This is a genomic window from Acinetobacter sp. NIPH 542 (genome assembly GCF_000369825.1).
GTDB lineage: Bacteria > Pseudomonadota > Gammaproteobacteria > Pseudomonadales > Moraxellaceae > Acinetobacter > Acinetobacter oleivorans.
On the sequence record NZ_KB850206.1, the window covers coordinates 787956 to 845626 of the forward strand.

48 protein-coding genes (2 of these 48 cut by a window edge) are annotated in these 57671 nt (G+C 40.5%); 28 read left to right on the forward strand and 20 right to left on the reverse strand.

Annotated features, from left to right (window positions below; translation table 11 throughout):
* On the reverse strand, positions 1–197 hold the 5' end (the start) of the coding sequence (locus F886_RS09255; protein WP_416202153.1) for a DUF4238 domain-containing protein. The gene continues 796 nt to the left of window position 1, outside the view; 197 of the gene's 993 nt are visible here — the first part of the coding sequence; it begins with the start codon at positions 195–197; its stop codon lies beyond the left edge, outside the window.
* Positions 198–894: 697 nt separating this feature from the next.
* On the opposite strand from F886_RS09255, the gene F886_RS09260 reads away from it, so the two are divergent.
* Positions 895–1446 carry a TetR/AcrR family transcriptional regulator gene (locus tag F886_RS09260; protein WP_005304113.1) on the forward strand — a complete coding sequence of 184 codons (552 nt, stop codon included), beginning with the start codon at positions 895–897 and terminating at the stop codon, positions 1444–1446.
* A 76-nt stretch (positions 1447–1522) separates the two neighbouring features.
* Here the strand turns inward: F886_RS09260 and F886_RS09265 are convergent, their stop codons facing one another.
* The gene (locus tag F886_RS09265) at positions 1523–2434 is read right to left on the reverse strand and encodes a LysR family transcriptional regulator (RefSeq protein WP_005304116.1); all 912 of its coding nucleotides are present in this window, start codon (positions 2432–2434) and stop codon (positions 1523–1525) included.
* 98 nt (positions 2435–2532) lie between these two features.
* On the opposite strand from F886_RS09265, the gene F886_RS09270 reads away from it, so the two are divergent.
* Positions 2533–3129 (forward strand): NAD(P)H-dependent oxidoreductase, encoded by a 597-nt coding sequence (locus F886_RS09270; RefSeq protein ID WP_005304118.1) that lies wholly within the window; start codon positions 2533–2535, stop codon positions 3127–3129.
* Positions 3130–3186: 57 nt separating this feature from the next.
* Here F886_RS09270 and pobR read toward each other — a convergent pair whose 3' ends face one another.
* Positions 3187–4002 carry an IclR family transcriptional regulator PobR gene (gene pobR / locus F886_RS09275; protein WP_005304120.1) on the reverse strand — a complete coding sequence of 272 codons (816 nt, stop codon included), beginning with the start codon at positions 4000–4002 and terminating at the stop codon, positions 3187–3189.
* 141 nt (positions 4003–4143) lie between these two features.
* On the opposite strand from pobR, the gene pobA reads away from it, so the two are divergent.
* The 8 genes from pobA (at position 4144) to phnX (ending at position 13639) form a co-directional block, all read left to right on the forward strand.
* Entirely contained in the window at positions 4144–5358 is a 1215-nt protein-coding gene (pobA, locus tag F886_RS09280; RefSeq protein WP_005304124.1) for a 4-hydroxybenzoate 3-monooxygenase, read from the forward strand.
* A gap of 175 nt (positions 5359–5533) precedes the next feature.
* Positions 5534–6256, forward strand: coding sequence for a UTRA domain-containing protein (locus tag F886_RS09285; RefSeq protein WP_005304127.1), 723 nt, complete (start codon positions 5534–5536; stop codon positions 6254–6256).
* A gap of 91 nt (positions 6257–6347) precedes the next feature.
* Positions 6348–7385 carry a putative 2-aminoethylphosphonate ABC transporter substrate-binding protein gene (locus F886_RS09290; protein ID WP_005304131.1) on the forward strand — a complete coding sequence of 346 codons (1038 nt, stop codon included), beginning with the start codon at positions 6348–6350 and terminating at the stop codon, positions 7383–7385.
* Between the two features lie 22 nt (positions 7386–7407).
* Positions 7408–8610 (forward strand): ABC transporter ATP-binding protein, encoded by a 1203-nt coding sequence (locus F886_RS09295; RefSeq protein ID WP_005304134.1) that lies wholly within the window; start codon positions 7408–7410, stop codon positions 8608–8610.
* On the forward strand, positions 8604–10313 hold the full coding sequence (locus F886_RS09300) for a putative 2-aminoethylphosphonate ABC transporter permease subunit (RefSeq protein ID WP_005304137.1): 1710 nt from the start codon (positions 8604–8606) through the stop codon (positions 10311–10313). Before F886_RS09295 ends, F886_RS09300 begins: the two co-directional genes overlap by 7 nt.
* A 105-nt stretch (positions 10314–10418) precedes the next feature.
* On the forward strand, positions 10419–11573 hold the full coding sequence (locus F886_RS09305) for a TIGR03364 family FAD-dependent oxidoreductase (protein WP_005304140.1): 1155 nt from the start codon (positions 10419–10421) through the stop codon (positions 11571–11573).
* Between the two features lie 26 nt (positions 11574–11599).
* Positions 11600–12787 (forward strand): 2-aminoethylphosphonate--pyruvate transaminase, encoded by a 1188-nt coding sequence (gene phnW, locus F886_RS09310; RefSeq protein ID WP_005304143.1) that lies wholly within the window; start codon positions 11600–11602, stop codon positions 12785–12787.
* 36 nt (positions 12788–12823) lie between these two features.
* Complete coding sequence (gene phnX, locus F886_RS09315) at positions 12824–13639, forward strand: phosphonoacetaldehyde hydrolase (RefSeq protein WP_005304146.1); 816 nt, start codon at positions 12824–12826, stop codon at positions 13637–13639.
* A gap of 214 nt (positions 13640–13853) precedes the next feature.
* On the opposite strand, the gene F886_RS09320 is transcribed toward phnX, so the two are convergent.
* Together F886_RS09320 and F886_RS09325 are read right to left on the reverse strand one after the other, a co-directional pair.
* Complete coding sequence (locus F886_RS09320) at positions 13854–15104, reverse strand: MFS transporter (RefSeq protein WP_005304148.1); 1251 nt, start codon at positions 15102–15104, stop codon at positions 13854–13856.
* A gap of 61 nt (positions 15105–15165) precedes the next feature.
* Complete coding sequence (locus tag F886_RS09325; protein WP_005304151.1) at positions 15166–16317, reverse strand: acyl-CoA dehydrogenase family protein; 1152 nt, start codon at positions 16315–16317, stop codon at positions 15166–15168.
* A 331-nt stretch (positions 16318–16648) separates the two neighbouring features.
* Between F886_RS09325 and F886_RS09330 the strand changes: the two genes are divergently transcribed.
* Positions 16649–17866, forward strand: a complete 1218-nt coding sequence (locus tag F886_RS09330) for a CaiB/BaiF CoA transferase family protein (RefSeq protein WP_005304154.1) — start codon at positions 16649–16651, stop codon at positions 17864–17866.
* 186 nt (positions 17867–18052) lie between these two features.
* A complete protein-coding gene (locus tag F886_RS09335) occupies positions 18053–18898 on the forward strand; it encodes an IclR family transcriptional regulator (RefSeq protein WP_013198245.1) in 846 nt (281 codons plus the stop codon).
* A 64-nt stretch (positions 18899–18962) separates the two neighbouring features.
* On the opposite strand, the gene F886_RS09340 is transcribed toward F886_RS09335, so the two are convergent.
* Positions 18963–19772, reverse strand: a complete 810-nt coding sequence (locus tag F886_RS09340) for an enoyl-CoA hydratase (RefSeq protein ID WP_005304158.1) — start codon at positions 19770–19772, stop codon at positions 18963–18965.
* 230 nt (positions 19773–20002) lie between these two features.
* On the opposite strand from F886_RS09340, the gene F886_RS09345 reads away from it, so the two are divergent.
* Positions 20003–20974: an NAD(P)H-dependent flavin oxidoreductase gene (locus F886_RS09345; protein WP_005304164.1), complete on the forward strand. Its 972-nt coding sequence runs from the start codon at positions 20003–20005 to the stop codon at positions 20972–20974.
* Positions 20975–21034: 60 nt separating this feature from the next.
* Here the strand turns inward: F886_RS09345 and F886_RS09350 are convergent, their stop codons facing one another.
* From F886_RS09350 to F886_RS09375, 6 genes are all read right to left on the reverse strand, one after another.
* Complete coding sequence (locus F886_RS09350; protein WP_081402139.1) at positions 21035–22207, reverse strand: MFS transporter; 1173 nt, start codon at positions 22205–22207, stop codon at positions 21035–21037.
* Positions 22208–22271: 64 nt separating this feature from the next.
* Positions 22272–23114 carry an IclR family transcriptional regulator gene (locus F886_RS09355; RefSeq protein WP_005304170.1) on the reverse strand — a complete coding sequence of 281 codons (843 nt, stop codon included), beginning with the start codon at positions 23112–23114 and terminating at the stop codon, positions 22272–22274.
* Between the two features lie 109 nt (positions 23115–23223).
* Entirely contained in the window at positions 23224–24429 is a 1206-nt protein-coding gene (locus tag F886_RS09360; protein ID WP_005304174.1) for a 3-oxoadipyl-CoA thiolase, read from the reverse strand.
* A 14-nt stretch (positions 24430–24443) separates the two neighbouring features.
* Complete coding sequence (locus tag F886_RS09365; protein ID WP_005304178.1) at positions 24444–25967, reverse strand: 3-hydroxyacyl-CoA dehydrogenase; 1524 nt, start codon at positions 25965–25967, stop codon at positions 24444–24446.
* Between the two features lie 61 nt (positions 25968–26028).
* Positions 26029–26790, reverse strand: coding sequence for an SDR family oxidoreductase (locus tag F886_RS09370; protein ID WP_005304181.1), 762 nt, complete (start codon positions 26788–26790; stop codon positions 26029–26031).
* A 29-nt stretch (positions 26791–26819) separates the two neighbouring features.
* Positions 26820–27608 (reverse strand): enoyl-CoA hydratase, encoded by a 789-nt coding sequence (locus F886_RS09375; RefSeq protein ID WP_005304184.1) that lies wholly within the window; start codon positions 27606–27608, stop codon positions 26820–26822.
* A 311-nt stretch (positions 27609–27919) separates the two neighbouring features.
* Between F886_RS09375 and F886_RS09380 the strand changes: the two genes are divergently transcribed.
* From F886_RS09380 to F886_RS09405, 6 genes are read left to right on the forward strand one after another with little or no spacing between them, the layout of a single operon-like run.
* Complete coding sequence (locus tag F886_RS09380; protein ID WP_005304187.1) at positions 27920–29074, forward strand: acyl-CoA dehydrogenase family protein; 1155 nt, start codon at positions 27920–27922, stop codon at positions 29072–29074.
* A gap of 57 nt (positions 29075–29131) precedes the next feature.
* Complete coding sequence (locus tag F886_RS09385; RefSeq protein ID WP_212749661.1) at positions 29132–30415, forward strand: MFS transporter; 1284 nt, start codon at positions 29132–29134, stop codon at positions 30413–30415.
* A 47-nt stretch (positions 30416–30462) separates the two neighbouring features.
* Positions 30463–31131, forward strand: a complete 669-nt coding sequence (locus tag F886_RS09390; RefSeq protein ID WP_000608703.1) for a 3-oxoacid CoA-transferase subunit A — start codon at positions 30463–30465, stop codon at positions 31129–31131.
* Positions 31131–31784, forward strand: a complete 654-nt coding sequence (locus tag F886_RS09395; protein WP_005304194.1) for a 3-oxoacid CoA-transferase subunit B — start codon at positions 31131–31133, stop codon at positions 31782–31784. The genes F886_RS09390 and F886_RS09395 overlap by 1 nt, the downstream gene beginning before the upstream one ends.
* 36 nt (positions 31785–31820) lie before the next feature.
* Entirely contained in the window at positions 31821–33137 is a 1317-nt protein-coding gene (dcaP, locus tag F886_RS09400) for an outer membrane trimeric porin-like protein DcaP (protein WP_005304197.1), read from the forward strand.
* Between the two features lie 18 nt (positions 33138–33155).
* On the forward strand, positions 33156–34373 hold the full coding sequence (locus F886_RS09405; RefSeq protein ID WP_005304199.1) for an MFS transporter: 1218 nt from the start codon (positions 33156–33158) through the stop codon (positions 34371–34373).
* A 20-nt stretch (positions 34374–34393) separates the two neighbouring features.
* Here F886_RS09405 and F886_RS09410 read toward each other — a convergent pair whose 3' ends face one another.
* Positions 34394–34843: a PaaI family thioesterase gene (locus F886_RS09410; RefSeq protein ID WP_081402140.1), complete on the reverse strand. Its 450-nt coding sequence runs from the start codon at positions 34841–34843 to the stop codon at positions 34394–34396.
* Positions 34844–35145: 302 nt separating this feature from the next.
* Between F886_RS09410 and F886_RS09415 the strand changes: the two genes are divergently transcribed.
* Positions 35146–36948, forward strand: a complete 1803-nt coding sequence (locus F886_RS09415) for an acyl-CoA dehydrogenase C-terminal domain-containing protein (protein WP_005304203.1) — start codon at positions 35146–35148, stop codon at positions 36946–36948.
* A 196-nt stretch (positions 36949–37144) separates the two neighbouring features.
* Entirely contained in the window at positions 37145–37948 is an 804-nt protein-coding gene (locus tag F886_RS09420) for a thioesterase family protein (RefSeq protein WP_005304205.1), read from the forward strand.
* A gap of 72 nt (positions 37949–38020) precedes the next feature.
* Here F886_RS09420 and F886_RS09425 read toward each other — a convergent pair whose 3' ends face one another.
* Complete coding sequence (locus F886_RS09425; RefSeq protein ID WP_005304206.1) at positions 38021–41503, reverse strand: indolepyruvate ferredoxin oxidoreductase family protein; 3483 nt, start codon at positions 41501–41503, stop codon at positions 38021–38023.
* Positions 41504–41707: 204 nt separating this feature from the next.
* Between F886_RS09425 and F886_RS09430 the strand changes: the two genes are divergently transcribed.
* Positions 41708–42649 (forward strand): LysR family transcriptional regulator, encoded by a 942-nt coding sequence (locus F886_RS09430; protein ID WP_005304208.1) that lies wholly within the window; start codon positions 41708–41710, stop codon positions 42647–42649.
* 251 nt (positions 42650–42900) lie between these two features.
* Here the strand turns inward: F886_RS09430 and F886_RS09435 are convergent, their stop codons facing one another.
* From F886_RS09435 to F886_RS09455, 5 genes are read right to left on the reverse strand one after another with little or no spacing between them, the layout of a single operon-like run.
* Positions 42901–43803, reverse strand: a complete 903-nt coding sequence (locus tag F886_RS09435; RefSeq protein ID WP_005304211.1) for a hydroxymethylglutaryl-CoA lyase — start codon at positions 43801–43803, stop codon at positions 42901–42903.
* Positions 43800–45791 carry an acetyl/propionyl/methylcrotonyl-CoA carboxylase subunit alpha gene (locus F886_RS09440; protein ID WP_005304214.1) on the reverse strand — a complete coding sequence of 664 codons (1992 nt, stop codon included), beginning with the start codon at positions 45789–45791 and terminating at the stop codon, positions 43800–43802. The genes F886_RS09435 and F886_RS09440 overlap by 4 nt, the downstream gene beginning before the upstream one ends.
* An 11-nt stretch (positions 45792–45802) precedes the next feature.
* The gene (locus F886_RS09445; protein WP_005304216.1) at positions 45803–46606 is read right to left on the reverse strand and encodes an enoyl-CoA hydratase/isomerase family protein; all 804 of its coding nucleotides are present in this window, start codon (positions 46604–46606) and stop codon (positions 45803–45805) included.
* 9 nt (positions 46607–46615) lie between these two features.
* Entirely contained in the window at positions 46616–48217 is a 1602-nt protein-coding gene (locus F886_RS09450; protein WP_005304219.1) for a carboxyl transferase domain-containing protein, read from the reverse strand.
* Between the two features lie 24 nt (positions 48218–48241).
* A complete protein-coding gene (locus F886_RS09455; protein ID WP_005304222.1) occupies positions 48242–49414 on the reverse strand; it encodes an isovaleryl-CoA dehydrogenase in 1173 nt (390 codons plus the stop codon).
* A gap of 144 nt (positions 49415–49558) precedes the next feature.
* Between F886_RS09455 and F886_RS09460 the strand changes: the two genes are divergently transcribed.
* From F886_RS09460 to F886_RS09480, 5 genes are all read left to right on the forward strand, one after another.
* Positions 49559–50176 (forward strand): TetR/AcrR family transcriptional regulator, encoded by a 618-nt coding sequence (locus tag F886_RS09460; protein ID WP_004793061.1) that lies wholly within the window; start codon positions 49559–49561, stop codon positions 50174–50176.
* Positions 50177–50285: 109 nt separating this feature from the next.
* Positions 50286–51980: an AMP-binding protein gene (locus F886_RS09465; RefSeq protein ID WP_005304226.1), complete on the forward strand. Its 1695-nt coding sequence runs from the start codon at positions 50286–50288 to the stop codon at positions 51978–51980.
* Between the two features lie 72 nt (positions 51981–52052).
* Complete coding sequence (locus F886_RS09470) at positions 52053–52724, forward strand: class I SAM-dependent methyltransferase (protein ID WP_005304229.1); 672 nt, start codon at positions 52053–52055, stop codon at positions 52722–52724.
* A gap of 278 nt (positions 52725–53002) precedes the next feature.
* Positions 53003–54286 (forward strand): DcaP family trimeric outer membrane transporter, encoded by a 1284-nt coding sequence (locus F886_RS09475; protein WP_085942788.1) that lies wholly within the window; start codon positions 53003–53005, stop codon positions 54284–54286.
* Positions 54287–54386: 100 nt separating this feature from the next.
* Entirely contained in the window at positions 54387–55742 is a 1356-nt protein-coding gene (locus F886_RS09480) for an MFS transporter (RefSeq protein WP_005304236.1), read from the forward strand.
* Between the two features lie 49 nt (positions 55743–55791).
* Here the strand turns inward: F886_RS09480 and F886_RS09485 are convergent, their stop codons facing one another.
* A complete protein-coding gene (locus F886_RS09485; RefSeq protein ID WP_005304239.1) occupies positions 55792–57030 on the reverse strand; it encodes an SGNH/GDSL hydrolase family protein in 1239 nt (412 codons plus the stop codon).
* A gap of 111 nt (positions 57031–57141) precedes the next feature.
* Here F886_RS09485 and F886_RS09490 point away from each other — a divergent pair, with 111 nt between their 5' ends.
* Positions 57142–57671, forward strand: partial view of a LysR family transcriptional regulator gene (locus F886_RS09490; RefSeq protein WP_034591303.1) — the 5' portion only. It continues 376 nt past the right edge of the window; 530 of the gene's 906 nt are visible here — the first part of the coding sequence; its start codon is at positions 57142–57144; its stop codon lies beyond the right edge, outside the window.

The window sequence follows — 57671 nt, forward strand, 5'->3', positions numbered from 1 at the left end:
AAATGTTCGTCTGTAATGAACTGATACCTATAGAAGTCTTTTTCCTTAAGAATTGCTTTAACACTGTCATGAGCTATTTTAAGTTTCTTTGTTGTATACCACACATCTAAGTTATTTAAGGACCAATTTTTTAAGTAATTAGCCCATACATAGTGATTTTCTCTTTGTTGTTCTAATTGTTTCGGTGTCATTTCCATTTGATGATTTAGTACCATTTTAAAGGATTATTAAAATTAACCTAGTATAGTTTATACCAAATATTTATCATTCACCCAAAAACACTCTACCACTAGGCTGTTTTTATTTCCCCCTCTATAACGCCCCACTTAACAATAACTCCTTCATTATTTAGCCTTACTTTTTTAATGATTTAATTTAAAACAAATGGCATTTTGCGTGCTTGACTGCAATTGGACAGAGCACTATCCTTTGCCTGCTGGCCACATTGCCAGTCGGTCGTCGCGGACCGTCCCTTAGGAGCATTAAAGGTTTTATACTTTTAGTGTGTACACCCTCGTGCCCCCTCTATGGTGGAACGGAGGGGGACACCCTTGGGTGTGCTGGAGTCTTAAGGCCAGTCCGCGAACCCCCTTCGTTCTGCCACCATAATTTCTATTCATGTCGGCAGAACTCCAAATAAAAAGGAGTTGGCTTTGCACATCAATTATTTCTTGGCTCTCGATGCCAAAAGCTATAACGACACAGCCTAAAATTTAAAGGAGCTTGATCACCCTAAGGTTTTCAGGCTTTAAGTCGTTACGGCTCAAAAAACTTATTTGAACAACAAAACTTGAGATGTGCTATGCACAGTCTTTATAGGCTTTGCTGTGCTTTTTTTCTCCCAAAAAAGTATCTCGTTTAGAAACAACAATAATTTTTTATAACGGTAAAACAATGCCAAAGTTAGTTCTTTCAACACGTGCCATGCAAGTCATTAATACGTCGATTCATTTATTTCACCATTTTGGATTTCATACTGTTGGAATCGACAGAATTGTGAAAGAGTGCGGAATTCCAAAAGCGACTTTTTATAACTACTTTCACTCGAAAGAGCGATTTGTTGAAATCTGTTTAACTGTGCAGAAAGAGCGCTTAAAAGAAAAAGTGGTTTCAATTGCTGAGTACCATCAAGGCGCAAGTGTGGGGGAGAAACTCAAGAAACTTTATTTCTTACACACCGATGTAGACGGGATGTACTACCTATTATTTAAAGCTATTTTTGAAACGAAACTGAGCTATCCAAAAGCCTATCAAATCGCGGTGAGATATCGAACATGGCTAATCAATGAGATCTACAGCCAACTTATAAAACTAAAAACCGATGCGACTTTTCAGGATGCAAAACTATTTTTATATATGATTGAAGGCACAATCATTCAGCTTTTAAGCTCAGATGGGGCAGTCGATCGGGAAAAGGTGCTGGATTGTTTTCTAAATTCTAAATAGAAGGTCAAAGCGTTAATAAACTTTGGCTTCGTGTATTAAAAAAAACCTTGATGAAATGGACAAGGCCTTATTTACTTTAAACTTGTTTGTTCAGCTCAGGTGGTAAATGCTGTGCCAAATAATCGATTGCGAGGCGGGTTTTCAGTGGCATAAAAGGCAGCGTAGGCCATACCAAATGAATCGGAAAAGCAATGCTTGACATGGTTTCTAACACTTGAACCAGCTTACCATTCTGTAATTCATTTTGAATAAGCCAGTCGGGCAGCCAAGCGATACCAGCTCCAGCAAGTGCTGCATTTTTAATGGCCTGCAAGTCATTTAAAAGAAGCTTTGCTTTGGGTTTAATAAATAAAGGCTCGCTATTTTCCTGTTGAAGTTGCCATTTTTTTATTTGACCAAAATGTGGATCGGCAATTGTGGCGTGGTGGTCTAAGTCTTCAATATGTTCTAGGGGACCTGCTTCATTTAAATAATCAGGTGAGGCACAAAGTAGCATTCGATGCTGACCAATCAGTTTGGCAACCAACTGAGTGGTGTCAGGCAATGAACCAATTCTTATACATAAATCAAAACCTTCTTCGACCAAGTCTACAGTTCGATCATTAAATGAAATTTCTAGCTGTAAGTCCGCATGCTGTTGAGCAAATTTAACCATGAGTGGGGCTGCAAAGAGTTGCCCGAACAGCACTGGCACAGACATTCGTAAACGACCTGTTGCGTTAATTTTCCCTTTGTCTAATAAAGCCGCTGCATTTTGTATTTCGCTCAACGCTCGGCGGCTATGTTCATAAAACAAAGCGCCTTCATCAGTCATGCTGAGTGTTCGCGTTGTTCTTTTAAATAAAGCAACGCCAAGCTGATCTTCAAGCCGAGCAATATTTTTACTTATGGCTGAGCGAGTTAAATGCAATTGCTCGGCAGCTTTTACAAAACTTCCAGCTTCAACCACAGTCACAAATATAGAAATTGCACTTAGCTCATGTTGCATGATTGTTGCCTAAAAGGAACCAATATAAAGAAATAATATCACCACTGTTGAATTTATTGTGGAGTTAATATGGTTTCATCAAAAATGTGGAGATGGTCATGGCTAAAATATTGGTATTAAAATCCAGCATTATGGGTGAGGTTTCACAAACCAATCGCCTCATTGATGTCATGCTTGAACACCGTAAAGACCAAGGTTTGCAAGATGACATCACCATACGCAATTTAGCGGAAATGAATCTGCCTGTATTAGATTTAGAAATCTTTCAGGCGCTTCGTGGGGCTGAAAATAACAATCAAGACATTCAACGAATCGTTGCTTTATCTGATGAATTAATTGCTGAATTAAAAAGTGCTGATTTATTGGTCATTGGCGCACCGATGTATAATTTAAATGTACCGACTCAACTCAAAAACTGGTTTGATTTAGTGGCACGCGCAAGACAAACATTCCGCTATACCGAAACCTATCCTCAAGGTTTGGTGGAAGGAGTAAAGGCCGTGGTGGTAAGTAGTCGAGGCGGTATTCATGTCGGCCAAGAAACTGAGGCAGTCACGCCTTATCTCAAAGCAGTGTTAGGTCTAATGGGCATTCATGGAGTCGATTTTATCTATGCAGAAGGCCTAGATATGCAGGCATATCGCAGCAATGCATTAGACCTCGCAAACCAGCGAGTTAAAGAATTCGCCGTTTAAAATTATGAGTTGAAACTCTTGTATTCATGGTTAGGAGACAAGAGTTTCTAAGTCTATTTAAATCACATTTCTAAGTTCATTTGCCGTGTTGCGCAGCAATGGCAAAATTTGCTGAACCAAATAATCTTCTTGTACACGGTTAGTTTGAGACATGCAGTTTAGCGCTGCTACCGCTTGACCTTGTGCATTAAATACAGGAACTGCAATCGCAATCACTCCAAGCTCATGTTCTTCTTTAGAAAGACAATAATCCGATAACGCAATGCCCTTAAGCACTTCAAAAAACTTCGACTCATCTACAATGGTAAAAGGGGTTAAGCGCTTTAAACCATAAGTCTTTACCCATGCATGCTGAGCTTCTTCGGGCAGTGCTGCCAGCAATACTTTACCTGTAGACGTTGCATGGGCAGGCAGTCGGTTTCCTAAATGCATGCCATAAGGGCTGACACGTAAGTTATCTTGCTGCGGTAAATAGCTACGGGCAATCGGCACCACTTCGTTATCATCCAAAACTACAATCGAAAAAGTTAGAGACGTCTGCGCACACAAAAGATTTAAAAATGATTGAGCAACTTTAGGCAGGTGGGCAGAGCTTAAATAAGAACTCGAAAAGCGCAGCACGCGATGAGTGAGCCAAAAGTAATGTTCATCGGTTTCTAAATAGCCTAAGTATTTTAAAGTTTTAAGATAACGTCTTGCCGCGGTACGACTAATGCCAGTTCGCTCGGCTACTTGAGTGACATTGAGCCGTTGCCGATCTGTTCCAAAAGCTTCGAGTAAAGCTAAACCTTTTGCTAACCCTGCAATGTAGTCTTCTTGACGAATTTTCTCATGCGAGTTTGGGTGCTCTAAAAAAGCATCGAGAGAAGGCATCCTTTCATTCCTGTTATTTTGGTTGTTTCTGTCCGCTATTCGGACAAACTAAATGATAAACGGTTATTTTCGTCTTGGATACATAGTGCACAAAACTTAAAGCCAGTAATTTAAAAGTCAGGATGAAACAAGGATGAAGTTATGGATATTTTAAAGACACAGGTTGCAATTATTGGATCTGGACCAGCAGGGTTATTGCTTGGGCAACTTTTATATAAAGCTGGCATCGACCATATTATTGTTGAGCAACGTAGTGCTGAATATGTGGCTTCACGGATTCGTGCAGGAATTTTAGAGCAAGTTTCGGTCGACTTACTGAAACAAGCAGGCGTTGACCAAAACTTAAAAGAAAAAGGATTACCACATTCGGGCATTGAAATCTTAACCAATGGTGAATTGCATCGAGTTGATTTAGCCGCACTCACGGGTGGTAAACAAGTGACCGTATATGGTCAGACCGAAGTCACCAAAGATTTAATGACTGCGCGTGAAGCAGAGCAGCTCACTTCATTTTATGAAGCTCAAAATGTACAAGTGAAAGATTTTTACACTGCACCAAAAGTTGAGTTTGAGTACCAAGGTAAAGCCTTTCAAATTCAGTGTGACTTTATTGCTGGTTGTGATGGCTACCACGGTGTCTGCCGTGCCAGCGTGCCAGAAGATAAAATTAAAACCTTTGAAAAAGTTTATCCGTTTGGCTGGTTAGGGGTGTTGGCAGACGTTCCACCTGTAGCCGATGAACTCATTTACGTACAGTCAGAACGTGGATTTGCTTTATGCAGTATGCGTTCTGAAACGCGTAGCCGTTATTATTTACAAGTCCCTTTAACAGATCACGTCGAAGATTGGTCAGATGAAAAGTTTTGGGATGAGTTAAAAAACCGCCTAGATCCCGAAAGCCGTGAAAAGCTAGTAACTGGGGCCTCTATTGAAAAAAGTATTGCGCCGTTACGAAGCTTTGTGACCGAACCAATGCGCTTTGGAAAATTATTTTTAGCAGGTGATGCTGCGCATATTGTGCCACCGACAGGAGCAAAAGGCCTAAACCTCGCGGCTTCCGATATTGCTTATTTATCAAGTGCGCTTGTTGAATATTATGTTGAAGGTTCCGAGCAAGGGATTGATCAATATTCAGAGAAATGCCTACAACGGGTATGGAAAGCAGAGCGTTTTTCTTGGTGGATGACTCATTTATTACATCGTTTTGAAACTGAAAGTGAGTTTGATCACAAGATTAAACAGGCCGAGTTAAGTTATGTACTGGGTTCAATTGCGGGTAAAACTACATTGGCCGAAAACTATGTAGGTTTGCCTTATGAGATTAAGCAAATTGATAGTTTTAAGCACGCAAGCTAAAGGTTAGGTAAAAATAAAAAGGGCATGAAAATGTCCTTTTTTTATATAAAAACTTAAGTGGGACGTAATAGTTTAAGAGATTGTTTTGCTTAAAAGATCAGCATTAATAAAAGCTTTTGTCACATTTTTTCAGTATATTGCTATTAATTTCTTTATTTATAAATTCTAAGTTTATATGGAACAGGACCAAGCACGCATACCTAAATATATTCCTATCCGCGATGCAATTGCCCATGATATTGAATCTGGCATATTAGAAGCCCACGCAAAACTCCCATCAGAAAGAGTGCTTTCGGAACAATTCCAAACCACTCGTGTGGCTGCACGTGAAGCTTTACTGGCTTTGGAAACTGATGGCTTGATTTATCGCTTGGACCGCCGTGGTTGGTATGTTCGTTCTCCTCGTATTATTTATCACCCGCAATCGACAAAAAACTTTAACCAGTTTGTGATTGAACAAGGCTATGAACCTTCTACAGAAGTGATTTCGAGTGAGCTAACCACAGCCACTTCTTGGGATGCCAAGCATTTAAAAGTTGAAAAAGGGCATCCAATTTATTCAGTTTGGCGACGTCGTTGCATTAATGGACGACCTGTTTTGGTTGAGCATTTACGTGTGAATGCTGAGCTTTTTCCTGAGTTTTTAACTCATGATCTAAAACAATCCATTACTTTACTCATGGCAAATCAATATAACTGCCATATCACTAGAGCCGATATTAACCTGTATCCGACCGCTTTATCCGACCAACAGGCGAAAGCATTGCATGTAAATACGGGCGCACTCGGTTTATATATTTGTCGTAGCAACAGAAATGAGCAGGGTGTAATCACCGATGTTGACCAAGAATATTGGCTACACGATGTTTTAGATTTGCACTTCGAAGCGCGAGCATAAAAATATAATCTGGTTTAAACCAGATTAATTAAACTGTCATATAAACCTGTTGAAATACGATCATCAAATAATTGCATTCGATGGTTTGCAGATGAAACAGTATGTTCAACAGACAATTAAACTCGGCACTGCATCAGTTTTAGGTGTGGTAGTCGCTATTCAAATGGGATGTTCATCGGCAACATCAAAACAATCAGAAGAAATTACAGTCTATACGGCAGTGGAAGCCGACCAGCTTAAACAGTATCAAGAAGAATTACACAAAGCCTATCCTGAACTCAAAGTAAAATGGGTGCGTGATTCAACTGGTGTAATCACCGCTAAACTTTTGGCAGAGCAGAAGAATCCTCAAGCGGATGTGGTTTTTGGTGTGGCTTTAACCAGCTTACTGGTCATGGAAAAGAAGGATATGCTCGAGCCTTTTAAACCTGAAGGCATCCAAAATTTAAAACCAGAATTTGTAAGCCAAAAAACTGTTCCGACTTGGACGGGTATGGATGCATGGGAATCTGCAATTTGTGTCAATAAAATAGAATTAGAAAAACGTAAATTACCTATTCCAAAAACTTGGAAAGATTTAACCAACCCGATTTATAAAAACCTGATTGTGATGCCAAACCCAGCCTCAAGTGGCACAGGGTATTTAGATGTGACAGCTTGGATGCAGATCTGGGGTGAAAAGCAGGCATGGCACTATATGCAGGCTTTAGATAAAAACATTTCACAATATCCTCATTCGGGTTCAAAACCTTGCAAGATGGCTGCACAGGGCGAAATCCCAATTGGAATTTCTTTCGGTTATCCAGCCTTTAAATTAAAAGCAGAGGGTGCACCTTTAGAAGTGGTTTATCCAACTGAAGGTTTAGGCTGGGAAATGGAAGCCTCAGCAATTGTGAAAGGAACCAAGAAATTAATTAGCGCACAGAAATTTATAAATTGGTCGGTAAGCAAAGCAGCAAATGAAGCCTATGCCCATAACTTTTCAATGGTGGCCTACAACGGCATTGAAAATACCACTATGGACTTCCCGAAAAACCTTCCCCAAATGCTCGTAAAAAATGATTTTTATTGGGCGGCCGAGCAGCGTGAACGTATTTTGGCTGAATGGTCAAAGCGTTTTGAAAAGTGATCTTTTGGATAAGGGCCTCATTATGCAAATACCTTCTTCATTGCAATCATCGCTGCTGGGTCAAAACCAAAAGGGCGAGTTAGCAGGGCATTTATTGTCGACATTAACGACCTATAAATATCCTGAACAGGGTCCGTCGGTTTTAGAAGTGGTGGATATTCAAAAAAAGTTCCAACACTTTCAGGCCCTAACGCATATTAATTTAGACCTGAAAGCTGGCGAGTTCGTGAGCTTTTTAGGGCCTTCTGGATGCGGTAAAACCACATTGCTACGCATAATTGCGGGTCTAGAAAAACCTGATTATGGAAAGGTTATAAAAAAGGGCGCAGACATTACTTTGTTGAGTGCTGAAAAGCGTCACTGTGGCATTGTGTTTCAGAACTATGCGTTATTTCCAAACTTAAACGTTGAAGAAAATATTGCGTTTGGCTTAGACAAAAAGAAATGGGATAAGGCACAGCGTAGTCAACGAGTTCAGCAATTATTAGAACTGATTGAATTACCCGATATTGCTAAAAAATATCCAAATCAATTGTCGGGTGGGCAGCAGCAACGTGTTGCGCTTGCTCGTGCAATTGCACCGAAGCCTGATATCTTACTGTTGGATGAACCATTGTCTGCACTCGATGCTCAGGTACGTCTAAACTTAAGACAAAAGATTCGTTCGATTCAAACGCAGCTTAACTTGCCCACCATTATGGTCACACACGATCAAGAAGAAGCGTTAAGCATTTCTGACCGTGTTGTGGTGATGAATCATGGCGTCATTGAGCAAATTGATACACCGCACAATATTTACTACAAGCCACAAACCCAATTCGTTGCAAAGTTTATTGGCACCATGAACTTTTTAAAAGCCACTTGTTCAGTCGCCAATCAGCTCGAGGTTTTAGGTTTTATTCCCCTAAATTTGGAGCAGCAAAAACTTAAAGCTGGGCAAAACTACAACATTGGTTTTAGACCCGAAGCTGTCGAGTTGGTTGATGATTTTGGTAGTGATAAAGAATCGTTGTATTTACCAGTTAAAGTATTAAGCACTGAATTTTTAGGTGCAAAACGCCGTTTATTTTGCGCTATTCATATCGATGGAATTGAGCAGGCAAAACACCTTTTGCAAATTGAGATTGAAAATACAAAGTTTAAATCTTTGCAAGAACTCATGTTTATAAAAGTGCCTAATCAGCTCATCCATGTCTTTGACGAACAAGGGTACGCACTATGTTAAATGAAGCTGCTTCAGCGGTTTTAAAAACACAGCCGCGTCGGAAAACTGACTATTCATTAAGATCAAATATTGGTTTGGCTAGCGTCGCAATTGCTTTGACTTTAGCAATTATTGCTCCTTTAATAATGCTGTTTGAAACTGCATTTTTTGATGAAAATCAAAACTTTGTTGGCCTTGAAAACTTCTATAATTATTTTGCAAGTCCAGCTTTACTCAGCTCTGTATTTAACTGGGTGTGGGTTGCTTGTGCTGCCACTGTCATTACAGTGTTGCTTGCCAGTATTTATGCTTTTGCACTTACCAACGTCAATATGAAAGGCAAAGGCTTCTTTAAAGTGGTCGCTTTTTTACCCATTTTAGCGCCGTCACTTTTGCCCTCTTTGGCACTGGTTTACTTGTTTGGTAAGCAAGGTGTATTAAAACCTTTACTGGCCGATATACAAATTTATGGCCCAATCGGTATTTTAATCAGTTACTGTTTTTGGCTATTTCCAGCAATTTTGATGTTGATGATGGTGTCTTTTCGCAGCGTCGATCAGCGTTTAATTGAAGCATCTTTGTCGCTCGGCAAAAATATCTGGAAGACCCATTACCATGTCACGCTACCTGCAATTCGCTATGGACTCATCAGCGCAAGTTTAGTGGCTTTTATTTATGTACTGACCGATTTTGGGATTCCGAAAGTCATTGGCGGTTCATTTAACATGATGGCGCTTGATGTCTATAAACAGATTATTGGTCAGCAAAACATGAGCATGGGTGCGGTGATTTCGATTCTATTATTGCTACCAGCAGTTTTTGTGTTCATTTTTGATCGTATACAAAGCAAACGTCATGCACGTTTTCAAGCTTTTCAGGCTAAACCTTATGTCTCTGCGCCTAATAAAAAACTTGAAGTCGTTCTGAGCCTATTTTGTGGTTTGGTTTCAAGTGCGATTTTGCTGATTATCTTTACGGCTGTGTTGGCTTCATTTATACAGTCTTGGCCTTATGATTTGTCTTTGACCTTGGCACATTACAGTTTTGAATATGTCGATGGCGGTGGTTGGGCAGCGTACTTTAATTCGGTTCGAATGGCACTCTTTAGTACAGTTTTTGGAACAGCACTCATTTTTATGGTGGCACTGTTAACTGAACGTTTTAAGGCACATCCTCTCATTAAAAATTATGTGCAAGCTTTAGTTTTATTACCCCTTGCTGTACCGGGGTTAGTTCTAGGTATTGCCTACATTTTGTTTTTTAACCAGCAAAGCAACCCGTTAAATGTGCTGTATGGAACCATGACCATTTTGGTGATTTCAACCATCGTGCATTATTACACCGTGCCACATCTTACTTTAACCAATGCCATTAAACAGATTCCGCTACAACTCGACCAAGCAGCACAAACTTTAGGAACATCGAAGTGGCAAACCTTTTGGAAAGTATATTTGCCAATGTGTTTTCCAGCGCTATGCGATGTATCGGTCTATGTTTTTGTCAATGCCATGACCACTGTGTCAGCTGCGATTTTCCTCTATTCACCAGACACCAGTTTAGCAGCGGTGGCCGTTTTAAATATGGATGATGCAGGAGACACGGTTGCTGCTGTTGCCATGAGCATTTTGATTTTAACCACCTCATGTGTTGTAAAACTCATTCATTGGTTATTTACCCGAAAAATTATGGCAAGAAGTCAGCAGTGGCGTGAAAGCTCTCATTAACTAGCGTTTAGCTAAACACAATTTTTATTTAACCGAGTGAAACGAAATGCTTTGTTTAACAAGGCAAGGGTTTATTCATTCTAAATTTTGCAAATTGGAAGTCTTATGAATCACGTACAGTTTGATTTAATTATTGTCGGTGCTGGTATTTTAGGTTTGTCCGCAGCCATACAGGCACAAGAACAAGGCTTAAAAGTTTGTATCTTCGAGAAAAATGCTAAGCCAGTGGGGGCGACTCGCCGTAATTTCGGCATGGTCGGGACATCGACATTAACCCATCCTGAACAGCAGTGGCGAAAGTACGCTTTTGAAACGCGTTCTTTTTATCAACGCATTCAGGCTGAAACCGATATTTCGTTTGCTCAACGCCAAGGTGTCTATCTCGCCAATACGGCACTTGAATGGCAAGTTTTAAATGAGTTTACCGAGCGTGCAAATAACTACCAAATTCCAGTTCATTTACGAAGTCATGATGAGCTGGTCACCCAATTTTCCTATTTAAATCCTAAGCAACAGTTTCAAGGCGGCTTGGTTTTTGAAGAAGATTATTCGGTCGAACCACATGTGATTGGTCAGCGACTGTTGGCATATGCCGAAAGTAAAGGTGTAGAAATTTATACCAATGCTTGTGTTGTTCAAACTCAATATCAGCATGGAAGCTGTCACGTTCGTTTGGCAAGTGGAGTGACTTATCGGGCAAATAAAGTTTTGATCTGTCACGGTGAAGTCATCGATGTTTTATATCCAGATCTTTTACAAAGTTTGAACTTGAAACGTTGTGGCTTACAAATGGCCCTGACCCAACCATTTCAACAAAAATTAAATGCTTCTCTTTATTCAGGCTTATCTATTTCACGTTATCCAGCTTTTGAAATTTGCCCAAGTCATGCTGAGCTGGTTAAAGCATCGCAACAGGGATTTATTAAAGAGTTCGGCATTCATATTCTGATTAAACAAAATGAATTTGGTGAACTGATCGTAGGTGATAGCCACGAATATCATTCGATTAATGAAGCGCCTCAGTTTGAGCAGCGTGAAGAGATTAATGAGTTTATTCAAACGTACTGCCACGAAAAATTAGGGCTGACTTTACCGCCAATTCAAAAACGTTGGAATGGTTATTACCTGACCCATGAACATGAGTTGGCCTGTATCACTGAAGCTGAAAAAAACATCCTTCTGGTGAGTGCAATTGCTGGCAAAGGCATGACCACAGGGGCCGGATTTATGAAAGAAGTATTAGAACAAAATATTTACTAGTTTGTCATCTGGTTTAAACCAGATTGATGTATATTGAAATGAACGCGAAAGAAATGAGTAACATTATGAACATGCAACCCCAACTCGATATGGATTTAGAAAACAAGTATTTGCTTCTTACTCCAGGACCATTATCAACATCGGCAACAGTACGCCGTGCCATGCAAAAAGACTGGTGTACTTGGGATCAAGAATATAATTCACTGGTACAAGATATTCGTAATCGACTGGTCAACTTGGCAACCAGTCAATCTGAAAAATATACGGCTGTGTTAATGCAAGGCAGTGGTAGTTTTGCCGTAGAGTCTGTGCTTGGTTCAGCTATTCCGCGTAATGGCAAAATCTTAATTATTAATAATGGCGCATACGGTGCACGCATGGTGCAAATGGCGCGTTGCCTAAATATTGAAGTTGTAGAACTGAACTATTTAGAAACCCAGTCACCAGATTTGCAAGAGATTGAAGGTGTTTTACAAGATCAGACCATTAGCCACGTTGCTTGTGTGCACTGCGAAACCACCACAGGTATTTTAAACCCGATTCAAGACATTGGCCGTTTGGTGAAAGCAGCAGGAAAAATCTGGATTGTAGATGCGATGAGTTCATTTGGTGGAGTGCCAATGGATATGGCTGAGCTTGAAATTGATTTTCTAATTTCAAGTGCGAATAAATGTATTCAAGGTGTTCCGGGCTTTGGTTTCATTTTGGCGAAACGGGATTGCCTAGAAGCGTGTAAAGGTTTGGCACGTTCGGTTAGCCTCGATTTATATGACCAGTGGAACACAATGGAGCAGCATAACGGTAAATGGCGTTTTACCTCGCCAACCCATGTGGTACGTGCATTTTATCAAGCATTGCTTGAGCTTGAGACAGAGGGCGGAGTAGCTGCACGTTATCAACGTTATTTACAAAACCAACAAACCTTATCGCAAGGTATGCAACAGCTTGGTTTTGAATTGGTATTGGGCAATCAAGCACCCCAATCACCAATTATCACTACATTCCTTTACCCAACAGTTGAAACATTTAGCTTTCAGTCATTCTATGAAACGTTGAAAAAATCAGGTTATGTAATTTATCCGGGCAAAGTCACAGATCTCAACTGTTTCCGTATTGGCAATATTGGCGAAGTTTATATTCAAGACATTGAAGGACTTCTTGCTGCGATTGCCAGCTACTGCGAAAGCAATCTCAATCAAGCTGTAACAGCATAACTTTTATTAAAATATTTGGATTAAAGGGAATACACCATGACGACCAACAATACACAAATTCAGGCTGTGGTTTTTGACTGGGCTGGCACAACTGTAGATTTTGGCTCACGTGCACCAATTTTAGCTTTTATGGCTTTATTTAAAGACAATAAAGTTGAAATTACGGTTGAAGAAGCGCGTGCCCCAATGGGTTTAGAAAAACGTGACCATATTGCAGCAGTTTTAAAAATGCCACGTGTAGCGGCTGCATGGCAGGAAGTATATGGGAAGCCTGCAACTGAAGCAGATATTGACCGTTTATATAAAGACTTTATTCCTTATCAATTAGATTCGATTCCAACATGCTCGGCTTTAATTCCGGGGGCATTGGAAACGTTTGAAAATATTAAAAAGCGTGGTGCAAAAATTGGAAGTAACACGGGCTATGCATCCATGATGATTGGTCGTTTGGTTAAAGATGCTGCTGATCAGGGCTATCGACCGGATTGCATTGTCACTGCCAGTGACGTGAAATATGGCCGTCCATATCCTGAAATGCTATGGAAGAACTTAATTCAACTCGACGTATCGGACATCAAAACTGTTGTAAAAGTAGATGATACTGTGGTGGGTATTGATGAAGGTTTAAACGCAGGATGCTGGACAGTAGGGCTTGCAATTAGCGGCAATGAAGTTGGTTTAAGCTATGAAGAGTGGAGCACGTTATCGGCTGATGAACAGATTGTGCTAAAAGATAAGGCCTATCGAAAAATGAATGCGTCGGGCGCTCATTATGTTATTGATAGTGTCGCTGACTTGCCAAATGTTTTAGATGATATTGAACGCCGTTTAGGGCAAGGGGAACGACCTTAAACAAAGTTTAGGTCTATATATTTTTAAGCGTAGCTCCCTTGGGAGCTACGCTTACCTAAAAAATTAAAATGAAGAGTAATAAACTCTACATATTTGAAAATAAGGATTAACTTTAATGAGTAAATTCCTTATTTTTGGCTAACGATTTAAAACACATGTTTCGATCGTTAGCACTATCAACCAGATAGGCATATGACCTATTTGATAGATCTATTTATGACTTTTGAGGGTCATATAATTTTTCTTTAATGAATAGGGCTGGTATCACACCACAAATCAGGTAGGCAGCACCCATCACGACAAAACCTAACCCAATTGAGCCGCCAGAGGCTAAGAAACCAATCGTTGCAGGGGCTAACGCAGCGCCTAAACGTCCGACATTATAAGCTCCACCAATGGCTGTACCGCGAATGGCAGTTGCAAAGCTTTCGGTCATATAGGTTGCATTTACGCCATAAGGGATGCCGTAGAGGAAACCAAAGGTGACCAATAAATATAGAATGTTGCTTGGTGAGTTATAAAAAACAATTAGAGGTAGGAAAATAGCAGTACCGATTGCACCAAAAGCATAGGTAAAACGACGTCCTAATTTATCTGCCATCATGCCCGCAAGAACTTTACCTAAAATCATGGCGGTATATGTACCTACCATATAGGCAGTCATTTCTTTAAACTTCATACCGAGTTCACTTTCAAGGTATGACGGCATCCAGTTATTTACGCCATAGTAGCCAAACTGTAAAAAGCCTGCTGTTAAAGCCCATAAGATAAACATATTGCGGTTTCGTTTATCTTGGAAAATAAGCTTAAATGCCGAAGTTTTCGATGCGTTTTGAGCCAAAATAGGTTGTTGAAGTCGAGACTTTTGCCATGCTTCTGGTTCGGGTACTAAAATATGCATGAGCACAGCAATAACAACGGGAATAATCGCAATATAAAACAGCATGCGCCAGCCATGATCAGGAATAATCCAACCTGCAAGCAAAGTCGCAACAATATAGCCTACGGTCCAGCCAGCTTGTAGTGTGCCCAGTACTGTTGTACGGAAACGTGTTGGTACATATTCGGCCATGAGGGTATTGCAGGCAATATAAAGTGAACCCAAACCAAGTGATGCAAAAAATCTTAAAATACCAAATTGAAGAAAGCTCTGAGTAAAACCTAAGCCGCAGGTGAGGAGTGAGAAAATTAAAATAGAAATAACAACAATGCGGACGCGACCAAATTTATCGCACGCCCATCCCCCAAAAATTCCACCAACAGCCATACCTGCCAGTGTAAAACTGCCAAGCATACCTGCTTGTACTGAACTTAATCCAAAATCTGCCTTAATACTATTTAAGCTATAAGACAGCAGCATCAAATCTGCACCATCTACCAATAGTGCTAGAAATGCAAAAATAAATGCTATTTTCCACGTATGAGGCTGTATACGAGAAAGACCTTCTTTGTAATTTGTAGCCATAATCCATTACCTACATTTGATTGAAAGTACTTCAAGTCGTTTTGAAGTGCTTAAAATTTGATTAAGACGCAGCGCGAATCATGTTTCGGGCAATAATCATTTGTTGAATTTGGGTCGTGCCTTCATAAAGGCGGAACAAACGGACATCTCGATAAAAACGTTCAATCGCATATTCACTGATATAGCCCGCACCGCCATGAATCTGTACGCAGCGATCAGCAACGCGGCCACACATTTCGGTTGCAAACATTTTTGCGCATGAGGCTTCAGTGCTAACGTTTTGTCCTGCATCACGTAGGCGTGCAGCGTCTAAGACCATACATTTAGCGGCATAAATCTCAGCTTTTGAGTCGGCAAGCATGGCTTGAATGAGTTGGAATTCAGCAATTGGTTGTCCAAATTGCTTGCGTTCGATGGCGTAATTTAAAGAATCATCTAGCATTCGGGTTGCTGCACCGACGCTCAAGGCAGCTATATGCAAACGGCCTTTATCGAGTACTTTCATGGCCGTTTTAAAACCAACACCTTCAACACCACCAATGAGCGCTGAGGCTGGAATGCGACAATTTTCAAAAATCACATCACAGGTATGGGCACCTTTTTGTCCCATTTTTTTATCGCGTTTGCCAAGAAAAATGCCCGGAGTTTGGCTATCGACAATAAAGGCAGAAATGCCACCAGCGCCTTTAATATCAGGGTTTGTACGTGCCATGACTGTAAATACACCAGCGTGAGGAGCATTGGTAATAAAACGTTTGGTACCATTTAAAATATAAAAGTCACCCTCTTTTAGTGCGCTGGTTTTTAAAGAGGCAGCGTCAGAACCCGCATCTGGTTCGGTTAAGCAAAAAGAACTAATCACTTCACCACGTGCTAAACGCGGCAAGAAAAATGATTTTTGTGCTTCAGTACCATCAATAATCAGGCCACTTGAGCCAATGCCATTATTGGTTCCAATGAGAGAGCGAAAAGCAGGAGAGGTACGACCTAATTCAAAAGCCACATAGACCTCTTCTTCCATTGTCAGTCCAAGACCTTCGTACTCTTCAGGAATGGTTAAACCAAATAAACCGAGAGCTTTCATTTGCTCAATAATATCTTGAGGAATTTCATCCGTTTCAGCGACTTCATTCTCATGAGGAATTAATACACCTTCAACAAATTGTCGAATCATATCAACAAGTTGATCTAAGGTTTCCTGATCACGAATCATAGTCTCGTCCTTTTACTACATGCAGAAAACATCAATGTGATGTTCGTAAAATCACCAATATTTGAAGCGATAGTAATCAAAGGATGAACGCAAAACAATATATTTTGAAAATTAATTTCGCAATGCGATACTTTGTTGTTGATTTATGTTTGGCTAATTTATTGATTTATTTAAGCTATATTTTCTTATAAAAAATCATTATTTTTAGTGGAAAATTATAGTTTGATTTTTAATAAGACCTGTGTATATTAAAAATATATATCGCTATGCGAAATTTTAAATGGATAAGTTTTCCTATAGGAAATAAGTCACAAAATATAGTGGGATGAAGATGGGTGCTTTAAATGGAATTCGGGTGCTTGACTTAAGTCGGGTATTGGCTGGGCCTTGGTGTGGACAGATTCTTGCCGATTTAGGCGCAGAAGTAATCAAGATTGAACGACCGAAAGTCGGTGACGATACCCGTTCTTGGGGGCCACCTTGGATGAAAGATGACTCAGGCCAAGATACTCAAGAAGCTGCTTATTATCAGTCTACTAACCGCAATAAACTATCTGTTGCTATCGACATTGCCAGTCCTGATGGTCAAGAATTGATTAAAGCCCTTATTCAAGACACCGATGTCGTGATCGAAAACTACAAAGCGGGTTCTTTGAAAAAGTACGGTTTGGATTACGAGTCTTTATCTGCGATTAACCCTAAACTGGTGTATTGCTCGATTACTGGTTTTGGCCAAACTGGCCCAAGAGCAGAAGAGCCCGGTTATGACTTTATTATTCAGGGCATGGGCGGACTCATGTCGGTCACAGGTGAGCGTGATGATTTGCCTGGTGGTGGACCACAAAAAGTAGGGGTCGCATTTTCCGATTTAGCCACTGGTCTTTACTCTACGATTGCCATACAGGCTGCTTTACTCAACCGTCATGTGACGGGTTTAGGCCAATACATTGATATGGCTTTGCTTGATGTTCAAATTGCCACAATGGCGAATCAGGGAATGAATTATTTATCATCAGGAAATATCCCTAAACGTTATGGCAATGCACACGCTAATATTGTGCCTTATCAAGTGTTCAAAGCTTCTGACCGTGATTTTATTATTGCATGTGGAAATGACACTCAGTTTATTCAACTCTGTCGTAGTATTGGGTTGCCCGATTTACCAAATGATGTACGTTTTGCCCGAAATGCAGACCGAATCAAGCATCGTGAAGAAATTATCGGAATTTTACAAACTCACTTTTTAACAAAAACAGCAGATGAATGGGTAGATGCAATCTATGCGGCTAAAGTTCCCGTCGGTGTGATTAATAACTTGGAACAAGCTTTTCAAGAACCGCAAGTAATTGCCCGAGAAATGTTAGTCGAGATGAATCATCCTCAACGTGAGAAATTGAAGGTAATTGGCTCGCCAATCAAACTTTCTAGAACACCCGTTGAATACAAAACAGCTCCTCCGTTATTGGGTGAACATACGCAGGCGGTTTTGGGAAGAGTAGTTTCTTCAGAAAAGTTAGCAGAGCTTAAAGAAAAGGGTGTAATTGGGTAGGTAGCTTAAAAGCGGAAGGTTAAAATTATATTTAAAATCAGAAAATAAAATATTTAATCTTTCGCTTTAATGAGTTAAATGAAGTTATCTTTTAGATGCAGACTCGGATGTTTGCTCTTTTGCTATTTATAGAAAAAATAGATTATAATTTTCGCAGTGCGAAACAAAATATGGATTGGTATGACAATGAACGATGCAGTTGATGCAGAACCGACAGAAAAACTATTAGCGCCGTTAAGGCATGAATTATTACATCCGATTGAAGACATGCAGGATGAAAATGATCGCCAATTTATTACTGCATTAGCACGTGGTTTAGAGCTATTACGTTGTTTTACACCGAAGCATCAGCATTTGGGTAACCAAGAGCTTGCTCAGATGACAGGTTTGCCAAAACCAACCATTACTCGCCTTACACATACCTTGTCGCGTTTGGGTTATATCAAACAAGTGCCTAACTCAAGCAAATTCCAGCTTTCAGTAGGGGTTCTTGCATTTGGTTATTCCATGCTGTCTAACGTATCGATTCGTTCTATTGCTCATCCATATATGAAAAATTTGGCAGACTATGCTGGCGCTGCTGTAGCCATGGCAACACGCGATCGATTGAACATGATTTATCTTGATGTGGTACAAGGCAAAGGCAATATGACCATGCGCCGTCAAGTTGGAACCTATTTACCGATTCATTTAAGTTCTATGGGGCGTGCATGTTTAGCTGCAATGCCTGAAGACGAAAGAGAGTTTTTACTTGATGCTATTCGTAGCAAGCACAAAGAAGACTGGATTAAAATTAACCGTGATCTAGACAAAGCGTTTAAAGACTACCAAGATTTTGGATACTGTTTTTCAATCGGTGAATGGCATAAAGATGTCAATTCGGTTGCTGTTCCACTCATTCATGAACAACATGGTTTACTGGTGTTCAACTGTGGTGGTCCAAGTTTCATTATGAACCGTGAAAAACTCGAAGAAGATATTGCACCGCGTCTTTTACACATGGTGAATAATATTCGTACCGAGATTAGCTAAACTTATCTGATTCACTTAAAAAAGCCAGCTTTGATTTTCAATGCTGGCTTTTTAGTGGGTGTATCTAGACTGTTTGGCTGTGAAAGTTCGGTTTTCTTTTTTCTTTGAAAGCACTTAATGCTTCTTTAAACTCGGAACCCTGTAAACAGTGTGAGAAAATAGTCGACTCATGGTCAATACGATTGAGTAGATCATCGATTGGCATATCTCTTAGCAATTTTTTACTCAGTTGTAAGGCTTGACTTGGTTTATGAGCAAGTTTAATTGCCACATCGTCAACTATTTGATCTAGCTCAGTTGCTTCAAATATTTCATTCACCAAGCCATAATTTTTTGCTTGGTCTGCCGAAAATTTTTCACCCAGTAAAATAATTTCCGAAGCTCGAGCAAAGCCCAATAATCTTGGCAAGATGTAACTTGAACCCGCTTCAGGTACAAGTCCCAAATTCACAAAGGGAAACTGAAAAATAGAGCCTTGGCTTGCATACACAAGGTCACAATGTAGAAGCATAGTACTGCCAATACCAATTGCCACACCATTTACTTTAGCAATAATCGGTTTTGGAAACGTTGCTAAGCTTTTTAAGAAAACAATCGAAGCGCGTGGTTCTGAACTTGATGCGTCGCGTTTTTCAAATGCATTGACATCATTACCACTGGTAAACGAAGAACCTTCACCAGCAAGCACAACTACATGAACATCTTGATTTGTTGCAGCTTGATCTAATGCCCGACTTAGGGACGTATACATTTCATAGTTAATCGCATTCTTTTTGCTAGGGTTGCTCATGGTAAGCGTTAGTATATGTTTATTTAAACACTCATGGATTGTGCCTGTTTTTAGCTCATTTTGAGTTTTATTGTCCTGCTCCATCATTCATTCCTTTAAATAACTTTCTGTCTAAAAATTAAACTCATTAAAATAATGCTATCGAAAAATAATTCCGTTATCAATTATTTTGTTTTATATTGTGGTATAAAATTTTGTATTGTGGAATTTTTACCTTGGGTCACTTTAAATGACGGCAGAATTTATGCGTAAATAAACATCTAGCTTTGCTAAGGAAATGAGAAGCTAGCTATAGAAAAGTGAGTGGAAAGAATATGAAGACTAAAATTACAGAATTATTTGAAATCGAGCATCCAATTATTCAAGGTGGTATGCATTATGTTGGTTTTGCAGAGCTGGCTGCTGCGGTTTCTAACGCGGGCGGGTTAGGCATTATCACTGGCTTAACTCAGCGTACACCTGAAAATTTGGCAAAAGAAATTGCACGTTGCCGAGAAATGACTGATAAGCCTTTTGGGGTAAATTTAACCTTTTTGCCTACGGTGAATACCCCTGATTATCCGGGTTTTGTAGAGGCAATTATTAAAGGTGGAGTCAAGGTTGTAGAAACAGCAGGGCGTAATCCTGAACAGGTGATGCCATATTTAAAGGCTGCTGGTATTAAAGTAATTCATAAGTGTACTTCGGTTCGACATAGCTTAAAAGCTCAGCAAATTGGATGTGATGCGGTTTCTGTAGATGGTTTCGAGTGTGGTGGGCATCCTGGTGAGGATGACGTGCCAAATATGATTTTATTGCCTTTAGCAGCCGATGCATTAGAAATTCCGTTTGTTGCTTCAGGTGGAATGGCAGACGGACGCTCACTCGCTGCTGCATTAGCGATGGGAGCTGATGGAATTAACATGGGAACGCGTTTTATTGCGACTCAGGAAGCTCCCGTACATGCAAATGTGAAACAGGCGATTTTGAATGCAACCGAACGAGACACGCGTTTAATTATGCGTGCTTTGCGAAATACAGAACGTGTCATGAATAATGCGGCTGTAGAAAAAATCGTGGCAAAAGAAAAAGCGCTAGGCGATAACATTAAATTTGAAGATATTATCGAAGAAGTTGCGGGCGTCTATCCAAAAGTCATGATTGATGGCGATGTTAATGCAGGTGCATGGTCATGTGGTTTAGTCGCAAGCTTGATTCATGATATTCCGACATGCGATGAACTGGTTAGCCGAATTGTTAAAGATGCAGAAGACATTATTCGTGGTCGATTATTAGGGCTTTTATAGAACTTAATCTAGCTCCTCTAATTAACTATTAGCATACTTTATATAAGATCAGCACAAGTTTTAATTGTGCTGATCTTTTGCATCACGCATACAATAATAAAGACATAAAACGGCAAAAATTAAGCCTAAAATGCAGACACCAAACCATCCGAAGTGTTTCCAAGTGTAGCTTCCCGCCGTTGTGCCTAAAGCGCCGCCAGCAAAATAACCCGTCATATAAATCGCATTAAACCGTGAGCGTAATTCTTGATTAAGTTTAAATACAATACTTTGGTTGGTGACATGCACAGCAGAAAGAGAAGCGTAGAGAATAAGTAAGGCAATAATATAAAAAGCAAAATGGTAGGGTAAAAGTGAAAAAAGAATCCAACTTACAATAAGCCCGAGGCCACAATAAATTGAAATTTTATGGATATAGCCTTGGTCAATAAATTTACCTGAAAAATTGGCAACAAATGTTCCTAACACCCCAACAAAACTGAAAAGCCCAATGGTAAAGTCGCTAAAAAAGTAAGGCGCTGGAGCCAGAAGCAACGACATGGTGGTAAAGGTTAAACTCACACATGCAAATGTAAAACCACCAATATAAGTTCTGGTTCTTAACCGTCGACTTTGAATAAAAATCTGTGGTAAAGAACGAATGGTTTTCGCATAATTTTCAGATTTAGTCGGTGGGAATAGCCCGATATTACGATGCAAAATAAAAGCAATAACAAGTAATAGAAAACCACTGACTAGATAAATAATATTCCAAGCGAAAAGCGTAGACATCAGCCCTGAAAGGGAACGAGCTAGTAAAACACCCATCATCAATCCGCTCAGTAAAAAGCCAACCACACGGCCGCTTTGTTGAATCGGAACCAGACTTGCAGCAAGAGGTAATAACAGTTGGGCTGAACTAGAAAATAGACCAGTAATGACGGTGCCAAGCAGTAAAAGATAGATGTTGTGCGAAAAACCGCTAATAATTAATCCGCTTGAAGCCAATAACATAAAAACAAAGAGTAGCTTGCGCTTTTCTATTATGTCCCCTAATGGCATTAAGAAAAGTAAGCCACATGCGTAGGTGATTTGGGCTAGAGTCGGCACCCATGCTGTAGTCGTTTCAGTTAAATTTAGGCTTACACTAATTGAATGAATAAGTGGCTGACTAAAATAATTTCCGCCTGTACAAATGCCTGCTGCAATTGCCATTAAAATAATGGTTGGGGTATAGAGTGCGTTTTTCATCATGCCTATAGTCATAATGAAAGAGGAACTTTAATCAACACAACCATGACTTTTTTAAGTATGGTTATTAGTGCGTTTCATTCAATGCATCTTGAATATTGTGCACCATGTGGATTAAACGTGGTCCAATTTCACCTTCAAGTTTTTCTGGATTTAAATGAAAACTTGGCGCACCACAGTTAAAAACATAAAGACCATGTTTGGAGCTGACCAAAGGTACAGCCACCGAGTTCACTTCTTTATGCCATTCGCCTAAAGACAAACAATATCCATAATCTTGGTAATCACGGAAAGCTCGTTCTAAAGAGCGTTTTATGGCTGGCCAGTTTTCAGGGTTCTTTTGTTTCAGTGCATCAAGTAGAAAGTTGCGCTCACGTTCAGGGGTCGCAGCCAAGCATGCTCGACCCATTGAACTACTATGCAGTGGTAAGGTTGAGCCAATTGGTCGGCGCATATTTAAGGCTGTTTCAATTTGCACAACATCGATATACACCATATTTAAGCGGTCACGCGTTGCCATTGCCACAGGGGCCTGAACATACTGACTCAACTCATCCATATATTGATGAGCAATATTACGAATTGAGATGTTAGATAGTGCTGCATATCCTAAAGATAAAACACCAATGTCTAATGTGTATTTAGTTGAGTTAGGCAATTGTTTTAAATAGCCTAATGACACAAGGGTATTGGTAATTCGTGCAATGGTCGGTTTAGGTAACCCCGTCATTTTTGCTAATTCTTGGTTACCAAGCACCTGATTATTTGCAGAAAAGCATCTTAAAAGTTCTAAACCGCGCGCTAAAGAAGCAATAAATTGCGGGTTGTTTTCCCGATGTATATGCGAAATAGGATCTAAACGTATCTCATCAAAATTTATTGGTTTTTCAGTTTCCGTGTTTTGAGACATTCGATCCTCAAATATAATTAAAGCAATAGTTTTGCCATTATATTTCGCTATGCAAAATAAATCCATTCATCACTGCGCTGTTGTGATGAATGGATATCTGGATCAATGGTTATGAAATGTTTTCAATCACCATCGCAAGACCTTGGCCTACACCAATACATAGGCTCACCACAGCATATTTCTTCTTACGGCGAATTAACTCGCGAGCTACTGTTAAGCTAAGACGAGCGCCAGAGGCACCCAGTGGATGACCAACTGCAATCGCACCACCGTTTGGGTTCACACGTGGGTCATTAAAATCAACATTTAAACCTTTTAAACAAGATAAAACCTGCGAAGCAAAAGCTTCATTAATTTCGATAATATCCATGTCATCTAAAGTAAGCCCCGCGCGCGCAACTGCTTTTTTAATGGCTTCGATCGGACCTGCACCCATAATGCGTGGCTCAATACCGGCGGCGGCTGCTGACAAGATTTTTGCCATTGGTTTTAGGCTATATTTTTGACCTACTGCTTCTGAACCAATCAACAGGGCTGCTGCACCATCATTAATACCTGAGGCATTACCAGCAGTGACCACGCCACCTTCAAAGAGTGGTTTTAACTTTGTGAGTGCTTCAACAGTTGAGCTTGGGCGAGGGTGTTCATCTTCTGAAACGAGTTTGGGCGGTAATTTTTTGCCTTGGAAAACTTCAATTGGAGTAATTTCATCAGCAAAGAAACCTTCTTCTTTGGCTTTTTGATATTTGGCTTGTGATTGAGCTGCAAATAAGTCTGATTGCTCACGACTAATACCAAAATCGGCTGCAACGTTATCGCCTGTTTCAGGCATTGAATGGCCGCCGTACTGAGCAATAATTTTTTTATTTGGAAAACGAGAGCCAATGGTGGTGTCATAAATTTTTGCATCGCGGCTATAAGCACTTTCGGCTTTGCCCATTACAAAGGGAGCACGTGACATACTTTCTACACCACCTGCGATATAGAGTTCGCCTTCACCACAAGTAATAGCACGTGCTGAGTCAATCACAGCACCTAAACCACTAGCACATAAGCGGTTTACTGTCTGGCCTGGCACAGTGACTGGTAATCCCGCAAGTAATAAAGCATTCCTCGCCACATTACGACTGTCTTCACCTGCTTGATTGGTATCACCTAAAATCACATCTTCAATATCAGCACCCGGAACACCAGTTTTTTCTAGTAGTTTTTGAATGACAGTTGCGGCTAAATCATCAGGGCGAATTGAGGCAAGTTCACCTGCATGACGGCCAAATGGGCTACGTAAACCATCATAGATATATGCATTTAACATTGAGAAATTCCTTTTCAAGACTCGTGAGTAAAAGTAAGAGGTAAATGAAGTGCGACACGGCGCTGTAACCACGGGCTAGGGCGGTAACGTGGGTCATGCGTAAGCGCTGTTATACGGTTCAGAATGAGTAAGATTTTTTGGCTGCCGACTTGATCGCCCCATTCAATTGGACCAAATGGATAGCCTAAGCCAAGACGAACCGCGGCATTAATGTCATCTACTGTTGCAACATTTTGCTGGGCAATATCACAGCCTAGATTAATCACCATCGCTAAAACACGCTGAGCAACAAAGCCAATACTTTCATTAATCATGCTGACCAGATTTCCATCTAGATTGAAAATAGAGTGAGCGGCTTGTAGGTATTCAGGTTTGGTAATAAGTGATGGCATTAAGGTTCGATGCTTTGTAATGCCATAAAGCATGTCTATAGCAACAGCATGTTCAGGGTTAACTCCTAAGCGGGTCGCCGCTTGGGTTGTGTCTTCGCCGTAACAAGCAAGTAAACATAAGCTATCTGTTTGTGGTTCAGGATTAGCGTCTAGGGCAATATTTTGCTGAGTTAAATAATCTTCGAGTTGTTTCTTATCTTCAGGGAAATCGGCAGCTACCCAAACTTTTGGATATTGTGCTAAACGCTCTACAAATTTGGCAGGTTGTTCACCTGTTTTTGAACCGGTTTCATAGTTATAAAAACCTTGATTGACTTTACGTCCAAGTTGTTTGGCATCAAGCATTTGCTTGGTTAACGGGTTTGGTTTGTAGCGGGCTTCTTCATAGTACTGATGATAAATCGACTCCATAACTGGATGAGAAACATCAAGACCAGTTAAATCGAGTAATTCAAAAGGACCCATTCTAAAACCAACGCCGTCACGTAAAATTCGGTCAATTTCACTGATGTCGCAGACATTTTCATTTAAAATTTTGAGTGCTTCGGTGCCATAAGCTCGGCCCGCGTGATTAATAATAAATCCAGGGGTGTCCTTCGCTACAACAGGGCGGTGACCAAATGCACGAGATAAATCGTTTAAAGCATCAATAATAAGTGGATCTGTTTTTAAACCACGAATGACTTCGACCACTTTCATGAGTGGAACGGGATTAAAGAAGTGATAGCCCACAACACGTTCAGGTTTTTTGCAGTTCGCCGCAATGGCTGTAATAGAAAGAGAAGAGGTGTTTGAGGCTAAAATAGTATTATCCGAAACAATGTCTTCAAGCTGTTGCATCAAGTTTTGTTTGATATCGAGGCGTTCAACAATTGCTTCTACAATGAGGTCACAATTTTTTAAATCTTCAATTTGATGAGCAACAACTAAATGGCTATTTGCCAGAGCTGCTTGCTCAGGTGTAATTTTATTTTTGTCGACTAACTTTTGAAATGTAGCAGCCAGTTTTTCTTTAGCCTGTTCCGCTGCACCTGCTTTGGCATCATATAAATAAGTGGTATGACCTGACTGCGCAGCAATTTGAGCAATACCGCTGCCCATAATACCGACACCAATCACAGCCATGCTTTTAATATCATAAGTCATGTCGATCATCCTGATGATTAATCAATATTTGAAATTAAACGGAAAAATAGGGTTTGGTGATTTAGCTTAAGCATTGTTTATCACCATCAATCGGTAAGATTTGACCTGAAATTGAGCGACCACTGTCTGATGCTAAAAACAGGCATAAATCTGCAATATGCTTTGGATTGACAAAATATTTGAGCGACTGATTTTTCAGCGCATTTTGAGTCACTTCTTCAAGTGAGGTATTTGCTACATCGGCGCGGGCCTGTAATACGCGTTGAACCCGATCACCATCGACTGCACCCGGAAGAATAGCGTTTACTCGAATATTGTCTGCACCAAGTTCCATAGAAAGCGTTTTGGTAAAACCGATCAGTCCCCATTTTGAAGTGGAGTAGGCCAATCGATATGGATAGCCTAAGCGGCCAGCAATAGACGACATATTAATAATTACGCCTGCCTGTGCTTGCTTTAAATAGGGAATTGCTAACTGGGTAATTAAAAAAGTGCTATTCAGGTTTAAATTAATGACCGTATTCCAATCTTCAAAACTTAGTTCATCTGCTGCAACGGTCGGGCCTGAAATGCCTGTGTTATTGACTAAAATATCAATACCACCAAGTTTCTGAATTGCTTGGCTAAACATCAGTTTAATTTGCTCATGGTCAGCTAAATCACAGGTATATATGTGCAGCTTTGGATAATCTTGTTGAAATTGTTCTAGGCTTTTAGCATTAATATCACAAACGAAAACTTCATCCTGATTGTTTAAAAATGCCTCGGCAATGCATCGTCCAATCCCTGAACCACCTGCACTAATCAATACTTTTCTGGCCATTTTCATTCCTTTGTTATTATGGTTTTAAATTATTTACCTTGATAAGATGGTTTACGTTTTTCAATAAAAGCTTGAACACCTTCATTTTTATCTTCGGTAGAAAACAGTAACTGGAATGCTTTTCGTTCTAACGTTAAGCCTGCATTTAATGGAACATCTTCGCTCATTAAGGCAACTTCTTTAATTTGTTGCAGGGCAATAGGAGGCATTTTTGCAAGGCTTTGCGCCATTTGAATCGCAGTTGGAATAGTTTGGTCATCTTCTGTGACTTGTGAAACAAGCCCGATGGTATAAGCTTCTTCGGCTTTCACCATGGCACCCGTCATAATCATGCGCATGGCATGAAATTTACCCACAGCACGGAATAAGCGTTGTGTACCACCAGCACCTGGCATTAACCCGACTTTAATTTCCGGTTGACCAAAGGTTGCGCCTTTACCTGCAATAATAATGTCAGCATGCATTGCAAGTTCACAGCCACCACCCAATGCATAACCATTTACAGCAGCAATCACAGGTTTAGGGCACTGAGCAATCGCGTTCCAATAACGTTCGGTATGACGCAATAACATTTCTGTGGAAGTTGCAGTTGCCATTTCTTTTAGATCTGCCCCTGCGGCAAAGACTTCTTCACCACCTGTGAGCACAACCGCATTGATCTCATCGTTAAAACTTAATTCGGTAAAAGCTTGCGCTAGTTGTTTGCGAACCTCTGTATTCAATGCATTTTTTGCTTCAGGTCGGTTAATTTTAACAACTGCTATTTTTTGAATAGAAAAGTCGACTTCTACGAAATTATTCCCTATTGATACACTCATTTTTGAATTCCTTGTTTCGCACATCAAAACTATATTCCTTTTATGATGCTTATTTTGGAATTTATTTCAAGTCTTATTTAGCCCATTAGAGCAATTATGATTTATTAAATAAGATAAGTGTTTGATATTACGTAATGGTGTATTTTTAAATTTCGTTTAACGAAATTAATTTTCAAAAAAGCTTGAAATTTGTATTTTCGTTCTCGTACTATGAAACACATCCGCAGTAAACAAGATTTAAAACATGGTATCCAGACAAGCTGGAGATAGCTGATGGGTACGATGGAAATACATAAAAAGGGAGATCACAGATGATCCGTGATGAAGGGATGTTGGAGCAGTTACTTTCAACAATTCGAGATTTTGTAAAAAATGAATTAATCCCTCGTGAAAACGAAGTGGTAGAGAAAGACAAAATTCCAGATGACATTGTGCAGCAAATGCGTGAGCTTGGTTTGTTCGGCCTCACAATTCCCGAAGAATATGGCGGCCTAGGCATCACCATGGAAGAAGAAGTCAGAGTTGCATTTGAACTTGGACAAACTTCACCGGCTTTCCGTTCTTTAATTGGTACTAATAACGGTATTGGCTCAAGTGCAATTTTGATCGATGGCACAGAAGAGCAAAAGCAAAAATATTTACCGCGTTATGCGAGTGGCGAAATTATTGGTTCATTTTGTTTAACCGAGCCTGAATCTGGTTCTGATGCGGCTTCTTTAAAAACCAGTGCCGTAAAAGATGGTGATTTTTATGTATTAAACGGCACCAAACGTTTTATTACCAATGCACCTCATGCTGCAACTTTTACCGTAATGGCTCGAACTAATCCTGAAATTAAAGGGTCTGGTGGCATTTCAGCTTTTTTAGTTGAGGCCAATACACCGGGTATTACGTTAGGCAAAATTGACCAAAAAATGGGGCAAAAGGGTTCGCACACCTGTGATGTGATTTTTGAAAATTGCCGTGTGCCTGCTTCTGCACTCATCGGTGGGGTAGAAGGTGTCGGTTTTAAAACGGCCATGAAAGTGCTTGATAAAGGGCGTTTGCACATTGGTGCCTATAGCGTGGGTGTTGCCGAACGCATGTTAAACGACGCATTGCACTATGCGATTGAGCGTAAACAGTTTGGTCAGCCTATTGCAAACTTCCAGTTGATTCAAGCGATGCTTGCTGACTCAAAGGCCGAGATTTATGCAGCTAAATGTATGGTTTTAGATGCAGCTCGCCGCCGTGATAATGGCGAAAACATTAGTACAGAAGCGTCTTGCGCAAAAATGTTTGCAACTGAAATGTGCGGACGCGTTGCTGACCGCTGTGTACAGATTCACGGTGGAGCGGGTTATATCAGTGAATATGCCATTGAGCGCTTTTATCGCGATGTGCGTTTGTTCCGTTTATATGAAGGAACCACGCAAGTTCAACAAATTATTATTGCCAAAAACATGATTAGGGAAGCTACTACCTAATAAAAAACAAATGCCATGAGGCATTGGATGCCTCATGTTCCTTCTGAGGATATGGACATGACAACAGAAACAGTTGCACAAAATACGGCTAGCAGTGAAGCTATCCAGACACCAAAAAAGATTTGGATTACCGCATTTATATTCGCTTTTTTAACATTGTTGTGTGATGGGGCAGACTTAGGTTTTTTGGCGTTAAGCCTGACCAGTCTTAAAACAGAATTTCATTTAACGGGTGTGCAAGCTGGAACATTAGGCAGTTTAACACTTTTAGGTTCAGCAATTGGTGGCCTGATTGGTGGTTGGGCTTGTGACCGTTTTGGGCGGGTCCGCATTATCGTGTTCTTTATTGCTTATTCTTCAGTTTTAACCAGCGCACTGGGTTTTACTGATTCTTATATGCAATTTGCAGTTTTAAGAACTTTTGGAGCGATGGGTTTAGGTGCGCTCTATATTGCTTGTAATATTTTAATGTCAGAAATGGTGCCAACCAAACATCGCTCGACTGTTTTGGCTACCCTTATGACGGGTTATACCTTAGGTTCCTTGCTAGCGACCTTATTAGCAGGACATATTATTCCTGAACACGGCTGGCGTTTCCTATACTGGATTGCAATTACGCCTGTAGTGTTGTCAATTTTAATGCACTTTTGTGTACCTGAACCTGAGTCTTGGAAAAAAGCACGTCAATTAAAAGCGCTAGAGGTCGCTCAAAGTAACCAACCTAAAAAACGTCAAAACCCATATCTTGAAATTTTAAGAGATAAGAAACATGGCACCATGTTTGTTCTTTGGATTATTAGTACAGGTGCGTTGCAGTTTGGTTATTACGGCGTAAGTAACTGGTTACCAGCTTATTTAGAGTCTGATCTTGGCATCAAATTTAAAGAAATGGCCATGTATATGGTTGGTACTTTCCTGATTATGATGTTTGCCAAAGTAATTGCAGGGATCGTTGCCGACAAATTAGGCCGCCGTGCTGTATTCGCTTTCGGAACCATTGGTACAGCCTTATTTATTCCAGTGATTGTCTATTTAAATACACCAACCAACATTTTATGGATGATGCTGTTCTTCGGTTTCCTTTACGGTATTCCATACGCAATTAATGCCACCTATATGACGGAAAGTTTCCCGACTTCAATTCGAGGTTCGGCAGTGGGTGGTGCTTATAACATTGGCAAAGTACTTTCTATTTTCTCTCCATTAACAATTGGTTTTCTATCGCAAAATGGTTCTATTGGCTTAGGGCTTTTGGTGATGGCTGCGGCTTATTTTATCTGCGGGATAATTCCATTGTTATTTATTAAAGACCGACTATTTAACCCGCAAAAGGCAGAGTGACAGATCAATCTGTCACCTTAAATTAAGGATGAAAAGGGACAAGTGAGATGATAAATAAAATCACCAGTGACATTGAACCGATTTTAAAAGCTATTCCTGATGGAGCAACCATCATGACAGGTGGGTTCGGTGTGACAGGGCAACCTGCTGAATTAATTGAAGCCTTAATTGATTTAGGGAAAAAAGAACTCACCATTGTAAATAACAATGCGGCTTCTGGTGATCGTGGTTTAACAAATTTGATTATTGCTGGCTGTGTTAAAAAAATGATTTGTTCATTTCCAAAATCTGCTGGATCAACCGTTTTTCAAGACTTATACCGCGCAGGAAAAATTGAGTTAGAACTGGTTCCGCAAGGTAATTTGGCTTGTCGTATTCAGGCAGCAGGTGCGGGTCTCGGTGCTATTTTTACTCCGACTGGTTATGGCACCAAAGTTGCCGAGGGCAAAGAAACTCGTACCATTAACGGTAAAAACTATGTACTTGAATATCCACTCGAAGCTGATTTTGCACTGATTTATGCCGATAAAGCTGACCGCTGGGGTAATTTAACTTACCGCAAAGCAGCCCGCAATTTTGGGCCGATCATGGCAAAAGCTGCCAAGACCACCATTGTTCAAGTGAATGATACCGTAGAGCTAGGAACGCTTGACCCAGAGTGCATTATTACACCGGGAATTTTTGTTCAGCACGTTGTAAAAGTAGGAGATATCTAATGTCAGTTCAAAAGCGTTCTCGTGAAGATATTGCCAAACTCATCGCCAATGACATTCCAGAAGGTTCTTATGTCAATTTAGGGATTGGCTTGCCGACCAACGTTGCTAAATTTTTGCCAAAAGACAAAGAAATCTTTTTACATTCGGAAAATGGTGTCTTGGCTTTTGGTCCACCACCACAACCTGGTGAGGAAGATGAAGACTTAGTAAATGCCGGAAAAGAACTTGTCACTTTATTAGATGGTGGATGTTTTATGCATCATGGTGACTCATTTGACATTATGCGTGGCGGCCATCTGGACATTTGCGTAATTGGGGCATTCCAAGTTGCGGTAAATGGAGACTTAGCAAACTGGCATACTGGTAAAGCAGATGATGTACCCGCAGTTGGCGGTGCTATGGATTTGGCAGTCGGCGCAAAAACGATTTATGTCTATATGGAGCATGTCACCAAAAAAGGTGAGCCCAAAATTGTAAAGGAAATTACATATCCAATGACGGGTGAGCAGTGTGTAGATCGTATTTATACAGATTTATGCATTATTGAACTCAAAGACCAAAAAGCTTATGTCACAGAAATGGTGGAAGGCCTAAGTTTTGATGAATTACAAGCAGTCACAGACTGTGAACTAATCGATGCACGTGTAGCCTAAATACACACGGAAAAATGCTTCTTTAAGGATTAAAAGATGAAAAAATTAATTTTAGCCGCAGCTTGCGCTGCGGCTTCAGGGACTATTTTTGCAAATTCTTCAGACACCACAGAACAAAGAATTAATTTGCTAGAAACCGAGCTGCAAAAATTAAAAGCAGAACTTGCTGCTCAGAAACAAACTCAAAATAATTTACAGGTCAAACAGGTTAAGATCGAAGAGAATATCGAAAAAACTAAAGCAACGGTAACAGAAAAGCCAGTTGCTCCTTCATGGGTCACTTGGACGGATAATGTTAAGGTTTACGGTATTGCCCGTATTGATGCAGCGGTCGATTTTAAATCATCACCAGACTCGGGCGGTAGAACGACCAGCAGTTTGTACCGAACACCTTTTGAAAGTGAAAAACGTTCAAACCATGCACGTTCTGATGCCATGATTAATGCAAGCCGATTAGGTGTTTATTTTAATAGCCCAAATAAAGCTGTGACGGGAAATATTGAAGCCGATTTCTTTGATAGCTCTAACATGGGAACGGGGGATGGTAAATTTCGTATCCGTCATGCTTTTTTCACTTATAAAGACTGGACTTTTGGTCAAACATGGTCACTCATGTCAAACATGGAAACGCGTACAGAAGCTGTCGATTACACCCAATTTGTTGGAACTTCTTATACACGTACTCCACAAATTCGCTATGACTGGAAAATTGATGCCAATAATGATTTAAAAGTAGCCTTGGAATATACAGGTTCGAGAGTCTCGGCATTTCCAACTTTAACGGGTCGCTATAGCTTTAAACAAGGGCCTTTAACGGCACTTGCTCAAGGTTTTATTAATGAAAAATCCGCAGATGTCGCAACTGCCACGGTTAAGAAAGTAAGCTGGGGTGCTGGAGGCGGCTTAAAATATCAATTAACACCTCAGCAGTCGGTACAAGCAAATTATCAATATATTGTCGGCGATCAAAAATTTATGCCGTATACCACCCAAAGCGGCTTGGCAAATTCAGCAAGTTTAAATGCCGCGGGTGATTTCTCTTTAAGCGAAGACAAAACAGATTTGGTTATGAATAAGTTGAATAGCATCAATATTGGTTATTCATATAAATTCAATGAGCAATGGCGTGCAAACTTATCAGCTTCAATGTTTGATTATGATGACGACACGGCTTATGCCAAACTCAACCCAGATGCTAATAAACGCTTAACGGACTACGCAGCTAACGTCTTTTATTCACCGATTGAGCAAATGGATATTGGTATGGAATATCATCAAGGCAAACGAGAAGTGTTTGATGGCAGAACTGCTGATGTATCACGTGTAAACTTTGTATCGATGTATAAATTCTAAAATGGGGCGTAGTTAAAGATGAAAACAATAGTTGAGCCCAATGCAGAAAATATACTGTCAAAAAGCTTTATTTTTATCATGGCAATGACATGTGGAATTTGTGCGGGTTCAAACTATTATAACCAGCCCTTAATCTATTCGATTGCTGAAGCATTAAAAGTTAATGCCGATCAAGTCGCTTTAACTATTGTGATTAGCCAACTGTCATATGCAGTTGGCCTTTTTATATTGGTTCCCTTAGGCGACTTTTTTGAAAAGCGCAGTTATATTTGTTTGCTCATGTGTTGTACGGGGCTTGCACAAGTGGGGCTTTCTTTTAGCCAAACCCTGCCAGTCTTATATGGCTTTACCTTTTTAGCGACATTCTTTTCTATTGCAACTCAAGTTTTGGTTCCATTTGCCGCAGGTTTGGCAGGTCCGAAAAAAAGCCCGCAAGTTGTTGGGACTCTCATGAGTGGTCTGTTTTTGGGAATTTTATTGGCGCGCTCTATTGCGGGTTTACTTTCTACGGTTTGGTCTTGGCATGCCGTTTATTTAATTAGTGGCATCGTCATTTTGGTTTTTGCTTGGATCATGTGGTCAAAATTACCGGTTGCACGTAAATCCCATCAACTCAATATTCTACAAATTTACAGTTCATTGTTTTCATTAGCTGTAAATCAACCTCATCTGCTTCGCCGTGGTTTTGCTGGAGGAATTGGTTTTGGTATTTTGGCACTTATTTTTACCACCATGACTTTTATTTTGGCGAATGAACCATATCACTTTAACGATTTCCAGATTGGTTTATTTGGGATTGTTGGACTGGCAGGTGTGTTTGCGACCCCTTGGGCAGGTAAGAAAATTGCAGCAGGCCTTGAGAATAAAATTGCAGTGATTTGTATGGGCTTATTAATAAGTGCATGGATACCACTATTTTTTGCACAGCAATCTTTAGTAGCCTATGCAGTTGGTGTGATTATGGCTTACTTTGGGCTGTCGGCATTTCATGTACTCAACCAAAATCTGGTGTATCGAATTTCCGCGCAAGCTCGTTCCCGCATTAACTCAATTTATATGACGCTCTATTTCGGTGGAGCGGCCTTGGGCTCTTTTATTGCAGTTTATGCATGGAAACACTGGGGATGGGAAGCCTGTGTGGCTTTAGGTATAAGTTTGGCTATTGTGAGTTTTATGATTGATCGCTTAGATTTCTATGAAATGGACAAAATTGCAAAGCAAGAAAAAGCTCCATAAGGAGGAGCTTAACAGGGCTTTTATTTTCGAATAATCATTAATGTGGCTGTGGCAAAAGCATATACTTTTCCATTTTCATCCACGATTTTACCTTCGGTGCTAATAATATTGCGGCCCGCATTAATCAACTCAGCCTTTGCGTAGTAAGACGTATCAACTTGCATGGGACGAATCATTTTTACATTCAAATCAATAGTCCCATAGCCAACTCCATGTTCGAGTAGAGTATGCGCAGCACTTCCTGTAGCAGTATCTAAAGCTGTAGCACAAAAGCCGCCGTGTACACCGCCTTGTATATTTCGATGTTCTTGTCTAGGGGTAACTTTATAAGTGGCTTTACCTTCGGAAACTTCAACGAGTTCCATGGGGATGGTGTGAGCCATAGGCGATGGAGAAACTTCACCATTTTTTAAAGCTGTTAAAAATTCAAGACCTGTGTATTTCGGGCTATCCATAAATCGTCCTTGGATGATTAAGTAATGTAATCACAATACTATAAATTGATTTTTTACGGAATAATATTTTGCAGTACAAAATTAAAATAATAATCAGTTTGTTATTTCTATACACATTAATTTAATAAAACTATTTAAATACAATATATTGAATATTTGGTGGATGTTTTTACTGGTTAAATTTTATGAAAATAGTGAAAAATAGTTTTGCTATAAGAAATTTTTTGATATTTTGGTTGAGTTGAAAATAAAAGTCTATTCAAGGAAAAACATGTCTGCCTGCATGAAACAGACAGTGAAGCGAAAGGGAAAAAATTATGCCTTTATATAAAGCCCCATTACGTGATATGCAATTTGTTTTGCATGAAATGCTTCAAACAGAACAGAACTACCAACGTTTAAGCAAATATCAAGAAAGCGTAAATCGAGAATTAATTGATCAATATTTAGAGGCAGCAGCAGATTTCTGTGAAAATGAATTGGCACCTATTAATCAAAATGGCGATCAAGAAGGGTGCCATTTAAATCAAGGCGTAGTGACTACACCGAAAGGTTTTAAAGAAGCCTACCAAAAATATGCCGAACTTGGGTTTACCTCACTAACCGCCGACCCTGAATATGGTGGGCAGGGCTTACCAACTCTATTACGCATTGCGATTTCTGAAATGTTGTGTGGTTCTAACTGGGCTTGGGCAATGTATCAAGGGTTATCTCATGGTGCGATGAGAACAATTGAACACCACGGAACAGAACAGCAAAAGCAGCAGTTTTTAACCAAGTTAATTAGTGGAATCTGGACTGGAACCATGTGTTTAACCGAATCACATGCGGGCTCGGACCTCGGTTTAATTAGAACTAAGGCTGAACCAAATCCAGATGGTAGTTACTCAATTACTGGGGAAAAGATTTTTATATCGGCAGGTGAACACGATCTTTCTGAAAATATTATTCATATTGTTTTAGCTCGACTACCTCAGGCACCCGCAGGCACAAAAGGTATTTCTTTGTTTATCGTGCCTAAATTTAATGTAGATGATGAAGGTAATTTGCAAGATCGCAATCAGGTCGTCTGTAGTGCCATCGAACATAAAATGGGTATTCACGGAAATGCCACCTGTGTTCTTAATTTTGATGGTGCTCAAGGTTATTTGATTGGTCCGGAAAATCGTGGGCTTAATTGTATGTTTACCTTTATGAATACGGCACGTATTGGCACGGCAGTACAAGGCCTTGCTGCCTCTGAAATTTCATTTCAGGGCGCGTTAAGTTATGCAAAAGAGAGGCTCGCAATGCGTTCATTATCTGGTCCAAAATATCCAGAAAAGAATGCCGATCCGATTATTGTGCATCCTGCCGTGCGTTCAATGTTAATGACACAAAAAGCATTTGCTGAAGGTGGACGTGCGTTGGCTTATTTTCTAGCTCAACATGTAGACATTGTTGAAAGTTCAGCCGATCAAGAGCAGCAAAAACAGTCCGATAATTTACTGGCTTTTTTAACGCCTATTGCTAAAGCCTTTTTAACTGAGTCTGGTAATGAGTCTGCAAAACATGGTGTTCAGGTGTTTGGTGGGCATGGGTTTATTGTTGAGCATGGAATGGAGCAAATTGTACGCGATGCACGCATTTCAACATTGTATGAAGGAACAACCGAAATCCAGTCCTTAGATTTGCTTGCACGTAAAGTCTTAAATTTAGAAGGCAAGCTCTTAAAGAATATGACGGATTTAATTGATCAATTCATTCTTCAACATCAAGCAAATGTAGCACTGAAACCTTATTTAGAAAAATTAGGTGAACTCAAGCAACAATGGTTATCGCTCACCACAACAATTGCCGAAAAAGCGAAGCACAATCCAGAAGAAATTGGCGCGGCCTCTGTAGATTATCTTTATTTTTCTAGTTACGTCGTGTTCGCTTATTTGTGGGCTCGAATGGCACAAGTTGCCCATGAAAAATTAGAATCGGGTACACAAGAGCAAGCTTTTTATAAAGCAAAGTTAACGACAGCTAAGTTTTTCTATCAAAAACTTTTACATCGTACACAGAGCCATGCTGCTTCTATTGAGTCTGGCGCTGAATCTGTGATGGAACTTGATCAAGATGCTTTTGCATTTTAGTGAATAGGCATTTTTAAGATCACTAGGTGAAATTGACATGCAAAATTTTACCTAGTGATTAAATTTGTAATTTTAGACTCATGAGTTTTTGGTAGGAAAAACCAGTTGAGCCAAATAAATAGAGGGTTAACATAAGCATTAAAACGTGAATTTTCATCAAATATAGATGTTGGACAAGGACTACGGAAAGAAAATCATGAATGCTTATTATCAATTACTGAATAGAACAATTGGTCCTCAAGGCGAAGTTATTGCTCATTATTGCTCAACTGTTCATGCACAAGGGGCTTGGAACCCTCATGAACAGCACATGGCGCCTGCAAGTGGCGTAATCGCAGCTGAGTTAGAGCAGTTTTCACCGCGACAAGATATGCGAATTGGTCGAATTAGTTTTGATATTTTTGGACTAATTGCATTTGGTGAATTTACGATTAAGACACATGTGATTCGTGCCGGTAAAACCATTGAATTGATTGAAGCCGAAATGCAAGCCCAAGGTAAAACCTGTATTGTGGCTAGAGCATGGCGCATGTGTACTCAAGATAGTTCCGATATTGCTGGGCTTGAAGATCAACCAGTTCACCATTCAGATACCTTTACAGAATGGACAGGTATGAAAAGATGGCCGGGTGGTTTTATCCAGACACTCGTCACTAAAACTGATGATCAGCATCGCGCAGGTAAAGGCATTGTTTGGCTCAATAACGATAACGAAATGGTTGAAGGGCAGCCGACGACAGATTTTGCCCATTTGATTGGCATGATAGATACCGCAAACGGGATTGTACCAAGACAAGAAGGTGAATTTACTTGGGGTTTTCCAAATCTTGATTTACAGATTCACATGCACCGTTATCCGAAAGGTAAATGGTTAGGTCTGGAAACTGTTCAGCAATATGGCTCAGATGGTATTGGTTTAACCAGTGCGGTTTTACATGATGTGTATGGTCCATTTGGACGCAGTGAGCAGATTTTGACTTTACGTAAAATGGCTAAATAAATTTTAAGCCAATAAAAAAGTCATCCCTAAGGATGACTTTTTTATTTTGAGATTTAATTTTTAAGCAATTTCTTAGCTACGAACTTTAATCAGTGTTGGTGTAAGTTCATCCCAACGTTGTTTTGCAGCATCCATTGCTTTCATTTTGATATGACCATAACCACGAACTTCTGCCGGTAATTTTGCAATTTGCTCAGCAACTGCCAAGTTGTGATTGTCTGGTGCTTCAACAAGTGCTTCAACAAATGAGATGTAACGGTCACGCCAAGCTTGTTCGTGTTGACGTTCTTCTTGACGTGCAAATGGGTCAAGGAAAGTTTCACGAAGCCATTGTAAGCGAGCAAGCATCATCATTGGGAAGCGCATCCAGTAACCAAACGCACGTTTACGAACATTTTTCAGACCACCGAGTAAAGCTGGTGGAGCAAGATGATACGTTAAACGTAAGCCTTTACCGAACTGGGTTTCAATTGATTCTTTGAAGCTCTTACCTGTTAAAAGACGTGCAACTTCATATTCATCTTTATACGCCATAACTCTATAAAGCTGAGTTGCAATCGTACCTGTTAACTCTTCTGGTAACTTTTTAGCAGCCAGCTCTACAAGCGTACGATATTTAGCTGCGTAAGCTTCATTCCAGTAGTCTGTTAGACGGGCAGAACGGTCTTCAATAAGTTCAGTCAAAGTTTGTGGAGTTTTGGTTTTTGGCATTGCCGCAACTAAGCGTGCAGCTAAAGTTGGGTCACTTGCAAGATGGCAACCCACACGGAAAGCTTCTAGGTTCTTTTCAACAGCAGTACCATTTAAGCGAATTGCTTTTTCAATACTTTCACGTAATAGCGGAATACGACCAGATTGCCAAGCCATACCGAGTAATAACTGGTTGGTATAAATTGAATCACCTAAGAGTTGTGTTGCAATGCGAGCTGCTGGCAGAGAAACCAGTTGACCTTGACGAACACGACCACGAAGACGATCAATTAAATCGCTAATAGGTGCATACCAGTCACGAGATTTAATAAACTCAGAAGTAGGGGTACTGTCTTCATTCACAATAACCAAAGCATCATCTTTTAAGCGAGATAGAGCAGCACTACCACCAGCAACTACCGCATCGGCACCAATCAGTAATTCACATTGGCCCGCTGGAATTTTGGTAGAAGAAATTTGTTCATCAGTTGCTGCAAGTTGTACGTATGAATAAACTGTACCGCCTTTTTGCGCAAGTCCAGCCATGTCCATCACACGGGTAGCTTTACCTTCGAGGTGAGCCGCCATACCAAGCAGTGCACCAATAGTCACAACGCCTGTACCACCAATACCACCGACCATAATACGACTTGGAACATCATATAACTGAGGAATAACTGGTGATGTCGGCCAGCCTGCACCAATACCTTCAAATTTAGCCGGACGTTTCATATCACGTGTATGAACAGTCACAAAACTAGGGCAGAACCCTTCGGCACAAGTGAAGTCTTTGTTACAGCTACTTTGGTTAATTTGACGTTTAGTTCCTAAAGCAGTCTCTACTGGCTCAATAGATAAGCAGTTTGATTTTTTCGAGCAGTCGCCACAGCCTTCACAAATATCACTGTTAATGTATAAACGCTCAGCTGGGTCAGGGTAAGCATCACGTTTACGGCGACGACGTTTTTCACTGGCACAGGTTTGTACATAGATTAAAGCGGTTACACCTGTAACTTCACGAAGCTCGCGTTGAACTGTATCGAGTTCATTACGGTGGCGAATTTCTACACCCGGTGCAATACCGTCTTCTTCGTTTAATAGTTTAACTTCATCAGTTACGATGACTTGTTTTTTGATACCTTCGGCAGCAAGCTGACGAGTTAACTGCGCAACGCTCAAATGCCCATCTACATGCTGACCACCTGTCATAGCGACCGCATCGTTGTAGAGAATTTTATAGGTAATATTAGTTTTTGCAGCGATGGACTGACGGATTGCTAAGTAACCTGAGTGGAAGTAAGTTCCGTCACCAAGGTTGGCAAAAATGTGTTTTTCATTGGTAAATGGTGATGCACCGACCCAACTTACACCTTCACCGCCCATTTGCGAGAATGTTTCGGTACCACGGTCAAGTGAAACAGCAATATAGTGACAACCAATACCGCCAAGAGCGCGGCTACCTTCAGGGACTACCGTTGATGAGTTATGTGGGCAACCGCTACAAAAATATGGTTTACGCTCAGCAAGATCAATAACACGTTTTGATTCTTGCTCTGCTTTTAGCAGTAAGTCGATTCTGCTTTGGATTTGTAATTTTAGGCTTTCTGGAATATCTAGTTTTAAGAAGCGAGTAGCCAGCATTTTTGCAATAGGTTCAGGCTGATACTCATAGTGACCAATGAGCGGTGCTTCCTCAATAGAGGTACTCCATTCACCTTTACCATCGGTGGCTTTACCAATCACATGTGGGCGTTTGCCATCAGGAAGTGAGTACAGCTCATCTTTAATTTGTGTTTCAATAATTGGACGTTTTTCTTCAATAACGATCAGTTCTTGTAAACCTTCGGCAAACTCACGAACACCTTGTGGTTCTAAAGGCCAAATCAGACCAACTTGATAAACACGTAGCCCAAGTTGTTGGGCAGTTTCATCTTCAATACCTAAAATGCGTAAGGCTTCAATCGTATCTAAATAACCTTTACCACTTGCGGCAATACCGATACGGGCATTTTCACAAGGCCATGTAACGGTGTTGATTTTATTCGCGCGGGCATAAGCCAAAACAGCAGGTAAGCGATATTTATAAAGGCGTTCTTCTTGCTGAATGCCATGATCTGGCCAACGAATATTGACGCCACCCTCTGGGAAATTGACATCTTCTGGTATAACCGGAGTAACACGGTCTAGGTCAACATGTACAGAAGCAGAAGTTTCTACAATTTCACTAACCAGCTTCATTGAAGACCAAAGGCCAGAAAAACGTGAAACTGCAATGGCGTGAACACCAAAGTCTAAAATTTGTTGAACGGATGTTGGGTAGAAAATTGGAATACCGCAACCAATCATGACATGTTCAGACTGGTGAGGGATTGTAGAAGATTTACATGAGTGGTCATCACCAAATAAAGCAACGACACCACCACGTTCAGAGGTACCAGCTAAGTTAGCATGGCGGAGTACATCGCCTGAACGGTCAACACCCGGGCCTTTACCATACCACCATGAAGACACTCCATCATATTTGCCTTGGCCTGAAAGGTTAACTTGTTGCGTACCCCAAATTGCGGTAGCAGCTAAGTCTTCGTTTACACCAGGTTGAAATACAACATTATGGGATTTAAGTAATCCTTGAACTTGCCAAAGGAAACTATCATAGTTACCAACAGGAGAACCGCGATAACCAGAAATAAAACCAGCAGTATGATAACCATTGATCGCGTCACGGCGAGTTTGGGCAAGAGGCAACCGAACAAGTGCCTGAATGCCAGTCATATATGCTGTACCGTTATCACTTACATATTTATCTTCAAGTGACACATCCTTTGTTGCAATAATATTTGGAGTGACTTTTGTAGCTATATTCATTTATATCTCCTTAGAATTTTTAGTAGCTCGGACTACTTTCTTTTTTCAACATCCAGTTGAATATTTGGAGCAAGTGACATACGAAATAAAAAAAGATCGGTTCCTCTTCTTAAAAAGAATTAGTGCCAATGTATGTACATTTAGTCATTGTGGTTGAACTAAACTGGTGCAACAATCCGTAATTTAGGAAAACATATTTACGTTATGCGCAAAAATCTCGATGGTGGACTATTGCATGCAATGCATGCATTCCTGAAAGTGATTGATAGCGGGAGTTTCACAGCAGCAGCTGAGCAGATGGATCTGACCACAGCACAGGTTTCACGTCTTATCAGCGAGCTAGAAACACGCTTAGGTACAAAACTCATACAACGCTCAACGCGCCAGCAGGCACTGACCGATATTGGTGCGACTTATGCAGAGCGCTGTCGCCAAGTCATTTCAATGGTGGATGAAGCAGAATCAGAAGTAACAGGAACGGCATCTAAACCCAAAGGGCGTTTACGTGTGTTAAGCATGGGAAGCTTTGGGCATCATTATGTTTTTCCAGTAATGGCCGAGTTTTGTAAGCATTACCCTGAACTAACCGTGGAATATACGACTTCACAGTACGTTCCAGACCTATTGGCAAAAGGGGTGGATGTCAGTCTTTATCTGACTGAATCATTAACAGATTCTCGGTTTGTTGCACGCAGAATTGGGACCATTTTTTCTGTTTTATGTGCATCACCTGCATATTTAGAAAAACATGGTGTGCCGAAGTCCCCAGAAGACTTAAAAAACCATGCCTGTTTACGCTTAGTAAACCCATCTATTACACCAGATTGGCACTTGTTAAATGCAAAGGGTGAGTCTTACCAAATTGATACTGGCGGGCAACTCATTGCAGATAACCCTGAGTTATTGTTGGATGTGGTGCAACAAGATATGGGCGTGGCGTTATTGCCGATGTTTTCGGCTTTAGATGCAGTTCAGAATGGAAGATTATGTCATATCTTGCCAGAGTGGCGTTCGCCTGATATAGGAGTTTATACCTTATTGCCTTCACGCCATTTTATTGATGCTAAAACGCGTGCATGGTTAGATTGGGTGGAAGAATATATTTCCCCAAGAATTGAAATGGATGCATCTTATTTTTATAAATAATGAGATAAATTTTTTAAGGACTAAGATAGAAAAGGATGAACAATAATACGGATTTAGAATAAAAATAGGGTAGAAAATGCTTCTGTTGAGAGAGGCATTTAATACAGAGATGAATGATAAATTTTAAAAAAATTACATGAGGGATTTAGTCCCAATTCTTGAACGAAATGAGATAAAGATTAGACGTGATAATCTGGTACTCGGCCTAATATTAAGCCTTATACCAGATGCTGAGCTACTTTAATTGATGACTAGGCACACTTGGTTTGCCAATAAGCATTTGCATAATTCGACAAGCTTTTTCGGTTTAATACATTGCTAATATTTTGGCTGGCTTGCATTAGCTTTTCTAAGTCAATGCCAGTTTCAAAGCCCATGTGTGACAGCAAATAAAATAGATCTTCGGTCGATACATTGCCAGAAGCACCTTTGGCATAAGGGCAACCGCCAAGTCCTGCAAGAGACGAATCAAAAACACGAATGCCTTGTTGTAAAGACTGATAAATATTGGCAATCGCCATGCCATAGGTGTTATGGAAATGCCCAGCCAAAACCTTGCTGTCGAGTTCAGCGAGGCATGCTTGCCAAACCTTTTGAACGCGATCTGGTGTTGCGGTGCCAATGGTTTCACCTAAAGACACTTCATAGCAGCCCATGTCATAGAGCCGTTTAACAACTTTTACCACTTGTTCAGGAGCAATTGCGCCTTCATATGGACAATCGACTATACAAGAGACATAACCACGCACACGGATGTTATGTGCTTTTGCTGCGCTCAGAACATCGCTAAATTTTTCAAAGCTTTCATCGATTGAGCAGTTGATATTTTTACGGGTAAAGCTTTCAGAAGCTGCGGTAAACACCGCAACCTCTTTGCATCCTACCGCTTGAGCAGTTTCAAAACCTTTGATATTGGGGGTGAGCAAGCTAAATTGCACATCGGTTGTTTGGGGTAATAACTTAAATAGCTCGTCACTTTGAGCCATTTGTGGCACCCATTTTGCCGAAACGCATGAACCCACTTCAATTGATTTTAGGCCTGCATTTATCAAGTCATTAATGAAATTTAAGCGTTGTTCGACCGTTAAAGCCTGCTTTTCGTTTTGGAGGCCGTCTCTGGGACCGACCTCCACGATTTTGACAAACTCACTCATGCAACTTCCTCCTGAGCAGGCTGAAATTCCACAAGTTCATCGCCAGCTTTGACCTGATCGCCGACTTGGAAGTAAGAGTCTAAAATCAAGCCATCTTTAGGCGCACGAATGGTATATTCCATTTTCATTGCTTCAAGCGTCATTAAAATATCGTCTTTCTTCACGCTATGATTTGCACTTACCAGCACTTGAGTGACCACACCTGGCATTGGGGCTTTCAGGTGGCCTTCATCGGCTTGGCTATCTGCTTGATTAAAGTCTTGGCGAATATAAGCAAACTTGTAGCTTTGTCCATTTTGGAATAAGGTAATACCTTGCTGACTTTGGTTAAAAGACAGCTTTTGCTGAGTCCCACCAATTTGAACAGAGGCCGTATGCGCATCAATCAATTGGCCAGAAATCGTGTAGCATTGACCGTTATATTCTGCGATGAAGCCATCTTCATGTGAGGCAAATTTGATTTGGGTATTCTGATTTAAATAATTCAGTTTAATACTGTGCTGATAGGCAATATTTAAACGCCACAGTGGTTGAGCCTGCCAAAGCTGTTTTTGGCTTGAGCTGTTGTTATTAAGTTTACTTAGAAACTCAATAAATGCCGCTGCCACCACCAGTTCAGGTTTGATCTCTTCAGGGCTAAACAAGAAGTTTTGTTCACGTTGAATCAGGTTAGTATCAAGCTTGGCTTGTTTAAACGATTCGCTACGAACAATTTTTTCAAGAAAAGCAATGTTGTTGCCTAAACCATCGACATGGAATTGGCTTAAGGCATGCTGCATTTGAATGAGCGCAGCTTCACGGTTTTTACCCCATACGATCAGTTTAGCTATCATCGGGTCGTAATAGGTTGTGATTTCATCGCCTTCAACAATACCGCTGTCTACACGTACATATTGGTTTTGAGTTGGGTAGTGTAGATAGTCAATTTTACCAATGGCAGGTAAAAAGCCTTTTTCTGGTTCTTCGGCGTAAATACGTGCTTCGAGCGCATGCCCGTGAATTTGTAATTCGTTTTGTAGTTTAGGTAACGGTTCGCCATAAGCTACACGAAGTTGCCATTCAACCAAGTCTTCACCGGTAATCATTTCAGTCACTGGGTGCTCAACTTGTAAGCGGGTATTCATTTCCATGAAATACGCCGTACCGTCTTGTTCCACAATAAACTCGACCGTACCGGCACCGACATAGTCTACTGCACGTGCAGCATCAATTGCCGCCTGACGCATCGCATCAAGCTTCTCGCTTGGCATTTGTGGAGCAGGGGCTTCTTCTAATACTTTTTGGTGGCGACGTTGCACAGAGCAGTCGCGCTCAAACAAGTGCACATAGTTACCGTGTGTATCACCAAACACTTGTACTTCGATGTGACGTGGTTGAATCACATAACGTTCAATTAAGACATCATCATTACCAAAGCTCGATTTAGCTTCGCGCTTACAAGAAGCTAATGCATGTAGAAAATCTTCACTACGTTCAACCAAGCTCATGCCTTTACCGCCACCGCCAGCACTAGCTTTGATTAAAACTGGATAGCCAATTTGGTCTGCCTGTTGTTTTAAAAAGTCGGCATCTTGGTTGGTTCCGTGATAACCCGGTGTTAAAGGGACGCCTGCTTTTTCCATTAAAGCTTTAGAGGTTGCTTTTAAACCCATAGCTAAAATGGCATCGACTGGCGGGCCAATAAAGCAAATATTGTGTTGTTTGCAAGCGAGTGCAAACTGGTCATTTTCAGAAAGGAAACCGTAGCCCGGGTGAATTGCTTGGCTGCCTGTATCAATCGCTGCTTGAATAATGCGGTCGGCTTGTAAATAACTTTGCGTTGCAGGGGACTGACCAATATAAACCGCTTCATCGGCAAGTTTGACATGTTGTGCATTTGCATCTGCATCTGAGTAAACAGCAACCGTTGCAATCCCTAATTTTTTAGCTGTACGAATCACACGGCACGCAATCTCGCCACGGTTCGCAATTAAAATCTTTTCAAACATGATGATCGTCCTTAATTGTTGTTATTCGAGTTAGAAACCCAAGCAGGCTGTTGTTTATTTAAAAAGGCACTCAGACCTTCTTTTGCCTCGCTGCCTTGACGAACTTGAGCAATATGATGTGCTGTCTGCTGCAGCAAGTCATTGCTCATGGTCTGGTTGCTCACCATTTGAATGAGTTGTTTTGATGCCGCTTGAGCATGCGGACCACCGAGTAATAGAGCATCAACAATTTCTTGAACTTTTTTATCTAAGTCTTCAGCATCTGCAACTTCATGTGCCAAGCCAATGTGTTTGGCTTCACGTGCTGAAATTCGCTCGGCAGTTAAGAAGTAACGAGAAGCTTGTCTTGCACCAATTGCACGAATTACATAGGGGCTAATGGTAGATGGAGCAAGCCCTAAACGAACCTCAGATGTTGCAAACTTGGCATCAGTGCTGGCAATGCAAATATCACACGCTGACGCTAAACCCATACCGCCCCCAAAGGCAATGCCATGCACTCGGGCAATGGTCGGTTGCTTAAGTGTTGCAAGTGCATCTAACATTTGTGCAAGTTTTAATGCATCTGCTTCATTTTCTGCTGAAGATGCCTGACCTGCCTGCTTCATCCAGTTGAGGTCGGCACCTGCCGAAAAGCTTTTGCCGCGACCCGCTAGAACGACCACACGTATATCATCACGTGTATGGATTTGTTTAAAGCAAGCATGCAGCTCTTCAATGACTGTGGTGTTGAATGCATTGTGCAATTCAGGGCGGTTCAGCCAAACATAGGCAACCTGACCTTGTTGTTCGAGTTGTAAAAATTGATAGCTCATATACACCTCTTACATGCGGAACACGCCAAATTTGGTTGGCTGGATTGGAGCGTTCATAGCAGCTGCAAGGCTTAAGCCAAGTACTTGGCGAGTTTGCGCTGGGTCGATTACACCGTCATCCCAAAGGCGGGCAGAAGCATAGTACGGATGGCCTTGGCGCTCGTATTGTTCACGAATTGGTTGTTTGAATTCGTCTTCTTGTTGCGCTGACCACTCGGCACCTTTTTGCTCAATCTGATCACGTTTTAAAGTCGAAAGTACGCTTGCGGCTTGTTCTCCGCCCATCACAGAAATACGAGAGTTTGGCCATGTCCATAAAAAGCGTGGTGAATAAGCACGGCCACACATGCCGTAGTTACCCGCACCAAACGAACCGCCAATAATTAGGGTGAGTTTAGGTACATTTGCGGTTGCAACTGCCATCACTAATTTGGCGCCGTTTTTTGCAATTCCTTCATTTTCATACTGACGACCAACCATAAAGCCCGTAATGTTTTGTAGGAATAACAATGGAATATTGCGCTGTGTGCATAGCTCAATAAAGTGCGCACCTTTTTGTGCAGACTCAGAGAATAAAATCCCGTTATTGGCAATAATCCCGACTGGCATGCCATAGAGCGAAGCGAAACCAGTAATCAGTGTTGAACCAAAACGTGCTTTAAACTCATCAAAACGAGAGCCATCTACAATACGTGCAATGACTTCACGTACATCGAAAGGTTTACGTGCATCACTTGGCACCACACCATAGAGTTCCGATGCATCAAATAATGGTTCATCAACTTGTTTATTTAAGTCATTTGGCTTTTTATTTAAGTTAGCAACAATGTTACGTGCAATCGCAATTGCATGTTCATCATTTTCAGCTAAATGGTCAGCCACACCTGAAAGACGTGTGTGTACATCACCACCGCCTAAATCTTCACTGCTCACCACTTCGCCAGTTGCAGCTTTTACAAGAGGAGGGCCACCTAAGAAAATCGTACCTTGGTTACGGACAATAATGGTTTCATCAGACATGGCAGGAACATAAGCACCACCTGCGGTACAGCTACCCATTACTACAGCGATTTGGGCAATACCTAGGCTCGACATACGTGCCTGATTGTAGAAAATACGCCCAAAGTGATCACGGTCTGGGAAAACCTCATCTTGCATTGGTAAATAGGCGCCGCCTGAGTCCACCAAATAAATACAAGGCAAGTGATTTTGTTCAGCAATTTCTTGTGCGCGTAAATGCTTTTTAACCGTAAGTGGGTAATACGTTCCACCTTTAACCGTTGCATCGTTGGCAACGATCATGCAAGTGATTCCGTTGACTTGACCAACACCTGCAATCACACCTGCGGCAGGAACATCATCTTCATAAACGTTGTACGCTGCCAACTGACCAATTTCTAAAAATGCCGTACCGACATCAATCAGTTGATCAATACGTTCACGAGGTAAAAGTTTACCTCGAGCCAAATGTTTTTGACGGGCATTTTCACCGCCGCCTAAAGCAATATGCTGTGCAACTTGTTTTAGATCTGTGACCAATGTTTGCATGGCTTGCTGGTTTGTTTTGAAGTCTTCACTTCGAACATTAATCTTGCTTTGTAATTGGTTCATAAGATGCGTCCTTATTTATAATTATTATTTGGTTTCATTGAAGAGTTCGCGGCCGATCAGCATGCGGCGAATTTCAGAAGTTCCGGCACCAATTTCATAAAGTTTTGCATCGCGCCATAAACGCCCAGCAGGGAATTCATTGATATAACCATTACCGCCTAAAGTTTGGATTGCTTCACCAGCCATCCATGTTGCTTTTTCGGCAGCATATAAAATGGCACTTGCAGCATCTTTACGTAGGCTGCGGTCATGGTCAGCTTTATCACATGCAGCACCAACAGCATAAACAAGAGCTTTACATGCCAACCAAGTTGAATACATATCGGCAAGTTTGCCTTGCATAAGTTGGAATTCACCTAAAGCTTGTCCAAACTGTTCACGTTGGTGTAAGTATGGAATTACCACATCTAGGCAGGCATCCATAATGCCTAAAGGTCCGGCACTTAAAACTGCACGTTCATAGTCCAAACCACTCATGAGTACTTTTGTGCCGTTACCAACACCGCCGAGTACGTTTTCAGCAGGTACTTCCACATTGTCAAAGAACAGCGGGTAAGTGTTAGAGCCACGCATACCGAGTTTGTCTAAGTGGTTGCCGTGACTAAAGCCTTTCATGCTTTTTTCAACTAAAAAAGCAGTCATGCCTTTTGCACCAGCTTGCGGATCAGTTTTAGCGTAAACCACGAGTACATCTGCATCACCGCCGTTAGTGATCCACATTTTTGAACCATTTAAAACGAAGTGATCACCTTTTTGTTCAGCACGTAATTTCATGCTAACGACATCAGAACCCGCATTCGGTTCAGACATCGCAAGGGCACCCACATATTCACCGGAAATCAATTTTGGTAAATACTTTTGTTTTTGCTGCTCGTTACCGTTACGGTTAATTTGGTTTACACATAAATTAGAATGAGCACCGTAAGACAAACCAATGGCTGCCGAAGCACGAGAAATTTCTTGCATAGCAATAATATGAGCTAAGTAACCCATATTGGCACCGCCATATTCTTCAGAAACCGTCATGCCTAAAAGGCCCATATCTCCGAATTTTTTCCAGAGATGTGCAGGGAATTTGTTGTCTTGATCAACTTGTTGGGCAATTGGTGCAATTTCCTTTGCACAAAAAGCGGCTACCGAATCTTGAAGCGCAATTAAAGTTTCATCTAGACCGAAATTCAAGCTGCGTAGGTTCATGATATTTTCATCCTATTGGTTATATTTGTTGTCCATAAAATATTTTGTGGGTATTTGATAAGTAACATACAATGATTTTTTGAAAAAGTGAATACAGATTCATAAAATGATTTACAATTCATTTTATTTGTTAGAGAATAAATTATGAGCTATAAACGATCATCTTTAATGCAAGAGCGGATGGAGCAAAATCGTAAATCGATTTTGAATTCAGCCAGAAAAATAATTTCAGAGGGAGGATTTAAAGACGCGCAAATACAAACAATTGCAGAGCAAGCGGGTGTATCTAGTGGACTGGTTTATCGCTATTTTGATAATAAAAGCCAAGTGCTGATTGAAGTTTTGTCCGAGGCTATTAATACAGAATTATTGGTGATTGATTCGATTACCGAAAGTGAGTTATCGGCAAAGCAGAAATTACACAAGGCGGTGGCAACCTTTGTAAAACGGGCACTGAATAGTCCTCAGCTTGCATATTCACTCATGTTTGAACCCGTCGATTCAACGGTTGAACATGAGCGTTTTCGTGTGAAGCAATTGATTAAACAAAGTATTAAAAAAATACTTGCGGATGGAAATGCAAGTGGTGAGTTTGTCTTGGATGATTTAAACACAGCAGCACTTTGTGTTGTCGGTGCCATGACCTATGTGGTAGTTGAACCCCTAGACCCAGCTCAAAATACAAAGTTTGATCATGCGCACAAAGACTATTTTTCAAAACAGATTGCTGACTTTTGTGTAGATGCTGTGCAGAAGAAATAGGGCATATAAAGGATAAACATTACAAAGTAGGCGGTTTGGAAAAGTAGTTGCAGTAACAACAATTAGATCAGGTAAGAAGAGAATTAAAAGAATCAAGGAGAATGATTCAATGCAACAAGAACGGTTAAGTTACGCCTCGGGACCAAGCACACAGCCCTTATTGGGTATGACCATTGGTGAACAATTCGATCAGGCCTGTCGGCAATATGCTGAAAAGGAAGCAATCGTCAGTTTCCACCAAAACAGACGATTAACCTATAAAGCTTTACAGGATGAAGTAAATGCTTTTGCTTGTAGCCTTTTAAAATTGGGATTAAAAAAAGGAGATCGATTAGCGATCTGGTCACCTAACTGTGTGGAATGGACGGTAACCCAATTTGCAGCCTTTAAAGCAGGGATTATTTTAGTCAATCTAAATACAGCTTATAAAAGCCATGAACTTGAATATGTGTTGAATAAAGTCTCATGTAAAGGATTGATTATTGCTTCTCAATTCAAAACCACTGATTACCAAGAATTACTCACAAAAATTGCCCCTGAGTTAACCAACAGTTCAGATAAAGTGCTCAGTTCAGCGCGACTGCCACATTTAAAATTTGTCATTAAAATTGATGACCAACAACATACGGGTATTTATCGCTTTAGTGATTTAGTCACCACACCAACTTCTGAGCAGCTTGAACAATTAAAACAATTAGCGAAGCAACATCAGTTTGATGAAACGATTAATATCCAATTTACATCAGGAACAACAGGTAACCCTAAAGGGACCATGTTGACCCACCATAATATTTTAAATAATGGTTATTTTGTCGGTGAAGGCATTCGTTTAACCCCTCAAGATAAAGTTTGTATTTCTGTGCCGTTGTTTCATTGTTTCGGCATGGTCATGGGGAATCTGGCATGTGTGACACATGGTTCAACCATGGTCTATCCATCGGCGGTATTTAATCCTTTAGAAACTTTAAAAGCGATTCATCAAGAACGTTGTACGGCAGCTTATGGCGTGCCGACCATGTTTATTGCTACTTTAGAACATGAACAGTTTAATGAATTTGACCTGTCGAGCTTAAGAACAGGAATTATGGCAGGTAGTCCTTGTCCACGTGAAATTATGCAACGTGTCATAGACCGAATGCATATGTCTGAAATCACGATTTGTTATGGTATGACTGAAACCTCGCCAGTGAGTGTGCAAAGCTCGGTAAATGATTCGATTGATAAACGAGTAAGCACTGTTGGGCATGTTCATCCGCATGTTGAAATTAAAATTGTCGATTTAGAAGGGCAGATTGTTCCGCAAGGTACTTTAGGTGAGCTATGTGTTCGCGGTTATTCAGTGATGGCTGGCTATTGGGGCGAAGAAGAAAAGACCAAAGAGGTCATTGATTCAGCTGGCTGGATGCATACGGGTGATATTGCCGAAATGGACCAAGACGGTTTTATTAAAATTAAAGGCCGTATTAAAGATGTGGTGATTCGTGGTGGGGAAAATCTCTTTCCAAAAGAAATTGAAGACTTTTTATATACCCATCCAGATGTAAGCGATGTACAAGTCATTGGCTTACCAGATGCCAGATATGGCGAAGAACTTTGTGCTTGTATTATTTTGCATGACCATCATCAAATTGATGAAAACAGTATTCGCCAATTCTGCAAAGAGCATATTTCTCATAATAAAGTGCCGCGTTATGTCCGATTCTTTAATGAGTTTCCAATGACTGCTTCAGGCAAAGCGCAAAAGTTTAAATTGCAGGAAATTATGCGAGCTGAGCTTAATTTAACTGGAAATGTCTTTGACTAAAGAAGTCGAAAGCCCGTTCAAAGTGCAGCAAACTATAAATTTAAAGGCAGTTTAAATAGAGGATAAAACAAAATGGCAAAAGACTTTAATAGCCCCAAAGTAGTCGAAGGATATGACGAACATATTCGTAAATTAATTCCAGGTTATGAAGTCATCCATCAACAGGTGGATGCCATTTTACAATCGGTGTTGAAACCTAATGCTCATATCTTAATTGTGGGTTGTGGTACGGGGTATGAACTCGAATATTTACTTAAACGACATCCGAACTGGAAATTTACAGCAGTTGATCCATCTTTGACCATGCTGCAAAAAGCCCAAGAACAGGTTGAACTTTTAGATAAATCTTCACAAGTAACCTTTGTTCACGGTGAAACTTCGGCTTTGCCTCTGGAAAATTGCTTTGATGCTGCACTTTCTATTCTCGTAGCGCATTTTATTGCAGATGAGATAAAACCTGTTTTTTTTAAAGATATTTATGATCGCTTAAAAGAAAAAGCGGTTTTACTTACTTACGATTTAATGACGTGTGTAAACCCACAGCAGCTTCAAGCACTACGTTATTTATGCTTGGATCAAGGTTTAACGGAAGACCAATGTCAGAAAATGTTAGAGCGTATGGCACAAGACTTTTTTAGCTTAACTACTGAAGGATATATAAAACTTTTGCAAAAGACTGGTTTCGAGAGTGTACAGCCGTATACGCAAATTTTGACGTATCAGGGTTTTATTGCAAAAAAATAATGTCAGTAGAGACAAAGGAATATTGTCTTAACACCTAAATATTCTCAATGAGGATGAGAATATAAAAAAACGAAAAAATTAGAAGAACTAGCTTTACCTATAACACATTAAAAAGTGGCCTCAATGCTGCTTAAGGGAGGTTTTGTCTAAAAAATATGAGGAAGACTTTCTAGAGGAAGAAAGTCTGATGTTTAAGAGCCTGTTTTAGATAGGTATATAACAAAAAGGATGTCGAGATCTTTAAGTCTAATTAAAGATCAAAAAAGGAAAGTTTTATGATAAATGCTTTAAATACAACGGTTCAAAAAAGCCTATTGGCAGTTTCTGTGACCCTGTTTGTGTCTTCTGCTTTTGCAGGTCAAACAGATCCTGAAATAGAACAACTTCGCCAAGAAGTAAAAGAACTACGGGCTATGCTACAAGCCAACATGCAAGCTCAGAAATCTTTATCGCAACAAAGAGTAGAGCTAGCAACTTCTGCAACGCCCCAAGCTGCTCAGCCTACAAAACAAGTGTTAACTAAGTCTGGCGCAGAATTTAATTTATACGGTTATATACGGGCAGATGCTTCTTATCAAATGAAGGGGGCATCTACCATGTATAACAATATTAGTGGGGTTCCACTCGAAAATACCCCAGAAGAATCTGCCCAGAAGGACCAATTACACAGTACCGTTAATGTGACACGTTTCGGGTTGAATTTTAAAACCCCAACTGCTGCGGGTGATGTGGGCGGGAAACTTGAAATGGACTTCTTTGGGGCTGCTACTCGGGATCAGTTTCGGATACGCCATGCTTATTTAACGTTTGATAAATGGCTCATTGGTCAAACGTGGTCAACATTTATCGCACCTGAATATTATCCGGAAACGATTGATGCAGGCACATTTGTAGGCAGTGCATTATTAAGATCGCCGTTGGTTCGATACAGCGATAACATTACGGCAAATACCAGTTTTGCAGTCAGTGTGGAAGACCCGAAATATACTGCGACAACTGACCCTGACAATAAAATGCGCTTACCAGCTTTGGTAGGACGCTTAAATCATAAATTTGCCAATGGTTCGATGTTATCTGCCCGTAGTTTAGTTGCCGAAAAAAGAACTAATAATGATGAGCAAGTCGCTTGGGGTGTGGGCTTCGGAGGTAAATATCAAATTACGCCTGACACATTACTCAAAGCCGATTACTACCATGTCAAAGGAGATGGGCGTTTCTTGCTATGGAGTAATAGCGGCTATGCGATAGATGATCAAAATAATATGCATAGCAATGAATTTGATACCGTTTCTTTCGGTATTACTCATCAATTTACGCCACAAATTCGTTCAACCTTAGCTTATGGCTATATGAAAGCCAAAGATGATAACCGTTTTGCTGAATTACAACGTAATAGCACCACCCAAAATAAAGAGCTTTGGCAGGGCTGGGTGAATGCACTTTATAACCCATACAAACCAATTACCTTGGGCGTCGAATATGTTTATGGCGAACGAGAAACTTTTGATGGCCGTAACGGGATTGATAACCGCTTCAATATGATGGCGAGTTATGACTTTTAATTTATTCAACAAGACCTTGAATAATCTGTTTTTTCTTTAGGGTGCAATATGTCGTTTTAAAAAATTAAATATGAATTTATCTCACAGAGGAGGTGAGTAAATGACAACATCTAAATTAAATGTAAATGAAGTTATTGATCAGGCCCGATTTACCCCTTTTCACTGGAGCATTTTGCTTTGGTGTTTATTAATTATTGTTTTTGATGGTTATGATCTGGTGATTTATGGCGTTGTACTGCCTTTGCTCATGCAAGAGTGGTCGTTAACAGCTGTACAAGCGGGGATGTTAGCAAGTACAGCATTATGCGGAATGATGTTTGGGGCAATGTTCTTTGGAACTTTGGCAGACAAAATAGGCCGTAAAAATGTGATTTTAATTTGTGTCACTCTTTTTAGTGGTTTTACCTTTTTAGGTGCTTTTGCATCAAGCCCACTTGAGTTTGGGGTACTTCGGTTCTTGGCGGGGCTAGGTATTGGTGGGGTCATGCCAAATTTAGTTGCACTTACATCAGAATATGCACCTAAACGTATAAGAAGTACGCTGGTGGGGACCATGTTTAGTGGTTATGCGATTGGGGGAATTCTTTCGGCCTTAATTGGTAGTTATTTGGTTGAAAGTCAGGGGTGGCAAATTATGTTTTTAATTGCTGGTATTCCACTATTTTTATTACCTGTCATTTGGAAGTTTTTACCTGAGTCATTAACTTTTTTAGTTAAAACAGATAAAACTGAACAGGCACATAAAATTATTCAAAAAATTTCACCTGAACAAACACTAACAACCCATACGCAATTAGTGCTTAATGAAGATAATGTTCCAACAGGCAGTTCTGTAAAGGGATTATTTCAACAAGGCCGTGCCTTCAATACACTCATGTTCTGGCTCGTATTTTTCATGTGCTTACTCATGGTGTATGCCTTAAGTAGCTGGTTACCAAAACTCATGCTGGCAGCAGGGTATTCACTCGGAAAGAGTATTTTATTCTTGCTTGCTCTAAATGTTGGCGCAATGATCGGTTCAATTGGTGGAGGTATTTTGTCTGATAAATTCCATTTAAAACCGGTAATTATGGGAATGTTACTGGCAGGAGTTTTAGCATTAATCGGTTTAGGCTTTAAGTCACCAGCCTATGTTTTATATGGTTTGGTGACCGTTGCAGGAGCTGCAACGATTGGGACCTCAATTCTGCTTTATAGTTATGTTGCACAATATTATCCATTAAGTGTGCGTTCTACTGGGATTGGCTGTGCCTCTGGTGTTGGTCGAATTGGGGCAATTGTTGGTCCAATCTTAACGGGCTTGTTATTGGGTTTAGAATTGCCACATAAAATGAATTTTGTGATGATCGCAATCCCTGCAATTTTAGCGCTTTTCGCCGTCATGGTTTTAAGACGTTACGCAGCTGAAAAACAGCCGATTACTTCAAAACTTACCGCCGAGTTAGAGGGTAATTAATCCATATGGATACAGGTAGGAAACAAATTCCTACCTGTATCTGGACGTTTTATTTGTTAACTAGCTGGTTTAAATCAACCAGATTTGCCATTTGTTGATTCCCGCGATCATTAGGATGTAAATGATCTCCAGAATCATAAATTGGATTTAATCGGTCAGAATGTTTTGAATCTTTTAAGCCTTGCTCAAGATCAAGAACCCCATCAAATGTTTTACTGGTTCTCATCCAGTGATTAATACGCTGGCGTAATTCATCTTTGTTAGGCTGATAATAGTTATCTAAAGGTGTATTAGGTAAAGCGCCTGAAAAGGGAAGTAACGTCGCCCCAATCACTTGAATACCTTGCTCATGAGCTTCCTTTACAACACGTTTATAACCTTCAGTTAAGGTTTCAAACGACGGTATTTGTTGTTTAGGTGCAAAAGCTGTACCGGGCCATGAAATATCATTAATACCAACTAAAACAATTAAAGTTTTAACACCTGAGTATTGAAACACTTCACTGTTTAAACGTTTTAAAGCACTGTCACCCATACCGTCTGTAAGTAACCGATTTCCTGAAATTCCACTATTAATGACAGCCACTTGATGTGGCGATACGCGCTTAGCTAAAAAGTCAGTCCATCTCGTATTTGCATCTAAAGTTGCAGTTGCGCCGTCAGTAATGGAGTCTCCAATGACCGCAACAACGTGTGCTTTACGTTTCGGTTTTACTTCAATAGCCGATAATAATAACCGTGCAGTTGTTGTTTTGGCACTGCTGGGCGTATTTAAGTTCGCGGTCTGATTGCCAGCAATAATCCAACTGGTTTGTTTCGCATCCCAATGAAAAGTTTTAAATGTAGTCGGCTTTTGAATAAAGGTATTTACCATTAACTGTGCATGATCGGGAACTGGTAATTGGATTGGATCACTAATCAGTTGTTTGCCAGGTAAAATTTGTGCTTTAAGTTTCCCAGAAAAATAAACAGGATAAGTACTCTTAGCTTTTAGACTTTGTCCTTTGATTAGTCCCACAGTTGTTTTATCAATAGATAACGGTTGATCCCCATATTGATTGGTAAAAACGAGCCTAACAGCTTCACCACCTAAACTAATTTGGCTGATTTGTTTGATGGTCTGATTAGATATTTGCTCTGGAATATTGGTCGGGAAAACGAAATCTTTATTCCAGACTTTTTGGGGGCTGGCTGCCCAAGTGGTAATCCATTGGCTCTTTTGTACTTCTGCTTGTGCAAAGCTCGTAAATAAAACGAGAGAGAATAGGGCGGGTTGATAAAGTTTCATCTCGTGAACTCTTTAAAACGAATTAAAGTTATCTTGAAACAAATTGCTGGCTTGTTATAGCGACATAAGCGGAATAAGATTTGTGAATGAAATTCATAAATGGCTTTTGTTATGTCATATTTTGATATTAATCGGTCTGGCGAGTTGGCAATTTTTATTCGAGTGGTCGAGCTTGGGAGTTTCTCTGCCGTTGCAAGAGCTTGTGACATGACGCCGTCTGCGGTCAGTAAGTTAATTTCTCGGTTGGAAAAAAGACTTGGCGTTAGATTGCTTAACCGTTCAACACGCCAGTTTCAGCTTACCAGTGAAGGATGTCAGTTTTATGAGCAAGGCATTCATATACTCAATAACTTAGATGAACTAGAGCAATCAGTTACTGCAAATCACATGCCGCAAGGGCGAATTAGAGTTCATACCAGTCTTTCATATTGGACGCATTTTTTATTGCCTTGTATTTCTCGATTTAACGAGTGCTATCCACAAATTGAATTAGAGGCTCATTTGAGTGATGAAGTCATTAATTTAGTTGAGCAACGGATTGATGTTGCAATTCGGACAGGGCCTTTAAAAAGCTCAAATTTGGTTGCTCGCTCACTCGGAAGCACGCAGAAACATTATGTCTGTTCACCTGCATATATTGA

Excerpts from the sequence above, each read along its gene's own strand:
- F886_RS09270 (WP_005304118.1), top strand. The coding sequence starts at position 2,533 with ATGGCTAAAATATTGGTATTAAAATCCAGCATTATGGGTGAGGTTTCA.
- F886_RS09460 (WP_004793061.1), top strand. The coding sequence starts at position 49,559 with ATGAGCTATAAACGATCATCTTTAATGCAAGAGCGGATGGAGCAAAAT.
- F886_RS09445 (WP_005304216.1), bottom strand. The coding sequence starts at position 46,606 with ATGAGCTATCAATTTTTACAACTCGAACAACAAGGTCAGGTTGCCTAT.
- F886_RS09355 (WP_005304170.1), bottom strand. The coding sequence starts at position 23,114 with ATGTCTCAAAACACGGAAACTGAAAAACCAATAAATTTTGATGAGATA.
- F886_RS09485 (WP_005304239.1), bottom strand. The coding sequence starts at position 57,030 with ATGAAACTTTATCAACCCGCCCTATTCTCTCTCGTTTTATTTACGAGC.
- pobR (WP_005304120.1), bottom strand. The coding sequence starts at position 4,002 with ATGCCTTCTCTCGATGCTTTTTTAGAGCACCCAAACTCGCATGAGAAA.
- F886_RS09420 (WP_005304205.1), top strand. The coding sequence starts at position 37,145 with ATGAATGCTTATTATCAATTACTGAATAGAACAATTGGTCCTCAAGGC.
- F886_RS09455 (WP_005304222.1), bottom strand. The coding sequence starts at position 49,414 with ATGAACCTACGCAGCTTGAATTTCGGTCTAGATGAAACTTTAATTGCG.
- F886_RS09325 (WP_005304151.1), bottom strand. The coding sequence starts at position 16,317 with ATGATTCGTGATCAGGAAACCTTAGATCAACTTGTTGATATGATTCGA.
- F886_RS09330 (WP_005304154.1), top strand. The coding sequence starts at position 16,649 with ATGGGTGCTTTAAATGGAATTCGGGTGCTTGACTTAAGTCGGGTATTG.
- F886_RS09435 (WP_005304211.1), bottom strand. The coding sequence starts at position 43,803 with ATGAGTGAGTTTGTCAAAATCGTGGAGGTCGGTCCCAGAGACGGCCTC.
- F886_RS09390 (WP_000608703.1), top strand. The coding sequence starts at position 30,463 with ATGATAAATAAAATCACCAGTGACATTGAACCGATTTTAAAAGCTATT.
- F886_RS09440 (WP_005304214.1), bottom strand. The coding sequence starts at position 45,791 with ATGTTTGAAAAGATTTTAATTGCGAACCGTGGCGAGATTGCGTGCCGT.
- F886_RS09265 (WP_005304116.1), bottom strand. The coding sequence starts at position 2,434 with ATGCAACATGAGCTAAGTGCAATTTCTATATTTGTGACTGTGGTTGAA.
- F886_RS09470 (WP_005304229.1), top strand. The coding sequence starts at position 52,053 with ATGGCAAAAGACTTTAATAGCCCCAAAGTAGTCGAAGGATATGACGAA.
- F886_RS09380 (WP_005304187.1), top strand. The coding sequence starts at position 27,920 with ATGATCCGTGATGAAGGGATGTTGGAGCAGTTACTTTCAACAATTCGA.
- F886_RS09285 (WP_005304127.1), top strand. The coding sequence starts at position 5,534 with ATGGAACAGGACCAAGCACGCATACCTAAATATATTCCTATCCGCGAT.
- F886_RS09385 (WP_212749661.1), top strand. The coding sequence starts at position 29,132 with ATGACAACAGAAACAGTTGCACAAAATACGGCTAGCAGTGAAGCTATC.
- F886_RS09430 (WP_005304208.1), top strand. The coding sequence starts at position 41,708 with ATGCGCAAAAATCTCGATGGTGGACTATTGCATGCAATGCATGCATTC.
- F886_RS09415 (WP_005304203.1), top strand. The coding sequence starts at position 35,146 with ATGCCTTTATATAAAGCCCCATTACGTGATATGCAATTTGTTTTGCAT.
- F886_RS09290 (WP_005304131.1), top strand. The coding sequence starts at position 6,348 with ATGAAACAGTATGTTCAACAGACAATTAAACTCGGCACTGCATCAGTT.
- F886_RS09300 (WP_005304137.1), top strand. The coding sequence starts at position 8,604 with ATGTTAAATGAAGCTGCTTCAGCGGTTTTAAAAACACAGCCGCGTCGG.
- F886_RS09465 (WP_005304226.1), top strand. The coding sequence starts at position 50,286 with ATGCAACAAGAACGGTTAAGTTACGCCTCGGGACCAAGCACACAGCCC.
- F886_RS09340 (WP_005304158.1), bottom strand. The coding sequence starts at position 19,772 with ATGGAGCAGGACAATAAAACTCAAAATGAGCTAAAAACAGGCACAATC.
- F886_RS09425 (WP_005304206.1), bottom strand. The coding sequence starts at position 41,503 with ATGAATATAGCTACAAAAGTCACTCCAAATATTATTGCAACAAAGGAT.
- F886_RS09350 (WP_081402139.1), bottom strand. The coding sequence starts at position 22,207 with ATGATGAAAAACGCACTCTATACCCCAACCATTATTTTAATGGCAATT.
- F886_RS09360 (WP_005304174.1), bottom strand. The coding sequence starts at position 24,429 with ATGTTAAATGCATATATCTATGATGGTTTACGTAGCCCATTTGGCCGT.
- phnX (WP_005304146.1), top strand. The coding sequence starts at position 12,824 with ATGACGACCAACAATACACAAATTCAGGCTGTGGTTTTTGACTGGGCT.
- F886_RS09295 (WP_005304134.1), top strand. The coding sequence starts at position 7,408 with ATGCAAATACCTTCTTCATTGCAATCATCGCTGCTGGGTCAAAACCAA.
- F886_RS09370 (WP_005304181.1), bottom strand. The coding sequence starts at position 26,790 with ATGGCCAGAAAAGTATTGATTAGTGCAGGTGGTTCAGGGATTGGACGA.
- F886_RS09305 (WP_005304140.1), top strand. The coding sequence starts at position 10,419 with ATGAATCACGTACAGTTTGATTTAATTATTGTCGGTGCTGGTATTTTA.
- F886_RS09480 (WP_005304236.1), top strand. The coding sequence starts at position 54,387 with ATGACAACATCTAAATTAAATGTAAATGAAGTTATTGATCAGGCCCGA.
- F886_RS09365 (WP_005304178.1), bottom strand. The coding sequence starts at position 25,967 with ATGACTTATGATATTAAAAGCATGGCTGTGATTGGTGTCGGTATTATG.
- pobA (WP_005304124.1), top strand. The coding sequence starts at position 4,144 with ATGGATATTTTAAAGACACAGGTTGCAATTATTGGATCTGGACCAGCA.
- F886_RS09450 (WP_005304219.1), bottom strand. The coding sequence starts at position 48,217 with ATGAACCAATTACAAAGCAAGATTAATGTTCGAAGTGAAGACTTCAAA.
- phnW (WP_005304143.1), top strand. The coding sequence starts at position 11,600 with ATGTATATTGAAATGAACGCGAAAGAAATGAGTAACATTATGAACATG.
- F886_RS09260 (WP_005304113.1), top strand. The coding sequence starts at position 895 with ATGCCAAAGTTAGTTCTTTCAACACGTGCCATGCAAGTCATTAATACG.
- F886_RS09320 (WP_005304148.1), bottom strand. The coding sequence starts at position 15,104 with ATGGCTACAAATTACAAAGAAGGTCTTTCTCGTATACAGCCTCATACG.
- F886_RS09335 (WP_013198245.1), top strand. The coding sequence starts at position 18,053 with ATGAACGATGCAGTTGATGCAGAACCGACAGAAAAACTATTAGCGCCG.
- F886_RS09395 (WP_005304194.1), top strand. The coding sequence starts at position 31,131 with ATGTCAGTTCAAAAGCGTTCTCGTGAAGATATTGCCAAACTCATCGCC.
- F886_RS09405 (WP_005304199.1), top strand. The coding sequence starts at position 33,156 with ATGAAAACAATAGTTGAGCCCAATGCAGAAAATATACTGTCAAAAAGC.
- F886_RS09375 (WP_005304184.1), bottom strand. The coding sequence starts at position 27,608 with ATGAGTGTATCAATAGGGAATAATTTCGTAGAAGTCGACTTTTCTATT.
- dcaP (WP_005304197.1), top strand. The coding sequence starts at position 31,821 with ATGAAAAAATTAATTTTAGCCGCAGCTTGCGCTGCGGCTTCAGGGACT.
- F886_RS09345 (WP_005304164.1), top strand. The coding sequence starts at position 20,003 with ATGAAGACTAAAATTACAGAATTATTTGAAATCGAGCATCCAATTATT.